Raw genomic sequence first — 52,121 nt, forward strand, 5'->3', positions numbered from 1 at the left:
GGGCAGAGCAGGGCAGGGCAGGGCAGGGCAGGGCAGAGCGGGACGCGGCGCAGGGGGCACTGCCAGGGCCTCCCTGGTGTCGGTGGTGCGCCATACGCTCCTGGCATGGAGTACACGAACCTCGGCCGCACCGGCCTCCGCGTCAGCCGCCTCGCACTCGGCTGCATGAGCTTCGGCGACCCGAAGCGCGGCATGCACAGCTGGACCCTCGACGACGACGCGGCGGCACCGCTGCTCCGCCAGGCGGTCGAGCTCGGCATCACCTTCTGGGACACGGCAAACGTGTACCAGCAGGGCACAAGCGAGGAGATCATCGGGCGCGCGATGCGTCGCTTCAGCCGCCGGGAGGAGATCGTGCTCGCGACGAAGCTCTCCGGCAAGATGCACGACGGCCCCGGCGGCTCCGGCCTGTCCCGCACCGCGATCCTCGAGCAGGCGAACGCGTCCCTCGAGCGACTCGGCACCGACCACATCGACGTGCTCTACATCCACCGCTTCGACGACAGCACCCCCGTCGAGGAGACCATGCAGGCGCTCGACGACCTCGTGCGCTCCGGCAAGGTGCGCTATCTCGGCGCATCGTCGATGTACGCGTGGCAGTTCGCGAAGCTGCAGCAGGCCGCGGCGGTGGGCGGATGGACCCCGTTCGTCGCCATGCAGGACCAGTACAACCTGCTGAAGCGCGAGGAGGAGCGGGAGATGATCCCCATGTGCGCCGACATGGGCGTCGGCCTCGTCCCGTACTCGCCGAACGGCAAAGGGCGCCTGACCCGGCCGCGCGGCGAATCGACGGCACGCGCCGAGCTCGACTCGGTCGCGAAGGCGTTCGACGCTGATGCCGACGGCCCCATCATCGACGTCGTGGAGCAGATCGCGGCCGAGCGCGAGGTCCCGATGGCACGAGTCGCACTGTCGTGGGTGCTGCGCAACCCGACGGTCGCAGCGCCCATCGTCGGGGCGACCAAGGCGAAGCACCTCGATGACGCCGTCGCGGCCCTCGAGCTGACGCTCACCGAGGACGAGGTCGCGCGACTCGAGGCGCCGTACGTCACCCAGCCTCCATTCTGGTGGTGACCCGACGCTTCTGGCGGTGATCGAGCGGCGGGCGTAAACACTGCGTTAAGAGCGGTCGCAGGCAGGTTTCCGGAGGGGCATCGCGCCCTTCCGGGGCGATGGAATGGGCGCATCCACCCCGTTCTCGAAAGGCGCACCATGCCAGTTGCTCCCCTGTTCGACCTCTCCGACACTCGCGTCGTCGTCACCGGCGGCACGAAGGGCATCGGCTTCGGCATCGCCAGCGTGTTCGCACAGGCGGGCGCGCGGGTCGCTGTCGCTGGTCGCTCGCAGACGGGGGTGGATACGGCCGTCGCCGCACTCTCGCTCGTCGCCGACGCCGACACCCGGGCCCGGATCTCGGGGTTCACGGTTGACGTCACCGATCCCGAGTCGTGCCGCGCGCTTGCGGCGTCGACCGCGGCGGTGTTCGGCGGCATCGACGTGCTCTGCGCCAACGCGGGGATCTTCCCGCAGGCGGACCTCGCGACGATGACGCCGGCGCAGCTCGACGAGGTGCTCGACACGAACGTGAAGGGAACCATCTACGCGGTGCAGGCCTGCCTGCCCGCCCTGCGGGAATCAGGCCGCGGTCGTGTCGTGCTGACCTCATCCATTACCGGCCCGACGACCGGCTACCCGGGCTGGTCGCACTACGGGGCTTCCAAGGCCGCGCAGCTGGGCTTCATGCGCACCGCCGCGATCGAGCTCGCGAAGCATGCCATCACCGTGAACGCGGTCCTGCCGGGCAACGTCGAATCCGCTGGGCTCGACGAGATGGGCGAGGACTACCTCGCGTCGATGACCTCAGCCGTCCCGCTGCGCAGACTGGGCCGAGCCGAGGAGATCGGCTACGCCGCGGCGTTCCTCGCGAGCCGCGAGGCGGGGTACATCACCGGTCAGACGATCGTCGTCGACGGCGGACAGACACTCCCCGAATCCCCGGATGCGCTGGGCTGACACCCGAGCAGCACCTCATCCAGCGAACCCCATGGCTACTCTCAGGATTAGCTAGCTAACCTAACTATCCGATCATCCACTCTTGAACCGAGGAACCCCATGAGCCTGCTCGAGATCCACCGCGAGTCCACGACCCGTACGGTCGTCGATTCCGCCCCTCGACAGCTCCGCTGGCTCTCACCCGCGAACGGACTCTGGGTCGCGATGAGGGAGACGGCCTCCGGCGACGACTTCGCCGGGTTCGTGGAGCTCGTGCAAGGAGAGTTCCGCGCGCACGACGGGCAGGGCACCTTCCTCGGCGCCTTCGCGACGCGCGAGGCCGGGCGCAACGCCATCGAGGGCGCAACCCGCAGCTGAACCGTCGCGCCGAGCGACCGGAGACCGGAACCGACCAGCTGGTAAAGTTGGGGCCACCAGACACCAACGACCAGCGACTCTTCCGTCGCCGGCCGTCGCGCGCCAGGGCTGAGCCCGCGCGAAGCGGTCCGCCGAGGACGCTGCTGGCCTACCGCGAGATTGGATCCCATCCCGCATGCCTCTCCTCACCATCCTCATCGGTGCCGCCCTCGTCGTGACGGGCGCGATCGCCTACTTCGTCAGCGACACCGGCAGCCTCACGGCCCTCATCCCGGCCGCCGTCGGCCTCCTGCTCGTCATCGCCGGCCTCATCGCCCGCAACCCGAAGCTCCGCAAGCACGCCATCCACGGCGCGCTCGCCATTGCGCTCCTCGGCGCGCTCGGGTCGCTCATGAACGTCGCCCAGCTGGGAGACCTCTTCGCCGGCACCGCCGAGCGGCCCGGCGCGATCATCAGCAGCACCATCATGCTGGTCCTGCTCGTCGCCCTCATCACGGCCGGCGTGCGCTCGTTCATCGCCGCCCGCCGCAACCGCCAGACGCCAGCCGTCACGGGCTAGCTGGCAGCTCTCCGCCCCAGGCTCGCCTGGAAGCGGATCAAGTACCCGTCGGGGTCCGTCACAAGGAATTGGCGGACCCCGACTTCGTCCCCACCCACCCGGTACCACTTCGTCTCTGGCTGCATGAAGAGCTCCCGCCCGGTCGCGAGGAGGGCCGCCGCGACCTCGTCAGCGTCGGCCACGGAGATCTGGAAGTTGATGCCCCTCCCGAGCGGCCGCTCGAGCGGCCCGGTTACCCAGTTCCGGCCGACGCCGCGCTGTTCGAGCATGAGATGAGCGCTGCCACGAGTCAGATACGCGAACCCCTCCTCCGGCCGGTCATACTTCACAGCGAAACCGCATCCATCGACCCAGAACGCAAGGCTGCTTCGGACGTCGGCGACGAGCAGCTCGGGAACGAGGTCGGGCAGATCTTCTGATGCGGCGACAGCAGTCATCTCCGCATCGTCGCACGTCGATGCAGTCATGCTCCCGTCAAGTCGCAGAGCTACGTCGTGACCCGCATCCGCCGCTCGTTTCCACTGACCCGACGCCCAGTCTCGCGACGTACGGTCGATCGATGCTCGGATTCAACCCAATGCACACCGTCGTGATGGTCGCCTACTTCGCGGTCATCCTTGCGATCCTTGTCCTCACCATCTGGGCGCTGATCCTCGCCATCAAGGCTCTCCGCAAGTACCTGCGCACCCCGGATGCACCGCAGCAGTTCCGGACGCCAGCTCCGCCTGAGATCGACGAGATCGACTGAACCCGGACTCGGGACTTCGACGTTCCCCGAGGTCCCGCGTGTCGAGGCCTACACCCGGGTGAGCACGCGGAGCCCGGCGATCTCGCAGTGGCTGCTTCCGTAGCCATCGAGGTCACGCACCGAGTCTCCCGGTGCGAGCCGCGATTCGGTGGATGCGAGCACGCGCTGGGCTGCGTTCACGACGCTCACGTCGCCGAACTCACGCAGCGCCGGGAGCAGCTCTCGTTCGACGTCGTCGACGAGGAGGTCCATGGCGACGACGCCGAGGAATCGCCGGCCGTTCCAGACGGGCATGCTGACGGTGAGCGTGTACTCGTCGCTGCACAGGTAGTCGACGTGCGGGCCCGCGACATGACCTTCGCCGGTCTCGTGGGGCACGCGGAACCATTCGAATCCGCTGTAGTCGATGTGCTCTCGGCTGGGCGTCTGCGCTGCGAGCCGCAGCTGCGAGCGCATCGGGCCCTGCCACCAGGACAGGTGACCGCGTGACGGGCCGCGGAGGTCGAGGGATGCGACGAATCCGGCCCCGAACGCGGCCGGCCAGGTGCGGGTGAAGACCGCGAGCGCGAGCGGCTCGACCAGCTCGTCGAGGCGACGGTCGCTGAGTTCGCCACGCGACTCGAGGTCGCCGAGCACGGCTCCGAGGTCGCGGCTGAGCGTCTCGAGCACGTCGAGCGTCGAGCGGAAGTAGTCGTCGAGGAGCGCAGCTGGGCCGCGTCGCACTGCAGTGGCGTCGGTCGTCATGGGGCGGCTCCTCTGCTTCGGTGATGGCCGATGTTACACAGCGGAGGGCCACTTGCACAGGGGTGGATCAGCGACGGGCCGTTCGGCGGTCACCAGGCGAGCGGTGACATGCGCCCGTTCAACAGCACCCGCAGCGCCGCGTGCACCTCGAGCGCATTCCTTCGATGGTCTTCGGGCGCGACGTCCTGCGCAGCGCGGAGGCACGCCCCTTGCAGGTCTCGTTCGGTGACCCCCTCGGGGAGGCACAGCATCCACTGCACCGCCCGTGGCGGCGCCGGAACCCCAGCGTCTGCGAGGTACTGGACCATGTCGTCGTGGATCTCGCTGATGTCCTCCTCACTTGAGAAGGCGCCGTCGACTGGCCCGCCGACGCGCTGCCCACCGCCGCACGTCTCGACGACGGGGTCATATCGCGCCGGCTCCTGATGCACCCAGCTGGGGCCGGCGAGGTAGGCGATGAGCGCCAGCCACCCGTTCGGCTCAAGCCTCATGAGGTTGGTGGTCTGCATCGGGTGCTGCGTGAAGTCACCCCAGGACCAGTTCGGCAGCCCCGCGAGCGCGACGATCCTCACCTCGTTGTCGTTGATCGGCATGCGTTGGCCCCCCAGCCATATTGGTCCCCAGCACCCGGCACCGTCGCGGCGCCGGCGCGCCTACCGCTCGAGCAGCGACCTGCGCTTTGCCTCGAGCCGTTCGACGATGTCGCTCACAGTCGCGCGCAGAGTCTCGCGCGCGCCGGCCGCGTCCCCCCGAGCGACGTCATCGACGAGTCCAAGTATCTCGCTTCGCTGCGACTCACGCTCTGCGTCGTCCACAGCGAGCAGCCCGAGCAGTGGCGAGAGCTCGGACTGCACGCGCATCTGCTCCTTGGTGAGGCGCACCGACTGCCCGAGTGCGCACAGTTCGACGACGACGTCGTCGGCGACGTGCCGCCACTGCGCGGGTGTCGACTGAACCAGCCGGTCTGAGGGCACGGCGTCGCTGAACGTCGTGAGCCTGGCGCGGATAGCCTCCACCTCGCTCGGCGCAGCCCTGTGGGCTGCGAGCTCGAGGCAGCCCCCAGTGACGGCGAAATAATGCGCGGCGAGGTCGCGCAGCGCTGTGCGGGAGATGGATGCGAGCTCGTCGGCGGCGTGTGAGGCGGGATCGGCGCCTGCGGTGACGAAGCTGCCGCCTCCGCGGCCGCGTTTCGTCGTGACGAGGCCGCGTTGCCGCAGGAGGACCAGCGCTTCGCGGACGGTGACGGGCGAGACTCCGAGCGATTTGGCGAGCTCGCTCTCCGGGGGCAGACGCTCCCCTGCCTGCAGAACGCCGCGGTTGATGGCGACCCGCAGGCGGCGCTCGACGAGCGCAGCCTTGCCCTCGTCGGCGACGGACTGAAAGACAGCGTTGCGCAGGCGCGACGGCACCCCTGCTGAGGGTTCTGTCTTCGGGGGCGTTGGCACCTCGCCATTGTCGCGCATCCGCACTGTTACAACTAGGACACAAGCTTGAAATATGAACTCTGGGACTATATGTTTGCGGTCAATCCGCAGACAACGCTGTTCCAAGGAGGCTCACTTGTCGTTCCCCAACGCACGCGAAAGCGTGACCGAACGGCCCACGCAGGCACCAGCCGGTGTCACCCTGACGGGCATCAGGAAGAAGTTCGGCGACTTCACCGCCGTCGAATCGCTCGACCTGCAGGTTCGATCCGGCGAGTTCTTCTCGATGCTCGGCCCATCCGGATCCGGCAAGACCACCGTGCTCCGCATGATCGCCGGCTTCGAGCGCCCCACCGAGGGAACCATCGAGCTCGGCGGCACAGACGTCACCGACGTCCCGCCGTTCAGCCGCGAGGTCAACACGGTCTTCCAGGACTACGCGCTCTTCCCGCACATGACGATCGCGCAGAACGTCGCCTACGGTCTCCGCGTCCGCCGCGCAAGCAAGGCCGAACGCACCGAACGCGTCCAGCAAGCGCTCGAGCAGGTGCAGCTCGCACACCTCGCCGACCGCAAGCCCAGTCAGCTCTCCGGCGGTCAGCGCCAGCGCATCGCCCTCGCACGAGCCCTCATCCTCAAGCCACGCGTGCTCCTCCTCGACGAGCCCCTCGGTGCCCTCGACAAGCAGCTCCGCGAACAGATGCAGATCGAGCTCAAGCAGATCCAGCGCGAGATCGGCATCACGTTCATCTTCGTCACCCACGACCAGGAGGAGGCCCTCACGCTCAGCGACCGCATCGCGGTCTTCAACCAGGGCCGCATCGAGCAGATCGGCTCCCCCGTCGAGGTGTACGACTCCCCCGCGACCCCGTTCGTCGCCGGATTCCTCGGCGTCTCCAATCTCCTCGAGGCGGATGCGGCGCGCACGGCGACCGGCATCGACGGCCTGGTCAGCATCCGGCCGGAGCGCATCACGCTGCACGCCATCGACACCGTGACGGCGCCCGGCCTGCACAGCGCCGTCGGCGTCGTCGAGGAGGTCGTCTACACGGGCCCGAGCACGCGCTTCATCATCCGCACGGACGCCGACGTGCGCCTCATCTCCGAGATGCACAACACGGAGACGAGCACCACGAGCCGGGGCTTCAGCCGCGGCTCCACCGTGCGAGCGACCTGGCACGAAGAGCACGTCGCCGTCATCTCCTGACCCAGCTCCCCTCATCCGCTCCACCGACACGACTCCATCCGTCTCACCACAACCGAAGGACAGCACCATGAAGAAATCGCACGTGGCACTCGCCGCCATGGCCGCCGCATCCGCCCTGGTACTGACAGGCTGCAGCTCAGACACGGGAGGCGGGGGCGGCGAAGGCGGCCTCAGCATCGACGTTCCCGACGTTCCCATGCTCGAAGAGGTCGGCGAGGGCGAAGGCCAGGTCAACATCGTGGCCTGGAGCGGCTTCGTCGAGCCGGCATGGTCAGATCAGTTCACCGAAGAGACCGGCTGCGTCGTCAACCGTCGCGTCGCGGGAACCAGCGACGAGATGGTCACCCTCATGCGCACCGGCGAGTACGACCTCGTCTCCGCTTCCGGAGACGCGAGCCTGCGCCTCATCGCGGGCGGCGACGTCGCCCCGATCAACGTCGACCTCATCCCCAACTTCGGTGAAGACATCGTCGAGGGCATGAAGGGGCAGGTGTACGACACCATCAACGGGAAGAGCTACGGCGTGCCCATCGGCCGCGGCGCAAACATCCTGCAGTACAACAGCAACGTCGTCACCGAGGCCCCCACCAGCTGGGATGTGGCCTGGGAGGCCGATAGCCCCTACGCCGGGCAGATCATCGCCTACGACGCCCCCATCTACATCGCCGACGCCGCCGTGTACCTCATGGCCACGCAGCCCGACCTCGGCATCACCAACCCGTACGCGCTCGACGAGACGCAGCTGAACGCGGCCGTCGAGCTGCTGAAGACGCAGAACGGCATCGTCAGCGAGTACTGGAGCGACCCGGTCGCGCAGATCACCTCCTTCACGGGCGGCACCTCGGTCGTCGGCACCTCGTGGGAGGTCCTGCGGAAGCTGTCCGAAGACGACAGCCTCAAGGGTGTCCTCCCGGAAGAGGGCTCGACCGGCTGGTCGGACGCGTGGATGGTCTCCGCCCAGTCCGCGAACCCCAACTGCGCCTACCAGTGGATGGATTACACGAGCGCCGCCGAGGTCAACGGCCAGATCGCGATGAACTTCGGCATGGCACCGGCCAACGGCGCCTTCTGCGACCTCAACGCGGAGGCGACCGCGCACTGCGAGGAATTCCACGCCCTCGATGAGGAGTACTTCTCGAAGGTGTGGTTCTGGACCACCCCCATCGAGCAGTGCGTCGACGGCCGCACCGACGTGCAGTGCACCAGCTTCCAGGACTGGACCAACGCCTGGCAGTCCGTCAAGGGTTGACCCTCCCCCTCGGTCGGTGGCGGCGACTCCGGTTGCCGCCACCGACCATCCCAAAGCCATCGCCCACTGAAAGGCTGACCCGTGACGACACTCGACTCGTGGCTCCACCGACACCGCAGCGCGCGGCTCAGCAGCCTCCTCGCAGCGCCCATGCTGTGGCTCGTCGGCATCTACATCTTCTCGCTGGCGTTCCTCCTCGTGACGGCTTTCTGGGTCACCGACCCGTTCACGTCGAAGGTCAAGCCGGGATTCACGCTCGCGAACTTCGAGGCGATCCTCACTACCCCCGCCTACCTCTCGACGAGCTTCCGCACGCTCGGCATCGCCGTCGCCGTGACCCTCATCTGCGCGGCGGTCGCCATCCCGCTCGGCATCTTCATGGCGAAGATCGCGAGCCCGCGCAACCGGGAGCTGCTGGTCATCGCCATCACCATGCCACTCTGGGCCGGCTACCTCGTCAAGGTGCTCGCGATGCGCGTCACGTTCACCGAGAACGGCCTCTTCAACTGGCTCATGAACCCGTTCGGCATCTTCGGGCCGGGCTTCAGCATCCCCACCGTGATCCTCACCCTCTGCTACCTGTGGTTCCCATACATGGCGATGCCCGTCTACACGGCCGTCAGGCAGATACCCGACAACCTCTTCGACGCGGCCTCCGACCTCGGAGCCGGCAACTGGCTCACGGTGCGATCGGTGGTTCTCCCGCTCATCGTGCCCGCGCTCATCGCCGGTTCCATCTTCACGTTCTCGCTGAGCCTCGGCGACTACATCACCGCGGAGTTCGTCGGCGGATCAACGCAGATGATCGGCAGCATCATCGCGTCGAACATCAACCTCAACCCGCCGCTCGCAGCCGCGTTCTCTGTCATCCCCATCGCGTTTGTCCTCATCTACCTGCTCTCCGTGCGCCGCACCGGCGCACTCGAGCGGCTGTAGCGCCCCGAAGGAGTCAGCATGCTCAGGCTTTCCAAGACCACACGCCTCGCGCTCGGGGCGTTCGTCATCGCGGTGCTCGGGTTCATCTATGTGCCGCTGCTTCTCGTCGTGGCCAATTCCTTCAGTTCCGCCCGCATCTCCGCCTGGCCCATCCCCGGCTTCTCGCTCGACTGGTGGGTGCAGGCCGCGAGTGAGACGTCGCTGCACACCGCCATCCTGAACTCGATCATCACCGCAACCGGCGCGACGCTCATCGCCTGCGTCCTCGGCACTCTCGTCGCGTTCGCTCTGCAGCGGTACGCGTTCTTCGGACGCGACGCCGTCAACCTCCTCGTCGTGCTCCCCATCGCGCTGCCCGGCGTCGTCACGGGTGTCGCCCTCAGCAACACGTACTCGAGCATTCTCGACCCCATCGGCATCCAGCTCGGCTACTTCGGGATGATCATCGCCCACGGCACGTTCTGCATCGTCATGGTCTTCAACAACGTGCTGGCCAGGCTGCGGCGCATGAACCAGAGCCTCGAGGAAGCCTCGATGGACCTCGGCGCAGGCATCTGGGAGACATTCAGGCTCGTCACGTTCCCCCAGTTCCGCTCGGCGTTCATCGCCGGCGCCCTCCTCGCCTTCGCGCTCAGCTTCGACGAGGTGGTCGTCACGATCTTCACCGCCCCGCCCGGCGTCGACACCCTGCCGCTGTGGATCATGAATCAGATGGGCCGCCCCAACGAGGCGAGCCTCGTGAACGTCGCCGCGACCGTCCTCATCCTGCTGTCGTTCATCCCCGTGTACTTCTCGCAGCGCCTCACCCGCGGAGACGACTAGAGCGCGCGTCCGTCAGTCGCTGTCCAACGTGAGTGCAGAATCGGTCCCCGAGGCACCAGGGACGCCCAGGTGCGGAGAATCTGCACTGAAGATGGTCAGCTCCCTCAGCCCCGCAGGCGCGGGCCGAAGAACGGCAGCGCGATGGGGGCGAACACCACTCCACGCGAGGCCTTCACGCTGCCCACGATCGAGAACACGATGTGCGTCACCGAGACGGCGAACCAGAGCGTGATGGGGATGCCGATGGGGAAGAACGATCCCGAGTAGGTGTCGTCGAGGACGAAGAGGAACGCGATGTGCAGGGCGATGAGGATGATCGAGGAGAGCAGGTAGGTGAGCCCCCAGTTGGCGGCGTTGGTGCGGTTTCGCTCGCCTGCCTCCGTGGCCGGCGCGCGCGACCGGCCAGCAGCGATCATCACGATGCCTGCCGTGATGGCGGTCACGAACGGGAACGGGATGACCGCGATCAGCCCGAGGCTCCACTGCGTCGCGCCGTTGGCCAGCGGCCGCGCCAGGAAGACCGGCGCAGCCGCCGCCCCGGTGGGTGGACCGAACTGCGGTGCGTTCGGGCTCGTCGGCGGGCCGCTGTGGGATGGCGGGATCGTCGCGTGGGCGTTCGGCGCGGCCTGGACCGGCGCGGCCTGGGCCGGCGGCTGCTGCTCGCCGGACGGCTCGAAGTAGAGGCTGCTCGCCCACGCTCCGGAGCCCGTCAGCTCCGGCAGCTTCTCCGGCGGCAGCTCGAGCGCTGCACCGATCAGCGCATCCACGTGGTGCTCGGTGTCGCGGACCATCCCCTGCGCCTCGCGGAGCATCTCGGGGTGCGGGTTCTCGTCATCCGTGGCGCTCAGCACGTGGATCTCCGCGACCTCGAGCAGCAGGTAGCGTCCACGGTTCGCGGGGTCGCCCAGCACGCTGCGCGCCTCGGCGATCTGCCGTTGCGTCTCCTGGTCCTGCGGGAGCCGAGCGAAGAGGCGCTCGAGGTTGGCGACGCCCTGGTCGTAGTCGCCCAGGATCGCTGCGGCAGGCGCATCCCAGATCGTCGACGGCACCAGTCGCCCAGACCCCGAGACGAGCAGCTCGTGCAGGAGCGGCACATCCCAGTTCCACTCCGACAGGCCGGAGACACGCGTGAGCGGAGCCCCCTGCCCCGGAACCTCGTCGACAACGTAGAGATAGCTGCGGTTCGCCATCACGCGAGCCTAACGGGAGACGCCCGCACGCCGAGATCGCGCGCGGCTATCCGGTGTGCGGGCGTCGAGATCGACCCGGTCAGTCCTCGTCCTCGTCCTCCAGCTCGGCCTTCTTCTCCACCTTCGGGAGGCAGTTGAAGAGGGCGTAGCCGATGAGGCCGACGACGATGGCCGAGATGATGGCCGGATGGAGGAGCGTCTCGGAGGCTCCTTCGATGAGCCAGGGCTGCGCGAAGATCAGCCCGATGACCTGGGCGAAGACGAGCACGAACGCCAGCAGCAGGAAGACGATCATCGCGATGCCGAAGAGCGGATGCAGGATGCGGTGCAGTGAGGTGCGCATGATTTCAGACTCCTATCCGCCGGGGACCGGGACGATCCCGAGCGCGATCAGGACGCCGAGCGCGAAGAACGGCACGACGTAGTAGATGATGAGCGGCACGAACGTGGACTCCGGTTTGGCTCCCGTGAGGCCGCTCGCGACGAAGATGGCGCCTGAGGCGGGCGGGGAGGCGCCCTCCGTCGAGGCGAACACGAGGATCGCGATGACGGCGAGCAGCGGGTCGATGCCCGCGGCGATGAGCGTGAACAGCGACACCTGACCGACGGCGGTGAGGGTTGCCGTCGACGACAGCGGACCCGCGACCAGCACGATCAGCAGCCCGATGAACGTCACGAGCAGCCACAGCGGGATGTCGACGCCGCTCAGCAGGTTGTCGACGTCCTCCGCGAGGCCGAGCTCGGCGAGCACCTCGCTCGCGACGACGGCGAAGAAGAGCAGCGCGACGATCGTGTAGAACTTCGGCGCCCCGCTCGTGATGAGCTCCCACCATCCGCGCGGCGAGCGCGGCAGGTCCTTCCAGGCGACGAGCGCGGCGAAGAACATGATGAGGACGGGGATCCACACGATGAGCGAGATCGATCCCATGGCTTCGGAGAGCACCGGCGACGCTTTGAGCACATCGGCGAGGGGCCCGACCGAGATGGCGATCGGGATGATCGCGCCAAGGAAGATGAGGGTCGACGATCCGCCGCGCTTCATCGCGGTCCGCCACGGGAGGAGTTCGGGTCCCGAGGCTGCCGTGATCTTGTCGCGCTTCACGAACCAGCCGATGAGGCCCATCCGGAACACGAACTGGTAGATGCCGGCGACGAGCAGCGCCAGGTAGACCTCGCTGGTCGTCACGAGCGTGCCGGCGAAGCCGATCATGATGACCATGGACGCGCTCGGGGGAAGCGCGGTGCCGAGGCCCGCGTTGCCGGCGATGACGGTCGCGGCGCGTGAGCGCTTCCATCCCGTGCGCACCATCCACGGACCGGTGATCGATCCGGATGAGGCCGCGTTCCCCGTGTTGGAGCCACCCGCGACGGCTCCCATGGCACCGGACGCGAGTGTGTCGACGATCGCGGGGCCGCCTGGCAGCTTGCCGAAGAGGGAGGAGAGGATGGCGATGAGGCGGTCGATGACGCCGGTGCGCTCGACGAAGTGCGTCATGAAGACGAACGCGACGGCGGCGTAGAGGACCTGGTTCTCGGATGCCTCGACGACGGCGGTCACGGCGTACTCGGGGGCGTTGAACCCGGCGAAGGCGAGGGTGACGAGGAAGCCGAGGATCATGGCTTCCGCCATGTTCCGCTTGACGACGACGTTCCAGGTGACGATCGTCGCGATGAAGGCGACGAGGGCGATCAGTGCGACAGGCATGACCCTCCCCTGCGTCGGCGGGGCGGGCGCCCCTGGTCGGTGATGCTCATGGCAGCTCCTTTGCTGTCTATGGTCTGGTGCGCCGGGTCAGGCGCTGGGATTCGCTTCGGCGCGCTGGCGCAGGATCTCGACACGGCGGCCCGCCTCGTCGGCGAGCACCGCCCGGCCTGCTCTGAGGGCGGCAGCCGCCCGGTCGAGCGGCAGGACAAGCACGCCGTCCTCGTCGGCGACGACGTAGTCGCCCGTCGAGCAGATGGCGCCTCCGAGTGAGATGGTCTCGCCGACCCGCCCGGGGCCGGACTTGTAGGGGCCGGCCGGGGAGACTGCGACGGCCCAGACGGGCAGGCCGATCTCGGCGATGGCCGAGACGTCGCGCACGGCGCCGTCGACGATGATGCCGCGCACACCCGCGTTGACCGCGCGCTCCGCGATGAGCTCGCCGAGCAGCGCACGCTCGGCGTAGCCGCCACCCGCGATGACAAGCACCTCGCCCGGCTGGACCACCTTGAGCGCTTCGTGGAGGGCCCTGTTGTCGCCTGGATTGACGAGCACGGTGCGCGCGCGTCCGGCGATCGGGCCGGAGGGCCAGATGGGCTTGATGCTCGAGTGCGCGAATCCGAGCCGGTCTCCGCCATCGCCGAGCGCCGCCGTCGGCACCGACTCGAGTTCGGCCGCGAAGTCGGGCTTCGCTTCGAAGGCGAGGTCGACATGTCGGCGCCTGGCGCCTTCGGTGACGGGCCAGCTCCCCGGAAGCGCGCTCAGCAGCTCCAGGCTGTCGCCGAGCTCGTGGCTGCGCCGATCGGCGTGGATACGAGTGCCCTCGTCGAGACGCGTGACGGCGGCGTCTCCGTCGACCAAGGTCTCGACGATCTGGGCGCGCATCCACGCTTCTTCGCCGGCAGCACGGCCGGCGGACATGGCCTCGCTGATGAGCGCGCCGAGTCCCTTCATGTAGACGCTGCGCAGGAGCTTGCGGCCGGATGCGTCACCGATGGTGTCGCTGACGACGTCTGCTGTCGCGCCGATGGAGCGCAGCACATCGGCGGCCGACTCCGCGTCGGGGCCAGAGAGGATGACGCGCACCTGCGCGCCGAACTTCTTCACCGAGCCGATCACGGCCCCGTCGACGACCCTGGCGCGTTCGCCGATCTCGTCGGCGACTGCCTGCTTCAGCTGCGGGGATCCGGCGTTGAGGTCGAGGAACACCGTGGTCGGCTCGAGGTGCGGTGCCGCGTCTCGCGCGGCCCCTGCGGCGTGGGCGGCCGTAGTGAGGCCGAGCACCGCGTCGGCGCCGGCAACCGCCTCGGCGATCGAGGTTGCGCTGGTCATTCCGGGGATCTCGACGCTCCTGGGGTCGAAGCCGACGACCTCCCAGGAGGCTTCGACGAACGCCTTCGCGTACATGCTTCCGGCTTCACCGAGGCCAAGGACAGCGATTCTCATGAACGACTCCGTTGTCATCAGGCAGAGGTTTCTATCACTCTGCGCAAGTTGATTTCGCGTAACGATAGCAGGCGTCCACGTCCACGGCCAGGGATGGAGCCAAGTGGGGTCTCGTTGCACCCGGTGGTACGTTGAGGAATCACCTGGCACTGAGGGGAAAACTGAGTGAGCGTTGAGCGCGTCAATCAAGGCCGGACGCTCGAACGAGCGCTCGATGTCATCGAGTGCGTCGAGGCATCACGGACGCCGCTGAAGCTGACGCAGATCTCCAAGGCCACCGGCCTGCACATCACGACGACGCAGCGCATCACCACGACCCTCGCGCGGCGCGGGTACCTCAACTCGACCGAAGCCGGGTACACGCTCGGCCCCGTCGTCCTCGCGCACGCGCACGCGTTCATGCTCCAGGACCGGCTCGCCTCCGTCTCGCATCCGGTGCTGCAGAACCTCACCGAGACAACCGGATTCACGTCGTCGGTCTACGTGCGCTCGGGCTGGTCCCGCATCCTCGTCGCGCGCGTCGAGCCACCCGAGTCGCTCCGCTACCGGTTCCCGATCGGGCAGCGCCTCGACCTCGACGTCGGTGGCGGCAAGGTGCTGCTCGCGGCCGTCGCACCGGAAGAGCTCGACGAGTTCCTGAAGGACTACTCGGGGCTCGCACTCGCCAGCGGACGGCAGCAGACCGCGGACTCGCTTCGAGCGGAGCTCGCTGAAACCGCGGCGACGGGCACCTACGAGAGCCATTCGGAGCGCTACCCGGGAACGGTGAGCCTGACGGCGGCCATCACGGACTCGCGCGGCACCGTCATCGGCGTCGTGAATCTCGTGACGACGGAAGAGACGATCAGCGACGACGGGCTCGCGAGATTCAGGTCCCGCGTCATCCAGGCGGCCCGCGTCATCGGCGAGCAGCTCTGACGGATCAGGCTCCCAGCGCCGGTTCTCGCCCGGCGTGACCGGCTTCCGCGATGGATTCGTCGGCCGCGAGCTCAGGAGCCGCGCGCGCGATCATCCAGCACGGATGTCGGTCAGCGCCAAGGCGTGCATCACTTGCCGAACAGGTCTCCGAGGCCGGGGATGTCGAAGCCGAAGTTGCCTGCCTGCTCCTCGACGCCGCCGAGGAACTGGTCGCCCGCGCCCGTGAGCTGCTCGCCGGCACCCGCGAACTGGTCGCCGAATCCGCTGACCTGGTCGCCGAGCCCCGAGACGGTCTCACCGATTCCACCGAAATCGCCGAGGTCAGCCGTGAGCCCCTCGAAACCCTCGATCCCGGATGCGGCAATGCCGTCGAAGTCGATCCCAGAGGCCATCGCGTCGCCGATCAGCGGGAGCGCGACGGAGCTGGCGACGGCGCCGCCGACGACGCCGAGCGCGATGCCGCCGAGCGCACCCGCCCCGACACCAGCCGCAGCTGCGCCGGCGACGCCCGCGCCACGGCCGAAGCGAGCTGACCCGCCACGACTCGAGCCAGGCGTGAAGTTGGAGCCACCGCGAGAACCCGCGATGCGCTTGCCCGCCCCGAGCACCTTCCCCATGAAACCGGGTCGCTGCACCTCGCCGCGCGTCGCCGCCCGTGCCAGGTCGTCAGGCGAGCTCGACTGCGGGCGGTCGTACGGTCCGGACTCCGCGCTCAGGCGCTCGCGCACCTGGTCGCGCTGCTCCGGCGTGAGTCGCTGGAACGCCTCACGGTGCGCCTGCTCGAGCTGGTCAGGCGCCGCGGTCTTGAGGAGGTAGTCGTACTTCGCGATGGCCGCCTTGTCCGCTGCCGATCCTGAGCTCGGGGCCGGGCGCGAGCCGTAGCTCGGGGCGCTCGGCGGCTGCTGCCCGTACCGCGGCCCGGAGTCGCGCCCGGCGTACTGGTCGCGCTGCGGGTGCTGGTCGCGCTGCGGGTGCTGGTCGCGCTGCGGGTGCTGGTCGCGCTGCTGCGCAGCGTCCCGGGCCGGGTACCCCTGCTGGCCGCGCTGCTGCTGCCCATCCCCCGTCACCTGATCGGCGACCTTGCGGACCATGTCCTTCCAGTCCCCGGAGCCGCTCTTGCCGCCCCGGTTGCTCCCAGCATTGCCGGAGTTGCCGAGGGCCTTCGAGGCCGCGCCGAGGATCTTGTTGAAGTCAACCATGCGCTTATCGTCACCTATCGATCTATGGAGAATGTATGGAGCGCATCCGCGTCCGCTCAGAGCGTCTTCGACCGCCTCCGGCAGAGCCCGAGCGGCGACGTCTTCTGCCAGCCGCCCACAGGCCGTATCGTTCGCAGAGCGGCGCCCCCACGCCACAGACCGGAGCATCATGCCTTCCCTCATCCCCTCGAGCCACCCGACCGCAGAACGGCCTGCGCCTGGCCGCCCTTCCCGCCGAGCGCTGCTCTCGACCGCGGCCTGGACCACCCCCGTCTTCGTCGCCGCGCTGGCGACTCCCCTCGCCGCCGCATCCACGGCCCTCTCGACGATCGAGGGCAACTTCACGCCCTTCGACACCGAGCTGGCAGTCGGCCAGAGCACGGAGGCGATCATCGCCTTCATCGAGACCTCCGGCGTCGACTACACGGGCACCGTGTCGATCCTCATCTCCCCCTCCCGCGAGACGGATACGGTGATCGCCACCCTCTCCGCGTTCGGCCCGATCACCACCGACCCGGAGACGACCGGCCAATGGAGCTACGCGCAGGAGGGCACCAAGCTGCGCGTCACCTACTCGGGCTACATGGAGGGCTCAGTCGGCATCCGCGGCTACCTGCAGTCGGACACGACTTCCGGGATCACGGTCGATACCGGCGGACAGTACCTGCTCACGGAGACCAGCCACACCATCGAGGTCGAATCGGCGAAAGCCGTCGCCGACAACGTGCAGACACCGTGGACGATGACTTACGGCACGGACGGCATCGGCGCCCCCTGATCTGGTGCGGGTACCGTGACGCCATGAAGTTCACCGTCGAACCTGCATCCGTCCCCCGCCGATGAGCACGCGCGCTGTGCAGGCCGGTGCGGCCGCGGAGGTACTCGGCCCGTATCTGGAGCGGCTCCGCGCCGAGCTCGAGATCCCGGCCGACTACCCAGCCGACGCGCGAGCCGAGGCCGAGGTCGCAGCAGCTCATGAGTTCGGCTCGGACTCCGGGCGACACGATCTCCGCGAGCTGCCGTTCGTGACCCTCGACCCTGTCGGGTCGCGTGACCTGGACCAGGCGTTCTTCCTTCGCCGCGTCGAGGCCACCGGCGATGACACTGACGGCTTCGAGGTGTTCTACGCGATCGCGGACGTCGCCTCCTTCGTCGAGCCCGGTGGGGCACTCGACGCGGAGACGCACCGCCGTGCCCTCACCGTCTACGGACCGGACGGCCGATTCGGCCTGCACCCGGCCGTGCTCAGCGAGGGCGCCGCGAGCCTGCTCCCCGAGGTCGACCGGCCCGCCGTCGTGTGGCGGATGCGCCTCGACAGCTCGGGCGCACTGCTCGATGACATCGAGGTGCGTCGATCCATCGTGCGCTCCCGGGCGCAACTCGACTACCCCTCGGTCCAGGCACGGCTCGACGCCGGAACCACCGACGAGCTGCTCAGGCTGCTGGCGGAGATCGGCCAGCTGCGCATCGACGCACAGTTCGCGCGCGGCGGCGCGACGCTCGAGGTGCCAGACCAGGAGATCGAGCGCAGCGACGACGCCAAGCGCTACCGGCTCGTTCTGCGCGAGCCGCTCGCCTGCGAGGAGTTCAACGCGCAGCTGTCGCTGCTCACGGGAATCGCCGCCGCGACGGTGCAGCGACGGGCGGGAGTGGGCATCTGGCGCACCCTGGATCCCGCCCGCGACGAAGACGTCGAGCGCCTGCGTCGCGTCGCCGCCTCCCTCGGCTTCGACTGGGCACCGGAGGATTCGTACGCCCAGTTCGTCAGGACCATCGACGTCGCCCGCCCCGAGTACGCGGCGTTCGCGACCGAAGCCACCCGCCTCTTTCGCGGAGCCGGGTACGCGGCCTTCGGCACGCCCGAGCATCCGGACGTGCCGAGCACCGCATCCCACAGCGCCATCGCCGCCGAGTACGCGCACGTGACCGCCCCGCTGCGACGCCTCGTCGACCGCTACGGCACCGAGATCGCGCTGGCGTTCTGCGCCGGAGAACCCGTGCCGTCGTGGGTTGTGGATGCGCTCGAGGCGCTGCCAGGCGAGATGGCCGAGGGCTCACGCCGGGCGAACGCCTACGAGCGGGCGGCGGTCGATCTGCTCGAGGCGGTGCTGCTCGCGCCCCGTGTCGGCGAGGAGCTCGACGGGATCATCGTCGATTCGTCGCCCACCGGGGCCGCCGATGCAGGCCAGGCGAAGGCGACCGTGCTGCTGCGCGACCCCGCAGTGCGGGCGAGGGTCGTCGGCGACGCCGCAGCCCTGGAACTGGGCGCAGCCGTGCGAGTCCGCGTCGAGTCGGCTGACCCGGAGAAGCGCGCCGTGACGCTGAGCGTCGCGTGAGCCGTCGCTGCCGTGGCCGCCGCCGCGCGGGCCTGCGTGAGCGCCGCGTACCCGCCGCCGCTCCCGCTGCCGCCGCTAGATAGGCCACTTTCAGCCCATCCCGGGAGCCCAGGTGGGGCGAAAGTGGCCCATCTGAACCGCGTGCTCCCACCAGACCCGCGCGTGCCCGCACGGACCGCGAGCTTCCGCCTGAACCGCGCCGACGCCAACGCTGCCGCAGCTCCTGCCGCTCCCGCCGTCGCCGATTAGGCCACTTTCAGCCCATCCCGGGAACCCAGGTGGGGTGAAAGTGACCCATCTGAACCGCCTGCTCCCGCCTGAAGCTATTCCGTCTGAACCGCGCCGACGCCGCAGCCCCTCCCACCAGTCTCGCCGCCGATTAGGCCACTTTCAGCCCATCCCGGCTGCCCGAGTGGGGCAAAAGTGACCCATCTGAACCGCCTGCTCCCGCCTGAGCTATTCCGTCTGAACCGCGCCGACGCCGCCGCCCCTCCCGCCGGTCTCGCCGCCGATTAGGCCACTTTCAGCCCATCCCGGCAGCCCGAGTGGGGCAAAAGTGACCCACCTGAAGCGCGCAGCGCCGCGGGCGCCGCGCTACCGCCCCCAAATAGGCCACTTTCGGCCCGTCCCGAGAGCCCGAGTGGGCCGAAAGTGACCCATCTGAGCCGTACGAGCCCGCCCGGACCCGCTCGAGCCCGCCTGAAGCTATTCCGTCTGAACCGCGCCGACGCCGCCGCCCCTCCCGCCGGTCTCACCGCCGATTAGGCCACTCTCAGCCCGTCCCGGGAGCCCGAGTGGGCCGAAAGTGGCCCATATAAACCGCGTGCTCCCGCCTGAACCGCCTGCTCCCGCCTGGGCCTATCCAGTCTGAACCACGCCGACGCCGACGCTCCCGCCGCTCCCGCCGCCGCCGATTAGGCCACTTTCAGCCCGTCCCGGGGGCTCGGATGGGGCGAAAGTGACCCATCTGAAAGGCGTGCTCCCACCAGACCCGCGTGCGCCCGCCCGAGCCGCCATCCCCGCCAACTGGATTACTTTCAGCCCATCCCGGGCACTCGGATGGGGTGAAAGTGACCTGCTGGCCGCGGATGCGCAGACAGCGCGGCCAGGGCAGACCGGCCAGGACGAATTGATCAGGTCAAGCGAGGTTTCCGCGACCTCGTTGAAGAGGGCCTAGAGCGAGGTCCAGGTGAACGAGTAGCCGTTGCCGTTGCGGTGGCAGGCCTCAGTGATCTTGGTCCACGAGCTGATGTAGGTGCGCTGCACGGCCTGGCAGTCGGCGAGCGATCCGCCGGTCCAGTACGACTGCGTGGTGCCGGCGCTTGCTATCGCGGGTGCTGAGACGGCGATGCCGACGGCGAAGAGGGCTGCGGTGACGGTCGAGACGATGCGACGCATGTTGACTCCTTCGACAGGCCCGGCTGGTCCGGGGTGTCGGCGAGCGTAGTCCTGCGGATTGGGGTGGGCTGGTGGATTCGCGCTCCGAGATGGGACGGGGAGAACTCCCCTCCCCCGAACCGGCGGGCGAAGCGGCGCCGAGCTGGGCGTTTCCTTGGCGATCTCGCCGGGGCTTGGAGCAGAGAGTGCTATCCACCCCGAGGAGAAACAGCATCAGCCGGACGATGTGAGCAGCTCAGCAGAGCCTGCCTCCACTCGCCGGTCGAGGAAGCGCCATGTTCGGATCCCGCTCGGCACCGCGGTCGGCCAAGGCGAAGTCATCTCGGGTCAAGACGAGCAGCCGTTCGCTCTCGCGTCGGCTGAGCTCGTGAAATCCCAGACGCTCCGCGAGCCTGAGCGATCCGGTGTTGCGCGGATGCACAACGGCGAGGATCATCCGGGCCTGCACAGCCTCGAACGCGAACTGGATGACGGCCTCCGCTGCCTCCCGCGCGTATCCATTGCCCTGAGCATCGGGATGCAGCACCCACCCGATCTCGACGCTGCGCACTTCGCTGGCAACGGTCCGCAGGTGCAAGGAAATATCGCCGATGAGCCGCCCCTCGAGTTCGACGGCCAGCGCCATGAAGTCCTCGGCCCTGCGGAGCCTCGTGGACTGCGTGCGGACACGGAGGTGGCGCAGCGCCTGGCCGCGACTCCGCGGTGGCCAGTTCAGGAACTCGCGAACTCGAGCTTCCTCGTGGAGGAGGAACCACTCCTCAGCGCTCGCCAGAGTGTGGGCGCGCAGCAGGAGACGTCGAGTCTCGAGCGCCGGAGCGGAAACCGCTTCGCCGATGCCTCTCCCCCGGAGCCGCCCCACGCCCTCCCTCAGGAATGCACGGAAGCTCATGTCTCCCCTTCACCTGCTCCGGTCTCCGTCGGCCGGAATGCCGACCGCCGGCCGACGAAGGTCAGCAGCAACGCCACCGCCCCGATCAGCATCATGGCAACGGGCAGGACAAGGCCATCGAAGACTTCGAGGAGCCCTGCGCCGAGAATGCCGGCGCCGAAGATCGCCAGATTGAACGCGACGGGAAGGAATGAGTTCGCGACATCGGATTCCTCGCCCCCGGCTCGAGTGAGCGCGTTCTGCAGCTGCGGCGAAGCCCCTCCGAAGCTCACGCCCCACAGCACCGCCGCCGCCAGGAGCGCGACGGGCGAGCCCTGCCCCGCCAGCAGCACGACCGCGGCGACGATGAAGGCCAGCACACTGAGATGGAGCAGCAGGCGCGGATACCTATCGAGGAGCAGGCCGGTCACCGCCACGCCGAGGAGAGACGCGATCCCGTAGGCGAGCAGCATCAGGTCCGGGGTTATCGCGGTGCCCGTCTCACGGAGGTAGGGCGCGACGTAGGTGTAGATCGTGCTGTGCGCGAGCATCCAGACGAAGATCACCGCGAGCACGACGGGGACCCCTCGCAGGCGGAGCACCCGCGCCATGGGCAGGCCCGCGAGCGCAGGACGGCCTGGCGCGTCCGGGACGACAAGGACAACCGCGATGGCGACCAGTGCTGCGAGCGCGGAGAGACCGGCGAACGACCATCTCCAGTCGGACACGGCTCCGATCCAAGCCCCAAGTGGCGTCCCGAACGCGAACCCGAGGGGCGCGCCGATCGCGACGATCGCGATCGCAGCCCCCAGCCGCGAGGGCGGACTGATTCGCACGGCGTAGGGCGCGAGCATTCCCCAGATCACTCCAGAGAATGCCCCGGCGATGAACCTCGAGACGAGGGACAGCGCGATGTCCGACGAGAACGCGGTCACGGTGTTGGCCACAAGCAGCCCCGCGATGCCGACGAGCAGCAGGGGCTTTCGACGGAAGCGGCGCGTCAGCGAGATGGCGGGAATCGTGACGATGACCGTGCCAAGCGCATAGGCGCTGACGAAGAGCCCCACGGTGCCCTCCGCGGCAGTCAGCCCGTCTGCGATCTCCGGCAGAAGACCGGCGGGCATGGTCTCCATCGCGACCAGGATGAATCCCATGAGCGCGAGGACGATGAGCGGTGCGAGGCGCAACTGCGAAGCCCTCGCGCCTCCAGTGGACGCCGGTTCTTCGGATGTGCGCGACGAGGGTGAGGTCATTCGGCGGACACCGTTCCAGTCGCCGGCACCGCAGCACGCACTGCCTCGACGTCTTCGAACGTGCCGATCGGGATGATCCCGGGGAAGTGACTGACGGAGTCGTAGTAGAGGACAAGCCCCTCACTGGGCGCGTAGTAGCCGATCATCCCCGCTTCGGCGGCGCTCCCGGACGGCCTGCCCTCGAGGGAGAGCGCCCTGGGGAGGGTGGCGATCTTCTCCTGACCACCGAAGTCCTCGAACGACAGCTCAAGGGGCAGCTGCGTGATGAGATCGTCGGAGGTCGCGGACTGGTTCAGCACGCCTCGGACGGTGACATCCCCCATGCTGATCGTGATGTTCGTCGTGGTGGGCGTCAGGTCTTCGTCTTCCGTTGCGCTCGCCGCGGATGGTGGTGTCGAGCTCGTGGTGCCAGTACCGTGCGGTGCCGCCTCGCCTGCGCTCTCTGCGGGGGCATCCACACCCGTGCAGCCCGCCAGCAGGAGTCCTGCCGCGAGCAGGCTCGCGGCGGCGGCGCGCGCCTTGCCTGCGCAGATGATTGCGATGGTGCTCATGTGGTCCTCTCCGAGGGAGCGGTCGTCGTCCCTGTGTCGTCCAGCAGTCAATGCCTCACGTGAGGTAGGAGGGAGAGTCCCGCTAAAGGGGTTCCAGCAGAGGTACCCCAGAAGGCGGCCGCTGCTCGTACCGTGGATGCATGGACAACCGGGGCGAAGTGCGAGCATTCATCAGCTCCCGCAGAGGCAGGCTGACCCCAGAGCAGGCGGGGATCGATCCGGGCACGACCCGACGGCGTGTGACCGGCCTCCGACGGGATGAGGTGGCGCGGCTCGCAGGGGTGAGCGTGGAGTACTACACCCGCGTGGACCGGGGCAACCTGACGGGTGTCTCCGAGAACGTGCTCGATGCTGTGGCTCGGGCACTGCAACTCACCCAGGCGGAGCACGACCACCTGAGGGATCTCGCTCGGACGGCCAACCTGGGCGCGAAGGTCCGCTCTCCCAAGCCGCGGGCGTCCGGGCTGCGCCCGACCGCGCAGCATCTGCTCGACTCGATCACGGGCGGTGCCGCGATCATCGGGAACACCCGCATGGATATCGTGGCCGCGAACGAGCTCGGCTTCGCGCTCTATTCGGAGATGTACCGGGGCACTGCGCGGCCCGCGAACCACTCCCGCTTCATCTTCCTCGACCCTCGTGCGCGCGATTTCTACCCTGACTGGGAGCGGGCAGCCAACGTCAACGTCGAGATCCTCCGGCGGGAGGCCGGCCGTTCGCCGTTCGACAGACAGCTCACGGACCTGGTCGGAGAGCTGTCTGTGCGCAGCGATGAGTTCCGCATCCGATGGGCAGCCCACGATGTCCGCCGACATTACTCCGGCGCGAAGCATTTCCGCCACTCGGCGGTCGGCGCGCTCGAGCTGGTGTACCACGCGATGGACCTCGAAGACGACCCCGGCCACACCATGACGGTCTACACCGCCGTGCCAGGCAGCTCTTCCGAGGAAGGCCTGCGTCTGCTCTCGTCCTGGGCCGCCACGGAGAACATTGCGGCCATCGCCCGCGAAGGAGCGGCGCGGAACATCGCGCGGGCTGACCGCGCTGACGCCTAGCAGCGTCACGTCGATCGAGTGCTCCCTGCCGCCCGTGCCGCTCGGAATAGGATCGACAGCGTGCATTTCTCGAACTCGCCCATGCAGGCAGACGTCGTCGCCCAGTCGAGGTCGATCCGATGAGGCTCGCCGTCATCGGTGCCGGCCAGATCGTCGCCGACTTCCTGCCGCACGTCGCGAACGTGCCCGGGCTGGAGCTGGCGGCGATCTACGGTCGCCCGCCGCGCCTCCAGCACCTGGAGGAGCTGCAGGAGCGGTTCGGCATCGAGCGCGTCTTCACCGACCTCGACGAGTGCCTCGCCGACCCGAGCGTCGACACGGTCTGGGTCGCCGTCCCGAACTCGCTGCACTTCGAGGTGTCGCGCAAGGCGCTCGAGGCGGGGAAGCACGTCATCTGCGAGAAGCCGTTCGTGCTCCAAGAACGGGAGCTGCAGGAGCTGCGCAGACTCGCGACGGCGCGTGACCTGATCCTGATCGAGGCGATCACGACCCAGTACCTCGCGAACTACCGGTGGATCAAGGAGCATCTCGACCTCGTCGGCAGGATCAAGGTCATCCAGTCGGACTACTCCCAGTACTCGTCCCGCTACCACGCCTTCCGCGAGGGCACTGTGCTGCCCGCGTTCGACCCCGCGCAGGGCGGCGGGGCGCTCATGGACCTCGGCATCTACGCCATCCACTTCGTCGTCGGGCTGCTCGGCCGGCCGAAGCGGGTCAGCTACACCGCGAACGTGCAGCGTGGGGTCGACACGTCCGGCGTGCTGATCCTCGACTACGGCGAGACCACGGCGGTCTGCGTGTGCGCGAAGGACTCGGACGGCCCCATCCGCAGCAAGATCCAGGGCGAGGACGGGTGGATCGTCGCCGACGGCTCCCCGAATGTGCTGCCATCGCTGAGCTACGCGACCCGCGGCGGCGAGCCCGAGCGGATCGACCTCACGAAGTACCCGCACCGCATGGTGGAGGAGTTCCGCGAGTTCGAGCGCATCATCCGCGAACACGACACCACCGAGCGCGACCGGCGCCTCGACCACAGCGCCGACGTGCTCTCCGTCCTGACCATCGCCCGAGAGGGGCTCGCATGACAACACCACTCATCCTCGTCGCGAACGCAGGCGAAGGCTCGATCTCGGTCTTCCGCTTCGACGGCGCCTCCCTCAAGCGGACCTCGGTCGCAACGGACCTGAAGGGATGCTCGAACTTCGTCGTCGACGCCAGCCGCGACCTCGTCTACGCCGCAGTCAAGGGCAGCCCCGCGGCGATCGTCACGCTGCGCCTCGACCGCGAGGCGGGCGAGCTCACCGAGATCTCGCGTCGCGAGACGCCCCGCGGCGGACTGAACTACGTCGCGCTGACGCGGGACGGATCCGCGCTGCTCGGCGCGGCCTACTCCGCCAGCTACGGCCTCCTCGCACCGATCGACGAGGGCACGGTCGGGGAGCCGACGACGATCGTCGAGCACCTGCACCTGCACTCCGTCGTGGCGAGCAGGGACGGCCGCTTCGCGTACTTCGTGTCGCTCGGCGACGATCTCGTCGGGCAGTACGCCATCACCGATGACCTCGAGCTCGAAGCGCTCCACCCGGTGGGTGCGACCGCGCCGACCGGCAGCGGCCCGCGCCACATCGTGCTCAACGACGCCCAGACGCAGGCCTACGTGATCACCGAGTTCAGCGGAGAGGTGCTGCGTTTCGAACGCGACTCGAGCACCGGCGTGCTCTCGTTCCTCGACTCTGCGAGCTACGCGGACGCGCTGCAGGGCCTGCAGCGCGGAACCCTCGGCGCGAATCCGCTGGAGCCCCGCTCGATCTGGGGAGCCGACGTGCACTGGGGCGCGGATGAACGGTTCCTATGGACCTCGGAGCGCACGACGAGCACTCTCGCGCCGCTCAAGGTTGCCGAGGACGGCTCCCTCGAGGACGCGAGGTCGTTCACCGTCACCCAGCAGCACCCCCGCGGGTTCGCGCTCAGCCCCGACGGCCGCTTCCTCGTCGCCGCAGGCGAAGGCGGGGCGCAGGTGTCGCTCTACGAAGTACGCGACGACCACCTCGCCGAGCTGCAGCAGGTCGAGACCGGCGCCGGCGCGAACTGGGTGCGCTGGGTCTGACGCGCGGCCCGGCTGTTAGCGTCGTGCCGTGACCGAGCCGATCATCCGCCCCGCCGTTCCCGCCGATGTCCCGCAGATCCTCGACCTCATCCACGGCCTCGCCGTGTACGAGCGCGAACCGGATGCGGTGAAGACGACCGAGGCGCAGCTGCACAGGAGCTTCTTCGGCGAGCGGCCTGCGGTGTTCGCGACCGTCGCCGAGGCGGCGGGAGCGAGCACAAGCGAGTCCGGCGCCCCTCGCCTCGACGGCATGGCGCTCTGGTTCCTGAGCTACTCGACGTGGGAGGGCGAGCACGGCATCTGGCTCGAAGATCTCTACGTGCGAGAGGATGCGCGCGGCAGCGGCCTCGGGACGGCACTCCTCCGCTCGCTCGCGCAGGAGTGCGTCGCGAAGGGCTACCGGCGCCTCGAGTGGTCGGTCCTCAAGTGGAACGAGCCGTCCATCGGCTTCTACAGGAGCCTCGGCGCGTTCCCCATGGACGATTGGGACACGTTCCGCCTCACGGGCGATCCGCTGCAGGCGCTGGGCGGCTGAGCAGGATCTCGCCGAGCCAGGCGGCGGCGGGTGGCGCGGCGCCCCGTCGGGTGACGTACGACACGTGCCGCTCCCCCAGGTCCTGCGCTGCTGGCCGCAGCACGACGTCGAAGTCGTGGTCGATGGCGGCGTCCGTCGAGAGGGCGAAGCCGAGCCCCTCGGCGACGAGGCCGTGGATCATGTAGAGGTCGTCCGTGCGCATGAGCTCCCGTACGGGGTAGCCGAGCGATTGGCCGACGCGGCGCAGCACGCGGTCTGAGGCTTCGTCGTTGCTGCGGCTGAAGACCCACGGCACCTCTCGCAGCTCGGCGAAGTCGATGCTGTCGCGGCTCGCCCATTCGCTGTTGCGCGCGACCATCACGCCGTATGGCTCGGTGAGGAGCCGCTGCAGCATGAGGTCCGGGACGGCGAAGGCGGGCTCCACGGACACGTCGAAGATGAGCCCCGCATGCACCTCGCCGCTCCTGAGCATCCGCACGATCTCCGTCGGCTCCCCTTCGACCACCTCGACGCGCACCGACGTGCGCTTCTGCAGGCTGGCGATGGCCGAGGGAAGCAAGCGTGAGCCCATCGAGGCGAACGTGCCCACGCGCAGGGTGACGACGCCCGCGTCGCGCTGATCGGCGACCAGCTGCTCGGCCCGGTCGATACGCGCGATCGCCTGCTCGATCTCGGCGGCGAACGACACTCCGAGCGGGGTCAGCGACGTGCCCCGCCGCCCGCGGTCGACGAGGCGCGCGCCGAGGTGCGACTCGAGGCTCCGCAGATGGTGCGTCACCGTCGGCACCCCGTACTGCAGCGCCTTCGCGGCACCCGTCAGGCTCCCATGCTCCTGGACGGCGAGGAGCACACGGAACTGCTGGAGGTTCATCACACCTAGAACGTATGTCACTGACGGCAGGATCCTGCTATATCGCCGTCGTCACTTCATTCCTAACCTGAACGCATGTCCATCCTCCACGCACCTGGCCCGAGCAGCGCCGCTCAGGTCGACGGCATCACGACCCCCGACGAGCGCCACATCCCGCGAGCGCAGTTCGAGACCCCGTACGCAGACGCCCTCCGCTCACTCGCCACCCACGACTGGCAGCGGATGCACGTGCCGGCACATCACGCGAAGGCGGTGAACGCGCCCGGCGTCGCGAGCATCGTCGGCGCCGACGCGCTGAGCCTCGACTTCCCGATGCTGTTCAGCGGCGTCGACCAGGAGACGTGGCGCCTCACGACGCCGGGCCGAGTCACCCCGCTCATGCGGGCGCAGGACCTGGCCGCCGATGCGTGGGGAGCGAGCCGCGTCTGGTTCACGACCAACGGGGCCTCCGGCGGCAACCACGTCGCGACGACCGTCGTGCGTGGCCTCGGCACCGAGTTCGCGGTGCAGCGCAGCGTGCACTCGAGCGTCATCGACGGCATCACGCACGCCAACCTGACCCCGCACTTCGTGCACGGGGCCGTCGACTCCGGGCTGGGTGCCGCGCACGGTGTGACGGCGGAGCAGGTCGCGGCGACCCTCGCAGAGCATCCGCGGTCCGCTGCCGTCTACATCGTCTCGCCGAGCTACTTCGGGGCGGTGGCCGATGTCCCGGCGATCGCGGCAGTAGCCCACAGGCACGGGGTGCCGCTCATCGTCGACGAGGCATGGGGTTCGCACTTCGGGATGCACCCGGCGCTCCCCACGAACGCGGCACGCCTCGGCGCAGACCTCGTCATCTCCAGCACCCACAAGGGCGCGGGATCGCTCACGCAGTCGGCCATGCTGCAGCTCGGTCACGGGCCTCACGCCCAGCACCTCGAGTCGCTCGTCGACCGAGTCGTTCGCTCGTACCAGTCGACGAGCTGCAGCGCCCTGCTGCTCGCCTCGCTCGATGAGGCGAGGCGGCACCTCGTGACCCGGCCAGACGCAGTCGACAACGCGCTTGCATCCGCACAGCGCATCCGCCGACTCGTGCACGACGACCGCAGGTACCGCGACGCGACTCCCGACATCCTCGCCAGCCCCGATGCCATCGCGAACGACCCCTTCAAGATCGCCATCGACACTCGAGGCGCCGGCATCACCGGCACGGATGCGCACTACCAGCTGCTCCGCGACCACCGTGTGTACTGCGAGCTGTCGACCCCCTCCGCGCTGCTGGTGCTCGTCGGCGCGACCGCTCGGGTCGACGTCGAGCGCCTGTGGGGCGCACTGCAGGCACTTCCCGAGGCGGAGGTCGAGCCGATTCGCCCCGTCTCGCTCCCCGCGAGCTGCGAGCGGGCGATGGGCCTCTCGGACGCGTTCTTCAGCCCCGTCGAGACGGTGCCGCACACGGAGGCGGTCGGCCGCATCTCCGCCGACTCGCTCGCCGCCTACCCGCCAGGTGTGCCCAACGTGCTGCCAGGCGAGGTGCTCAGCCAGGAGGTCGTCGACTTCCTCCGGCACACGGGCGCAGCGCCATCCGGCTACGTGCGCGGCGCGAACGACCCGGAGCTCTCCACGTTCCGCGTCGTCGCCTGAACCTCGATCCTGCCAACAACCCGCAGCGCGCACGCAGCGCCCAACCTCAGCACGACGACATCAGCACAAGGGAGTGTCATGTCCACGACAACCACCGCACATCCGCCTCAGGGCGAGATGCAGCGCGGCCTCAAGAACCGCCACCTGCAGCTCATCGCCATCGGCGGCGCCATCGGAACGGGGCTGTTCCTCGGCTCCGGCAAGCTCATCAGCGTCTCCGGGCCGTCGATCATCTTCGTCTACATGGTGATCGGGTTCTTCGTCTTCTTCATCATGCGCGCCCTCGGCGAGCTGCTGCTCTCGAACCTGCACTACAAGACCTTCGGTGACATCGCGAAGGACATGCTCGGGCCGTGGGCCGGCTTCTTCGTCTCCTGGAACTACTGGTTCTCGTGGGTGATCGCATGCGTCGCCGACATCGTCGCCATCACCGCCTACGTGCAGTGGTTCAACGCCGACATCCCGAACTGGCTGCCAGCGCTCATCGCCGTCGTCGTGCTCACCGTCCTGAACCTCCAGCCCGTGAAGTGGTTCGGCGAGACCGAGTTCTGGTTCGCGATCATCAAGATCGTCGCCATCCTCGGCCTCATCGCCGTGGGCATCGTGCTCATCCTCACCCGGTTCCAGAGCCCAGATGGCGACACCGCCACGCTCGCGAACCTCTGGGAGCACGGCGGGATGTTCCCCATGGGCGCGAGCGGGTTCGTGCTCGGCTTCCAGATGGGCATCTTCTCGTTCATCGGCGTCGAGCTCGTCGGCACGGCCGCCGCCGAGACCGAGAACCCGCGCAAGACCCTGCCGAAGGCCATCAACTCGATCGTCGCGCGCATCCTCATCTTCTACGTGGGCGCCCTCATCGTCATCATGAGCGTCACGCCGTGGGACAAGATCGAGGCGGGCAAGAGCCCGTTCGTGTCGACCCTCGCGATCGCCGGGTTTGGCCTCGCCGCGTTCGCGATCCAGCTGGTGGTGCTCAGCTCGGCCGCATCGAGCGCCAACTCCGGCCTGTACTCGGGCACTCGGATGCTGTTCGGGCTCTCGAAGGACGGTCACGCCCCGAAGGCGTTCGCGATGACCAGCAATCAGGGCGTGCCGACGAAGGCCGTCTTCTTCACCTGCGTCTTCCTCTTCTCTGCCATCCCGCTGCTCTTCGCGGGCGACGAGGTCATCGCCGCCTTCACGTTCGTCTCCTCGATGTGCGCGACCCTCATCCTCTTCACCTGGGGCTCCATCGTGGTCAGCTACATCGTGTACCTGCGCCGCTTCCCCGAGAAGCACCGCGCGTCGAAGTTCAAGATGCCGATGGCGCGCGTCGCGCCCTGGCTCGTGCTCGCCTTCTTCGTCTTCATCGCGGGCACGCTGCTGTACGGCGACGACACCCGGCTGCCGTTCCTCGCGGCCCCGGTCTGGTTCATCATCCTCACCGTCCTGTGGCAGCTGCGGAAGCGGAAGCTGCAGCGGGAGGGCCGTCCGCTGACCGCCCCGATCCCGACCATCCCGCATCCGCTCGACGAGCGGGACTGACCGGGTGGAGGTGCGGCATGCGCGTCGCACCTCCACCCTCTGCCCAGGACGGGCGGGCATGCTCAGCGCATGAGGAAGCTGATGCTGAACACGTACCTGTGGGTGGCGGTCGCCTTCTACGTCGTCGCCCTCGCCGATCTCGCGAACGACGGCAGCATCTGGATCGTCTGGTTCGCCCTCGGCATGGTGTTCACGATCATCGCCTTCCGGAGACCGAAGCCCGAGCCTCACCCCGAGACCGCCGAGCAGAAAGAGAAACCGTGACCGCAGATCTGAGCAAGGGCGACCGCGTGAGCTGGAACACCCCGCAGGGCCGCACGCAGGGCGAGGTCGTCGAGAAGAAGACGAGGGACTTCCAGTTCGACAAGCAGAAGTTCACCGCCTCCGAGGACGAGCCGGCGTACATCATCGAGTCGGAGAAGTCTGGGGCGAGGGCCGCGCACAACGGATCCGCGCTGCGCAAGCTCTCGTAGGCTGGAGCGCATGGCAGATACCGTTCTCGAGACCGCCGACCGCCACTACGAGTCTTCGCTTGAGGGCAACGACGTGCGCCTCGTCGTCGCCGACATGGACGGCACGCTGCTGCTCGATGACCACACGGTTCCCGACGCGTTCTGGGCTCTCCTGCAGCGGATGCGCGAGGCTGGCGTCGAGTTCACCCCCGCGAGCGGCCGACAGTACGCGACCCTCGCGAAGCTCTTCGAACGCGACTCCGACGGCATGTCGTTCATCGCCGAGAACGGCACGTTCGTGGTCCGCGACGGCGAGGAGGTCAGCTCGCTGACGCTCGACGAGTCGTTCATCCGGCAGGCGATCGCGCTCCTGCGCGGCCTCATCGAGAAGGGCCACGACCTCGGAATCGTGCTGTGCGGCAAGAAGTCGGCGTACATCGAGCGCGGCGACGACGCGTTCATCGCCGAGGCCCGCAACTACTACGAGGCGCTCACGGTCGTCGACGACATGCTCGGCACCGATGACGAGTACGTGAAGATCGCCGTCTACGACTTCTCCGAGGTCGAGACCGGGGCAGCCGCCGAGGTGGACGAGCTGCGCGAGTCCCACAGGGTCGTCGTGTCCGGCCACCACTGGATGGACATCATGCCGCCGGAGGCCAACAAGGGCCTCGCCGTGCGCCAGCTGCAGGAGCGCCTCGGCGTGACCTCGGAGCAGACGGCGGTCTTCGGTGACTTCTTCAACGACGTCGAGATGTTCGCGGAGGCCGAGCGCTCGTACGCGATGGCTGGCGCGCATCCCGAGGTCAAGGAGCTCGCGAAGTACCTCGCCCCCTCCAACCAGGATCAGGGCGTCGTCACCGTCGTGAGCGCGCTCCTCGACGCGCAGGCGTAGCGCTCCAAACCCGTTGCTCCCCGAGCCCCGGGGATGTGTCCGTGCTGGGTCCCGGCGACCGTGATGGGTTTCCGTGACCGTGATGGGTTTTCGCTCGGGCTCGTGATGGGTTTCTGCGACTGGTGATGGGTTATTTCCCATCACGGTCACCGAAACCCATCACGGCACCGTTCGGGCTTCCGACTGAATGCCCACGGCTCGCGTCTGGGCCCCTCGCAGGCAAGGCCGGGGCCGCAGCCGGCTGTGACCTGACGCTGGCGAGCACAGTTGTGGCCCGGTGCTATTCCCCGGATGGGGAATGACACCAGGCCACAACTTCCCGCGCCGATGCTGCGAACTTTCCCGCGTGGATGCTGCGGACTCTCCCGCGTGGATGCGCGCGACCGGTGGGCGAATCCACCGGTCAGGGAGCTCGCAACCTGCCTCGCCCCCGGACCAGGAACAGGGCGTTGCCACCGTCGTGACCAAACTGCTCGGCGCGCAAGTAGAGGACTAGGAGCTTTCACGCGCAGACGAGGCGCCCACGAGCAGGACTCCGTCGACTCTCGTTGGCACGGGCTCGCGGGGGTCCTCCCTCAGCTCGTCCGGCAGGAACCGATCAGGGGTGCTCTGCCAGGTGACCGGCCTCGTCCACCGGTCGATGGCGGAAGCACCCACTGAGGTGCTCGAGGGACTCGTCGAAGCGGGGTACGGTCCACCGTGCGTGGTGGACCAGGCCACCCGCACCCCCGTCGGCACGCCGTTCACCACGACCCGTCCACTCGTCGCCGCTGCGACGTCGACGAGCCCCTCGATCATCTCGAAGTCACCATCCACGGCGTGCACGGTTGTCGTCAGTTGCCCACCGAGCGACGAGAGCGCGCCAGCCAGGTCGTCGAATGCGGCGTAGGTGACCAGCACGGTTGCTGGACCGAACGTCTCCTCCGTCAGTGTGCCGCTCAGCTGCTCGATCGGAACTGCCACGAGCGTCGGTGCGACTCCGCTCGGGGAGACCGATCCCGGCGTGCGCTCCTCCGCCCCACCCGCTCGGAGCTCCGCGAGGCGATGCAGGTAGCGCTCGGTGATATTCGATGACAGCAGCCGCCGGGGCTCAGCCACGGCGAGGAGCTCGGAGATCGCCTCGATCAACGCCGACGCGTCGCGCGGCAGGAAGATGAGGCCCGGTTTCGTGCAGAGCTGACCGGCACTCGAGGTGACAGCAGAGACCAGTTGCTGTGCGAGCCCGGCGACGTCGGTCCTCGCCGCCTCGGGAGCGATGATCGTCGGGTTCGTGCTGCTCATCTCCGCGAAGACCGGAATCGGGACAGGTCGCGCTGCCGCGAAATCGAACAGTGCACGCCCACCCGCGGCGGACCCCGTGAACCCGACTGCGGCAACGCTCGGGGCCTCCACGAGCGCTCGGCCAGCATCCGCCTCGGTCACGATCTGCAGCGCATCCGGCGGGATGGCATGGCCAGCCAGGGTCTCGCGGACAAGCCCGAACGTCGCCATGCTCGTCATCGGCAGGTCTGGATGCGCCTTGACGATGACGGGGCAGCCCGCGGCCAGCGCAGACACCGTATCCCCGCCGAACACTCCGAACGCGAACGGGAAGTTGCCCGCCGCGAAGACGACAACTGGGCCGACCGGCACGCGAAGTCGGCGCAGCTCCGGCCCATTCGCTGAAGCGTGGTCAACGGCGGCGTCGAGGTAGCTCCCCTCGACGATGACATCCGCGAACAGCTCGGCCTGTGACGCGGTCCGTTCGATCTCACCACGGAGGCGAACCTCGTCGAGGTGGGTCTCGGCTGACGCGATCGCGACCAGATCGTGGTCTCCTCGGAGCGCCGCAGCGACAGCGCGGAGCGCCCGAGCTCGTCCCCCTCGCCCCAGGGCACGAAGCTCCGAGGCCGCGTGCGAACTGGCCGCGGCCACAGCGCGGATGGTCGGCTCAGCGGTAGCGACGCTCATCCCTTGACCGCGCCCGCGCTCAGCCCCTGGACGAGGTACTTCTGCACGTAGGCGAAGACCGCGACGACAGGAACCACCGCGACCACGCCACCCGCCGCGAGTGCCCCGAAGTCGGTGCCGAACTCGCCGAGCAGGTAGCTGAGGCCGACCGGGATCGTGAACTGATCCTGCGACGTGATGAACATGATCGCGAACAGGAAGTTGTTCCATGCGCTGATGAACGCGAACGATCCGACGGCGACGATGCCCGGCTTCAGGAGGGGCAGCACGACGGTGATGAAGGCCCGGAATCGGGAGCACCCATCCACCCACGCCTGCTCCTCCAGATCGATCGGCACGTTGCGTATGAAGCCCGCCATCAAGACCAGCGACAGCGGCAGTTGGAACACGGTGTCGGAGATGATGAGCGCCCAGAGCGAGTTCGTCAGCCCGAGCCCGTTGAACACCTGGAAGAGCGGGATCAGGAGCATGGCGCCCGGGATGAACTGCGTGCACAGCATGATCAGCACGAACGCAGACTTGCCGCGGAATGCGAAGCGGGCGAGCGCGTAGCCGCCGAGGAGCCCGATCACCGTCGAGATGATGAGACTGACGCCGGCGACATACAGGCTGTTGAGGAAGAAGACGCCGAAGCCGTTGCCGTTCCACACCTTGATGAAGTGGTCGAACGTGATCGGCCACGGGACGAGTGAGGTCGACCCGGCGGGCCGGAACGCGAAGAGCAGCATCCAGTAGAACGGGACGAGCGTGAAGATGAGCGCGATGGTCAGCGGCACGGCGAGCAGGAGCCGGTCGAGCAGCGGCTTCGGCCGCGGCTTGTTGAGCGGCGCCTGTGTCTTGCTCCGCGGCGCCTCGGGTTCGGTAGGTGCCGGGAGCCCCTGCGGTTGCGCGAGTGTGGTGAGGGACATGTCAGTTCTCCCGTCCGAAGCGGTTGGCTCGGAGATAGATCACGGTGAACACGATGAGGATGATGAAGGCGATGACGGTGAGCGCTGAGCCGTAGCCGAACTCACGGTCGAAGATGGCGGTCTGAGCGACATAGAGCGGGAGTGTCGTCGTCGAACCTGCGGGCCCACCGCCTGTCAGCGTGAAGAGGAGGTCGACGTTGTTGAACTCCCACACCGCCCTCAGCAGGGTCGCGATGACCACGGCCTGACGCACGTGGGGCCAGGTGATCGACACGAACTTGCGGATGCGGCCCGCACCATCCATCTCGGCGGACTCGTAGAGGTCCTGCGGCACCGACTGCAGGTCCGCGAGGATGAGGATCGCGAAGAACGGGGCGCCCTTCCAGAGCTCCGCGAGCACTGCGGCCCAGAATGCGGTTCCCTCGCCGGACAGCAGCGAGGTTCCGTACTGCACAAGGCCCATGTCGGCGAGGTACCGGCCGAGGCCCGTGGTCGGGTTGTAGATGAGCAGCCAGATCGTGGTCGTCAGGATCCCGGCAACAGCCCACGGCGTGAAGACCAGTGAGCGGACGATACCGCGGCCCTTGAACGCCTGGTTGATGAGAAGCGCCAAGATCATGCCGAACACGAACTGGAGCCCGACCTCGACAACCACCCATTGGAAGGTGAACCCGAGGCTGCGCCAGAACTTCTCGTCTGCGGCGATGTCAGCGAAGTTGCCCAGGCCGACGAAGCCGTTGTAGATGGGGAACGTCGGGTTGTACTGCTGCAGGCTGTAGTAGAAGACGCTGCCGACCGGGTAGACCAGGAAGATCAGCACCAACGCAGCGGCGGGCGCGATCAGCGCGTACGGATACCACTTGGTGCGGTTCATACGCCGGCGGGGAGGCTTCTGAAGGGGGACCGTTTTCGTCATCATTTCCTTTCCACCGTGGCGGGAGAGAGAGCTCCCGCCACGGTGAAGCTCGGTCGCAGGATCACGAGGTGAGTTCCAGGAACCGTTCGTTGGCCTCCGTGAGCGAATCGGCCCACTTGGAGCAGAACTCGGAGGCGGTCATCTGCCCCTGCAGGACCCGCTGCCAGTCCGGGAGCATGTCGGTGCCCGTGATGGAGGTCCACTCGGGCAGGTAGTAGGGGACGTTCATGGAGACGGCGTTCGGGCTCTGGCTCGCTGCGATCGCGGTCGAGATGGCCGGGTTGTCCTGCACCCACTGGTCTTCGAAGACCGCGGTGTTGCCCGGGATGTATCCGGAGGCCTCGGCCCAGAAGCTGTTGCCCTCCTGGCTCATGGTGAACTCGAGGAACTTCGCCGCAGCTTCCTTCTTCTCACTCTGCTCGAACATGGCGAATCCGGCGGTGACACGGCCGATGACCTCGACCCCGTTCGCGGCTGGGAACGGTGCATGCACGGCGATCTGCTCGGGCTCGAGCGTTTGGAGCATGGTCGGGTATGAGCCGATGGAGTGGCTCAGCATCCCCGCTCCCCCGCCCGTGAACTGGGCGATCATCACTTTGAAGTCGGCCGTCAGGTCGCTTTCGGCCGTCGTGGCCTTGTAGAGCTCTGCGTACTTCTCAGTGGCCTCGACGATGGCGGGGTCGTCGAGCGTGGCCTTTCCGCTCTCGTCGAAGATCTCCGAGATGCCTGCGCGGGTGTAGACCATCTCCATGAACTGCGGGAAGAAGCCGTTGCCTCCGCGGATCGTGTACCCGAACTGCCCTGTGGACTGATCAGTGAGGGCGACGGCGGCCGCGTCGAACTCCTCCCAGGTCGTGGGGGCCTCGAGACCCGCATCGGCGAGCCAGTCGGCCCGGGAGTACAGGGTGTCGGCGATGGCGGTCGCCGGGGTCATGTAGAGGGCACCGTCCGGCACTGCCTTTCGGGTGCTGTCGACGAGGCCGGGATCAAGCTGGTCTTCCCAGTTGCCGTCCGCGATGAGGTCGTCGATCGGGGCCAGCGCACCCTGCGCGACAAGCGCGGACAGGTCCGAGGCCTTCGGGGTGACGAGGTCCGGCGTCGAGTTCGTGGCGATCGCGGTGCCGATCTTCTGCATGTAGGAGTCGGTCGGCAGCCCGAGGTACTCGACTTTGATGTCCGGGTTCTCGGCCTCGAACATCGAGATCAGCTCCTGCAGGCTCTCGGTGCGCTCAGGACGCGTGTCCGTATCCCAGAGCTGGAGCGTGACGACACCGTCTTCGCTGGCGTCACCTCCGCCGGCGCACGCCGTGAGTGCGAGGGTCGTTGTGAGTGCACCTGCGAGCGCGATGGTCGTGAGCTTCCGTCTCCGGGGGTGAGAACGCGTCATTGCGATTCCTTTCGTGGCGTCGTTGCCTCAACAGCGCCAATCGGCGATGCGGTCGATCATATACTAGACACCATACATGCTCGATTAGATCGTGCTAGTGTCCATCTCGAAGGAGGGCCACATGAGCTTTGAACCATTGGCCCCGATGGCGACGCCGTTGTCGCGTACGGGGCATGTTGTTGAATCACTGAGGAAGTCGATCCTCTCCGGAGCACTTCGAGCTGGGCAGCCCCTGGTCGAATCAGAGCTCGCAGCGAGCTTCGGAGTATCCAAGACCCCCGTGCGAGAAGCGCTGAAGACGTTGGCAGGCCTCGGCCTGGTCTCGATGATGGAGTACCGCGGAGCCGTCGTGAGGTCTGTCGATTTCGAGATGGCACGTTCCGTCTTCGAGGTTCGCTGCCTCCTCGAACCCGAGGCTGTGAGGCTCGCCGTGACGAACGGCATCGACCTCTCGGCGGCACGGCTCGCGCTTCAGCGCTCGGAGGCGGCGGTCGACAGCGCCGAGCGAAGCATCGCCAATCGCGACTTCCACCGCCTCACCTACGCGAGCTGCGGCAACCCGCTTCTGCTGTCGATGCTCGACGACCTCCGCGACCAGACCGCCCTCATCAGCGTGACCGCCTGGCGAAACGGCATCACCTGGGTCCATGAGGCTCACGAGCACGTGGCGATCCTCGAAGCCGCCGAGCGAGGAGACGCAGTCGAAGCCAAGCATCTCGTCGACCTCCACATCCGACGCTTCACGGAACACGCCCTCTCCCTCCTGGAGGAACACGATGCATGAGAACGCTGCCCGCCTTGCTGACGTCGTCGCCATCCCCGTGACGCCCTTCACCGACGGCGCTGTCGACTTCGACGACCTCCGCCTCGTCCTCGACCGGATGCTCGACGCAGGCGTGCGAGTCCTGACGCCCAACGGCAACACCGGCGAGTTCTACGCCCTTCGCCCCGACGAGCGACTGCAGGTACTGCAGGCCGTTGCCGCGCACGCCGCCGGACGCGCACTGATCGTCGCCGGAGTCGGCTTCGACACCGAGACGGCCATCGCCGACGGTCTCGCAGCCGCCACCGCTGGCGCCGAGATGGTGATGATCCACCAGCCGGTGCATCCCTATGTCTCCCGTGCAGGATGGATCGACTACCACGCGACGATCGCGGATGCGCTCCCCGAGCTGGGCGTCGTGCTCTACATCCGCAACCCCTGGGTGAACGGCGACATGATCGCCCAGCTCTCAGCGCGCTGCCCGAATGTGGTCGGAGTGAAGTACGCGGTCGCCGACCCCGTCATGTTCGCGCGAGTGAAAAGCGCGGCTCCGCACCTCGTCTGGATCGCTGGGCTCGCCGAACCGTACGCCCTCTCGTACTTCGCGCACGGTGCGACCGGTTTCACCTCGGGTCTCGTCTGCGTCAACCCGCGACTCTCCCTCGACCTTCTCCGCACGCTGCAGGCGGGCGATCTCAGCGCAGCGCGACGCCTCACGGAGTCGATCAGCGAGTTCGAGGAGCTCAGAGCACTCGACTCGAACGCCAACAACGTCAGCGTCATCAAGGAGGCACTCTTCCAGCTCGGGATCGGCTCGAAGGCCGTGCGTCCGCCCAGCCATGAGGTCGACGAGGCGACCTCGGCGCGGGTGTCGAGGATCCTCGCCGAATGGTCGGTCGAGCACGAGCTGCAGCCGAGCGTCGACCTCGCGGCGAACGCGTGAAGATCGTCGGCCTCGAGGCGTTCCTCGCGCGCGTCGGCGACCGCCCGCGCGTGCTCGTTCGCCTCGATACCGATGAGGGTGTGTCCGGCTGGGGAGAGGCCTACAACCACGGGCCGGATGGGGCGCTCTTCCCGATCTTCCAGTACCTGCTCGAGCAGATCGAGAACGAGGATCCGACTCGAGTCGAGCACGTCACGCAGAAGATGCTGCGTCTGGCGCGCTTCCCACCGGGCGCGCTTGGCCTGGCGGCCATCGCCGCGATCGACCACGCCCTCTGGGACATCGCCGCCCGCTCGCTCGGGGTGCCTGTGTACCGCATCCTCGGCGGTCGCGTGCGCGACCGGGTCAGCGTCTACTGCGGCCTCTACGCTGCCCCGGACCCAGAAGATGTTCGAGACCGCACAGCAGAGCTCAACGAGCGCTACGGGTTCACATCCTTCAAGCTGAGCCCGTGGCGTTCTGACATCCACGAGCGCAGATGGGGCCTCGTCGTGAACGAGGTGGCCTCGTACTTCGGCGACATCCGAGAGCACGCGGACCCACGTTGGGACTTCAGCTTCGATGCCCACGCCCAGATCTTCGAACCGTACAAGGCGATCGAGCTGGGCAACGCGCTCGCGCCCTACCAGCCGATGTTCCTCGAGGAGCCGCTCAGACCTGAGCACTTCGCGTCCTGGGGACACCTGCGGAGTCAGCTCAGGGTTCCGCTTGCGACCGGCGAGAGCCTCTACTCGGCCCATGAGTTCCTCTCGCTCTTCAACGCCGGCGGAGTGGACATCGCACAGCCCGACATCGCGGTGGTCGGTGGGCTGTCGCAGATGCGCCGTATCGCGACCGTCGCCGAACTGCACAACATCATGCTCGCCCCGCACAACCCCATGGGGCCACTGGCAACCGCGCACAATGTGCACTTCGCGGCCGCTTGCAGCAACTTCCTGACGCTCGAGTACAAGTTCGACGACACCACCTGGTGCCCGGATCCCTACGTTCCGTGTGATGGCTACCTGGACCTGCGCGACGATCGGCCAGGCTGGGGCATCACGATCGATGAGGAGGCCCTGCGAGCGTCGGATACCACCGTCTGGCACCGCGCGTTGAACGTCCGGCCTGATGGCGCCTGGGGCTGGGCCTAGCTGCCGCCCCTCACGCCGAGCAGACAGTTGTGGCCTGGTGCTGTTCCCCGGAGGGGGAGCAGCACCAGGCCACAACGCTGCCGTGTGGGTGCGCGCGGCCGGCGGGCGCATCCGCCGGCCGCGCGCCGCCTCGGCGAGTCAGCCCCGCACGAGCTACGCGCGGTCGGGGGCCGCTTCGATGAACGTCGTCGGCACGTAGCGCTTCAGCTGCGTGACGTGCGACGGGTTCAGCTCCTCGAGGGAGTGCGCGCCGAGGAGCTTCATGGTGCGGATGATCTCGTCGGAGAGGATCGCGATGGTGCGGTCGACGCCCTCGCGCCCGCCGGCCATGAGGCCGTACAGGTAGGCGCGGCCGATCATCGTGAAGTTCGCGCCGAGCGCTACGGACGCGACGATGTCTGCGCCGTTCATGATGCCCGTGTCGACGCCGATCTCGAGGTCACGGCCGACCTCGCGTGCAACGGCGGGGAGCAGGTGGAAGGGGATCGGAGCCCGATCCAGCTGCCGCCCGCCGTGGTTGGAGAGGACGATGCCGTCGACGCCGAGGTCGGCGAACGTCTTCGAGTCCTCCAGGTTCTGGACGCCCTTGATGACGATCTTGCCCGGCCACATCTCGCGGATGACCTTGAGGTCCTCGAAGTTGATCGTCGGGTCCATCGCCGAGTCGAGCAGCTCGCCGACCGTGCCGCCCGTCGTCGCGAGCGACGCGAACTCGAGCTTCGGGGTCGTGAGGAAGTCGATCCACCACCAGGGGCGCGGGATGGCGTTGATGATCGTGCCGACGGTCAGCTGCGGCGGGATCGAGAAGCCGTTGCGCTTGTCGCGCAGGCGGGCGCCTGCGACGGGGGTGTCGACCGTGAAGTGCAGCGTGTCGAAGCCAGCCTTCGCGGCGCGCTCGACGAGGCCGTAGGAGATCGAGCGGTCCTTCATGACGTACAGCTGGAACCAGTTGCGGCCGTTCGGGTTGACCTTCGCGACCTCTTCGATCGTCGTCGTTCCGAGCGTCGACAGAGTGAAGGGGATGCCCGCGGCGGCGGCAGCGCCGGCACCGGCGGTCTCGCCCTCGGTCTGCATGAGGCGCGTGAACCCGGTCGGGGCGATCGCGAACGGCATCGCCATCGGCCCGCCGAGCACAGTGCTCGACGTGTCGACGTTCGCGACGTCGCGCAGCACGGACGGGTTGAACTCGACGTCGCGGAACGCGGTGCGCGCGCGACGCAGCGACAGCTCGCCCTCGGCGGCGCCGTCGGTGTAGTCGAACGCCGCCTTCGGGGTGCGCCGCTTCGCGATGCGTCGCAGGTCCTCGATCGTCAGCGCCGAGTTGAGGCGGCGGCGACGGCCGTTGAGGTCGGGCTTCTTGAACTGCATGAGCTCGAGCAGCTCGAGGGGCTTGGGGGCTTGACGTTTCACCATGGGGCAGCTGCCTTTGCTTCTATCGGGTGATCTTCGGGTCGTAGCGGATGATCTGCGTCGATCTGGCGACGATGGAGCGGATCTCAGAGAGACTGTCGGGAATCCAGCCGTGCGCGCGCGCCTGCACAAGCAGGTTACCCATCGCGGTCGCCTCGACGGGGCCCGCGAGCACGGGCATCCCGGATCGGTCGGCCGTCGCCTGGCAGAGGAGCGCGTTCTGCGATCCGCCGCCGACGATGTGGATGACGCTCACCGGATGCTCGGCGAGGGCCGAGGCTGTTGTGACGGCCTCGGCGAACGCCTGCGCGAGGCTCTCCACGATCGAGCGGACGATGCCGGCTGGTGTCGTCGGGGCCTCGAAGCCACGCTCGGTGAGCCACTCGGCGATGCGCCCAGGGATGTCGCCTGGCGCCATGAAGACGGGGTCGTTGACGTCGAAGATCGGCACGTCGCCGCCTACCTGGGCGGCGTCGGCGAGCAGCTGCTGGAGGGTGCTCGATCGCTGCGCGTCCGTCGCGGCCGGTTCCCAGTGCCGCTGCGATTCCGACAGCAGCCAGAGGCCCATGACGTTGTGCAGGAAGCGCACGCGGCCGTCGACGCCGCCCTCGTTCGTGAAGTTCGCCTCGCGGGCGGCGTCGGTGACGACCGCCTCGTCGAGCTCGAGGCCGACGAGGCCCCACGTGCCGCACGAGATGTACGCGAAGTCGCGCCCCTCGTTGGGGATGGCGACGATCGCGGAGGCCGTGTCGTGGGAGCCGACCGCGATGACGTCGATGTCACGCCCGACGACGCGCGCCGCCTCGCCCTCGAGCGAGCCGAGCACGGCACCAGGGTCGACGAGGTGCGGCAGGATGCGGGCGGGAACCCCAACGCGCTCGGCGAGCTCCGCATCCCACTCACGCGTGTCGGCGCGAAGCAGACCCGTGGTCGAGGCGTTCGTGCGCTCGGCGACCTGCGCGCCCGTCAGCCAGTAGGCGAGCAGGTCGGGAAGGAGCAGCAGCTGGTCGGCGAGGCCCAGCAGCTCACCGTCGGTCGCGAGCTGGAAGACGGTGTTGAAGGGAAGGTGCTGGAGGCCGTTGCGGCGGTAGAGCTCCTCGGCGGAGGCGATGGCGTGCACGGCTTCGACGCCCCGGGCAGTCCGCTCGTCGCGGTACGCGTACGGGACCCCGAGGAGGCGCCCCTCGCGCAGCAGCGCGTAGTCGACCGCCCACGAATCGATGCCGATGCTCGCGATCTGGCCTGGCGCGTCCCGCTCGGCCGCGGCCAGCCCGTCGAGGACGTGCTGGTAGAGGCCGAGGAGGTTCCAGTGCAGCCCGTCGCGCGTGCGGACGGGGTTGTTCGGGAAGCGCGCCTCGTGGCGCATCGTGAGCACGCCGTCGGTGATCGTGCCCGTGATGACGCGACCGCTCGTGGCTCCGAGATCGACCGCCGCGACCGTGCGGGGCGCTTCCGCCCCGCCCCGGCCTGCGGCGCTCGATCCCTGCGCAGCAGACTCGGTCATCGCAGGAAGGCCGCCGCGACGCCCGAGTCGACGGGGATGTGCAGGCCGGTCGTGCGTGTGAGTTCGGGGCCCGTGAGCACGTACACCGCGTCGGCGACGTTCTCCGGAACGACCTCGCGCTTGAGGATGGTGCGGTTCGCGTAGTACTGGCCGAGGTCCTCTTCCTTGACGCCGTAGGTCGCGGCGCGGTTGGCGCCCCAGCCTGCCGCGAAGATGCCGGAGCCGCGCACGACGCCGTCGGGGTTGATGCCGTTGACGCGGATGCCGTGCTCGCCGAGCTCGACCGCGAGGAGGCGGACCTGGTGGGCCTGGTCGGCCTTCGTCGCGGAGTACGCGATGTTGTTCGGGCCAGCGAAGACGGAGTTCTTCGAGGAGATGTAGATGACGTCGCCGCCGAGCTTCTGCTCGACGAGCGCCTTCGCGGCGGCCTTCGACACGAGGAAGGAGCCCTTCGCCATGACGTCGTGCTGCAGGTCCCAGTCCTTCTCGGTCGTCTCGAGGAGCGGCTTCGAGAGGGAGAGGCCCGCGTTGTTGACGACGAGGTCGATGCCGCCGAACGCGAGGAGAGTCGCGTCGATGGCAGCCTGCACGCCTGCGGCGTCCGCGACGTTCGCTGCGACGCCGATCGCGACGTCGGTGCCGCCGAGCTCGGCGGCGGCGGCCTGCGCCTTCTCGAGGTCGAGGTCGGCGACGACGACGCACGCGCCTTCGGCTGCGAGGCGGGTCGCGATGGCCTTGCCGATACCGGATGCGGCACCCGTGACGAAGGCGATGCGGCCCTGGTGCGTCTTCGGCTTCGGCATGCGCTGCAGCTTCGCCTCCTCGAGAGCCCAGTACTCGATGCGGAACTTCTCCTCGTCGGAGATCGGGGAGTAGCTCGAGAGCGCCTCGGCGCCACGCATCACGTTGATCGCGTTCAGGTAGAACTCACCGGCGACGCGGGCGGTCTGCTTGTTCTTGCCGTAGGAGAACATGCCGACGCCGGGGACGAGCACGATGAGCGGGTCGGCGCCACGGATGGCGGGCGACTCGGCCGTCGCGAACTTGTCGTAGTAGGCCTTGTAGTCGGCGCGGTACGCCGCGTGCAGCTCCTCGAGGCGAGCGCGCTGCTCCTCGACGGTTGCCGTCGTGGGCAGGTCGAGCACGAGCGGCTTGACCTTGGTGCGCAGGAAGTGGTCGGGGCAGCTCGTGCCGAGGGCGGCGAGCTCGGTGAGCTTCTCGCTCGCGAGGAAGTCGAGCACGCGCTCATCGTCGGTGAAGTGCCCGATCATGGGGGCGTCGTGCGAGGCGACGGCTCGGATCGACGGCGCGAGGGCTGCCGCGCGCGCACGGCGCTCGTCGGCGGGGAGCGCCTCGAAGCCGCTCACGACGCCGCCAAAGGGGTCGGCCTTGCCGTGTGCATCGATGTACGCCGATGCGGTCTCGATGATCCAGAGCGAGTTGCGCTCCGATTCCTCGGAGGTGTCGCCCCACGCGGTGATGCCGTGCCCACCGAGGATGCAGCCGATGGCCTGCGGGTTCTCATCCTTGATGTTGGCGATGTCGAGGCCGAGCTGGAAGCCGGGGCGGCGCCAGGGCACCCAGACCACCTTGTCGCCGAAGATCTTCGCCGTCAGCTCCTCGCCATCGGCCGCTGTCGCGATCGCGATGCCCGAGTCGGGGTGCAGGTGGTCGACATGCGCCGCATCCACGAGGCCGTGCATGGCCGTGTCGATGGACGGGGCCGCGCCTCCCTTGCCGTGCAGGCAGAAGTCGAAGGCCGCGACCATCTCGTCCTCGCGCTCGACGCCAGGGTAGACGTTCGTGAGCGCGCGGAAGCGGTCGAGGCGGAGCACGGCGAGGCCCTGCTCGGTGAGCGTTCCGAGGTCTCCCCCGGAGCCCTTCACCCAGAGCAGCTCGACGGGCTCGCCCGTCACGGGGTCGGTCTCGGTGCCCTTCGCGGAGGTGTTCCCACCCGCGTAGTTCGTGTTCTTCGGGTCTTCGCCGAGGCGGTTGCTGCGCGAGATGAGATCGGCTGCTGCTGGGTTCGTCATGTCAGTTCCTTCGAAGCTCGTGAGGTCGGTGAGGGGTGACGCTTACGCGCCCCAGCTGGCCTGGACGCCGCCGACGCGCTCCTCGGCGACCTGCTGCTCGTACCCGGATGCACGGAACGCGGCGAGCGGGTTCGCGGGCAGGCCGCGCGACTCGCGCCACTCGGCGAGGGCGGGGCGCACGTCGGTGGAGAACGCGTCCATGTAGATCTCGTGTGCGACGAGCACGTCGCCGGACTTCTGCGCCGCCGTGAGGGCGTCCTTGTCGATGAGCAGCGCGCGGGCCGTCATCTCCTGCACGTTGAGGACGGAGCGCATCTGGCCCTGGATCTTCGACTCCACGTTGTGGCACTGGTCGAGCATGAAGGCCACGTCGGGGTTGTTGAGCCCACCGCCGCGGATGACCTCGGCGAGGATGCGGAACAGCTGGAACGGGTCAGCCGAGCCGACGATGAGGTCGTCGTCGGCGTAGAAGCGCGAGTTGAAGTCGAAGGAGCCGAGGCGTCCGAGGCGCAGCAGCTGCATGACGATGAACTCGATGTTGGTGCCTGGCGCGTGGTGGCCGGTGTCGAGGCAGACCATGGCCTTGTCGCCGAGGGCCGCGACCTGCACGTAGCTCGTGCCCCAGTCCGGAACGTCGGTGTGGTAGAAGGCCGGCTCGAAGAATTTGTACTCGAGCACGAGGCGCTGGTCGTCGCCGATGCGAGCGTAGATCTCCTGCAGCGAGTCGTGCAGGCGGTCCTGTCGGCCGCGCAGGTCGGCCTGGCCGGGGTAGTTGGAGCCCTCGGCGAGCCAGATCTTCAGGTCGCGCGATCCGGTCTCGTCCATGACGTCGATGCAGCGGAGGTGGTGGTCGATGGCCTTGCGGCGCACCGCTGCGTCTTCGTGCGTGAGGGCGCCGAACTTGTAGTCGTCGTCCTGGAACGTGTTGGAGTTGATCGTGCCGAGCTCGACACCGAGGTCTTCCGCGTGCTTGCGGAGCGCGCCGAAGTCGTCGACGACGTCCCACGGGATGTGCAGGGCCACGCTCGGGGCGAGTGCGGTGTACGTGTTGACCTGTGCTGCGTCGGAGATCTTCTCGAACGGGTCGCGCGGCGTGCCTGCCGTCTGGAACACCTTGAATCGGGTGCCTGAGTTGCCGAACGCCCAGGACGGGAGCTCGATGCCCTGTCCTTCGAGCGCTGCAAGCTGGTCTGCGGAGAGGATGCTCACGGTTCGTCGCCTTCGTTGGTCGGTTGCGGATGCGCTCCCGGGCCGAACGACGTCGTCCACGGCTTCGGGAACTCGATTCACGGTGTGTGGGCGAGAGAGGATGCCTGTTCGCGCCGAACCGTATTGAATCGTTTCAGTGATCTCAGATTACGAGCCGGAGTGAATCGTGTCAAGCACGCGCGGCGGTTCACGCGCGCTCACCGGGGCGAGCCGGGCGAACGATCCGCGTGAACACGGACGAAACCCGCATCCACTACCCTCGGAAAGCGCATTCCAGGACACCGCACGAGCAGGGACCATCGCACGCACATGACACAAACCCACCCGATGGCCGAGCTGCCACACCCTCGCCGCCTCTTCGACCTCGGTCCCCACAACGGCGCGCACCGCGTCGCGATCCGCGCCGGCATCTCCGTGGGCATCCCACTCCTGATCCTGTGGAGCATCGGACACGTCGAGCTCGCGCTCTACTCGACCTTCGGCGCCTTCGTCTCGTTCTACGGGCGCAGCCACTCGCACGTGATCCGCGCTCGCCTGCAGAGCGGCGTAGCGATCGGCATGGTCGGCGCCGTCAGCGTCGGTGCCGCGGTGAGCCTCTCCGAGCAGCGCGAGTGGCTCATCCTTCCAGCCACCGCCGTCTACGCGGCGGTCATCACGGGTGCCGCCCAGCGGTTCGGATGGAAGCCGACTGGCGCGCTCTTCCCCGTCTTCGCGCTCTCCGCGACGGCGTCCATCCCGGGAGGAGAGTCGGATGCGCTCCTCGCGGCCGGCACGGCCGCCGCGTCGGCTGCGTTCGCCCTGATCGTCGGCATCGCGGGCCTGACCCGCCCAGCCGCCCGCGACTTCGAGCGCCGGGCACGAGCATCCGCCACCCCGACTCGACCCGAGAGGCTGGACGCCAGCGCGGCGGTGGGGGCGGGCCTCGTCGTCGGCGTCTCAGGGCTCATCCCCACGTCTCTTGGGCTCGACTACCCCTACTGGGCCATGGTCGCGGCCGCCGCAGCGCTCGCGACCTCCGGCCCCGACGAACAGCTGGTGCGGGCCGGCCACCGCCTCACGGGGACCATCGCCGGCGTCGGGGTCGCATGGCTGATCATGGCTGTCGACCTGCCTCCGCTCGTGACGATCGCGGTCATCTGCGTGCTGCAGATGTGCGCGGAGCTGTTCGTCGTGCGCAACTACGGACTCGCCCTCGTCTTCGTCACTCCGCTGGCGCTGGTCATGCTCGACTTCGCGCACCCGCAACCCGATCTCACCCTGCTCTTGGCCAGGATCCTGGAGACGGCCATCGGCGTCGCCGTCGTGATCGTGACCGCCCTGGCCTGGCGCTGGGCGGAGCGCTCCCGGGCACAGGCGGCGGGTTGAGACCTTCGTCGCGATCGCGCTTGACACGTTTCAGAGCGAGTGGCAAAGTGGAAAGCGCTTACCCGCTCAGAGTGGGATATCGAACATGGTCAAAGATGACGAGGATTTTCAATGACGAGAACACAGAGTGACACTGGTGCGGTGTCACAGGAGAACGAGGGCAAGACGCCCCGCAAGGCCGCGCTCAGCGGATGGATCGGCAGCGTCCTCGAGTACTACGACTTCACGCTCTACTCGCAGGCGGCGGCCCTGGTCTTCCCCGTCGTCTTCTTCCCGACCGGCGACCCCACCGTCGCCCTCATCTCCTCGCTCGCGACCTACGCCGTCGGCTACGTCGCGCGCCCCATCGGAGCCATCGTGCTCGGCAACTGGGGAGACAAGCACGGCCGCAAGAACGTGCTCGTCATCGCGATGCTCCTCATGGGCCTCTCGACGCTCGCCGTCGGGTTCCTCCCCACCTACGACCAGATCGGCCTCTGGGCGCCCCTGATCCTCGTGTTCCTGCGCCTCATCCAGGGCTTCGCCGTCGCCGGAGAGCTCGGCGGTGCGAGTGCCATGATCGTCGAGCACGCCCCAGCCGGGCGACGAGGGTTCTTCGCGAGCTTCGGCCTGCAGGGCACTCAGGCCGGCTCGATCATCGCAACCGCGGTGTTCATCCCCCTCACCGCGGTCCTCACGGACGAGGCCTTCATCGAGTGGGGCTGGCGCATCCCGTTCATGCTGAGCGCCGTCGTCGTCCTCGCCGGCTTCCTCATCCGCAAGCACGTCGAAGAGCCGCCGGCCTACACCCGCTCGCTCGCGGTCCAGCAGGCCCAGAACCGCCAGGCGCCCGTCGTCGAGCTCTTCAAGAACAACGGCTGGACGGTCTTCCGCGCCATCCTCATGACCCTCGCCAACGTCGCCGGCGTCACGACCCTCGTCTTCGGAACGAGCTTCGCGACGCAGGAGGCCTACGGCGTCGCGATGCCCGCCTCCACCTTCCTGTGGGTGCCGCTCATCGCCAACGTGGCGGCCGTCATCGTCATCCCCGTCTTCGGCATGCTCTCCGACAAGATCGGGCGCCGCACGCTCATGATCGTCGGCTCGTTCGGATCCGGGCTCGTCGCGATCGGCTACCTCACCGCCATCCAGTCCGGCAACCTCGTGCTCACGATCGTGCTCGCGATCCTCATGATGGGCGTGCTCTTCCAGATGTGGAACGCCACCTTCGCGACGTTCTTCCAGGAGCTGTTCCCGACGCAGACCCGAGTGACCGGCTTCGCGATCTCCCAGAACGTCGGCCTCATGATCGTCGCCTTCCTGCCCTCGATCTTCACGTTCGTCGCCCCTCCAGGCTCGGACAACGTGCCGCTGGTCGTCGGCGGGCTCACCCTCGCCATCGCCACCGTCTCGGCCCTCGCGACGCTGTTCACTCCGGAGACGCGCGGCAAGGACATCGAGAACCACGACTGAAGCGACCCGAAGGAGCGTTGACCGAGGCCGTCCCCGCGCGGGGACGGCCTCGACCGGCATCGAGGACACCGCAGCGTCGACATCGGCGAGACTGCATCACGACGGAACGAGGACACCATGACGAGAATGCGCGCAGCCATCGTGGGCACCGGCGACGTCGCTCGACTGCACGCCGAAGCGATCGCGGCCAGGGACGACGCGGACGTGGTGGTCGCCGTGGACGTCGACGCGGACCGGGCAGCCGCCTTCGCCCAGAAGTACGGCATCCCGCGCTCCGCGACCTCGCTGCCAGACGGGCACCTCGACGTCGTGCACCTCTGCACCCCTCCGGCAGGGCACGCGGCCCAGGCCGAAGACGCCTTCGCGCGCGGGGCTCACGTCGTCGTCGAGAAGCCGCCGGCACTCACCCTCCACGACGTCGACCGGATGATCGCAGCCGGCGACGCCGCAGGCAGGCACCTCGCCGTGGTCTTCCAGCAGCGCACCGGCACCGCGACGGCACACGTCAAGCGCCTCCTCGACGACGGCCGCCTCGGGCGCCCACTCCTCGCCCGCTGCGACACCTTCTGGTTCAGGGACGACACGTACTTCGCCGCGCCCTGGCGAGGCACGTGGGCGAACGAAGGCGGCGGGACGACCCTCGGCCACGGCATCCACCAGCTCGACCTGCTCGCCTACCTCCTCGGCGAGGTGGATGAGGTGCAGGGCCAGACCTGGCGCCTCGCGCGCGACATCGAGACGGAAGACGTCTCGACGGCCGTGCTGCGCTTCGAGTCCGGCGTCGTCGCGACGGCGATGACCAGCGCCGTCTCACCCAGGCAGGTGAGCTCCATCCGCGTCGACACCGAGCTCGCGACGGTCGAGCTCGAGCACCTCTACGGGCACGGGCACGCCAACTGGCGCATCACTCCACGCCCGGGGGCGGATGCGCCGAGCAGCTGGACGTTCCCCGCGACCGAGCAGCCGAGCGGGCACGACGCCTACATCGACGCCGTCTACCCCGCCCTCGCGGCGGGGGCCGCGCTGCCGGACGTCGCCTCCGCGCCCGCCAGATCCATGGAGATCGTGGCCGCCCTCTACGCGTCGAGCGAGCGCTCGGCCGCCGTCGCCCTCCGTGAGGTCAGGGAATCGAGCGAGCTGCGCGGACAGATGTCCGCACAGGTGCGCGACGAGCGTCGGTCATGAGCTCCCCCTCCCGCGAAGAGCTGGCCTTCGGCCTCGGCACTGTCGTGCACCACGACCCGAGCGCGCTGCCGATCGAGTCGCCCCGCCCCTACGTGCATCCGCTGCGCACCCCGGCGGGCACCGTCGTGAGCGACTTCCGGCCCGCCGACCACACCTGGCACTGGGGCCTCTCCGTGACCGTCGCGAACATCCGCATCGGCGATGCCGCTCACGACGTCAACCTTTGGGGCGGCGTGACGTGGGTGGATGGTCGAGGCTACGTGCAGCTCGACAACAACGGCACGCAGACGGTCGACGAGGCGCAGACGGTCGACGGCACGCAGCTCACGTGGCGCGAGGCCGACGGCTCCGCGTTCCTGCACGAAGAGCGAATGCTCGACGCGAGCATCCGCGACGACGACGGGCTCAGCCTCGGCGTCCTCGATGTCAGCAGCCGCTGGACGAACCTCCGCGATGTCGAGCTCGCGTTCGGCTCACCCACGACCGCCGGCCGCCCGGACGCCGGCTACGGCGGACTGTTCCTGCGGCTGCACCCCAGCTTCTCGGGTGCGCGCCCACTGTCGCCGCTGCTGCCCGCCGACCCGGATGCCACCCTGCACGGCGCAGAAGCCGCCTGGCTGGGTCTCGAGAGCGGACCCGCGACCGTCGTCATGGGCCCGCATCCGGAGAACCCGGTCTCCCCCACCCCGTGGTTCGTGCGGAACGACACCACCCCCATGCTCTGCGCGGCCCCGTTCTTCCACGAGGAGTGGAGGCTGGGGCCCGGCGAGAGCGCGACGTGGCGTTGGCGCATCCTCCTCTCCGACTCACCTCTCAACGCCGAACGCATCACCCACCTGCTCGACGAGGCCTGAGCGGCGAGCCTCCGTGGCCCTCGGAGTTGCCGCCCACGAGCGAGGCACCCGCCCCGCAGACCCCGCGTGCCCTAGCATCGCTGTACACCGAAGGAGGCCCATGGCAGTCAGCGTGCGCGACGTCGCGACACTCGCAGGCGTCTCCGTTGGCACGGTCTCGAACGTGCTGAACCACCCAGAGAAGGTCTCGAAGGCCACCGTCGACAAGGTGCAATCCGCCATCGAGGAGCTCGGCTTCGTGCGCAACGACGCTGCCAGGCAGCTGCGCGCCGGCGAGAGCCGCACCGTCGGCCTCATCGTCCTCGACCTCCGCAACCCGTTCTTCACCGAGGTCGCGCGAGGCGCCGAGGAGCGCGCCGCGGAGCTCGGCTTCTCCGTCCTCGTCGCCAACAGCGACGAGCAGGAGGAACGCGAGCGCACCCACCTCGGCCTCTTCGAGGAGCAGCGGGTCTTCGGGGTGCTCGTCACCCCCATGGCCGCCAACATGCCCCAGCTCGAGCGACTCCACAAGCGCGGAACCCCCGTCGTGCTCGTCGACCGTGAGAGCGCCGACGAACGCTACCCGTCCGTCGCCGTCGACGACCGTACGGGCGGCCGCATCGCCGTCGAGCATCTCCTCGAGACAGGGCACCGCCGCGTCGCATTCCTCGGCGGGCCGATGGAGATCCAGCAGGTCACCGACCGCTTCGAGGGCGCCCGCGACGCGGTGCGCGAGGTCCCGGGCGCGACGCTCGAGGTGCTGACGACGGATGCGCTCTCCATGTCCGAGGGCAGGCGGGCGGGGCTGCAACTCGCAGAGCGCAACGGCGCCGACCTCCCTGACGCGGTCTTCGCGGCCAACGACATGCTCGCGCTCGGGCTCCTGCAGAGCCTCCAGGGCACCAGCCACGCGACGGTGCCGGAGAGCATCGCGCTCATCGGCTACGACGACATCGACTTCGCGGCCTTTGCGTCGACCTCGCTCAGCTCCATCCACCAGCCGGCGCACCTCATCGGCTCGAAGGCCATGGACCTGCTCGTCTCCGCAGCCCGGGACCCGAAGTCAACCCCCGAGCACATCCGCTTCACCCCTGAGCTCGTCGCCCGCGCCTCGACCGCACCCCGCGCCTGACCGCCCCCGTCCCCGC

The 52,121-nt window shown here is 68.3% G+C and carries 51 protein-coding genes; 29 read left to right on the forward strand and 22 right to left on the reverse strand.

Going from position 1 to position 52,121, the window contains the following annotated elements; translation table 11 throughout:
- The first annotated feature begins 105 nt into the window (after window positions 1–105).
- From GV007_RS05970 to GV007_RS05985, 4 genes are all read left to right on the forward strand, one after another.
- Window positions 106–1,074, forward strand: a complete 969-nt coding sequence (locus tag GV007_RS05970) for an aldo/keto reductase (protein ID WP_160071382.1) — start codon at window positions 106–108, stop codon at window positions 1,072–1,074.
- Window positions 1,075–1,212: 138 nt separating this feature from the next.
- Complete coding sequence (fabG, locus tag GV007_RS05975; protein WP_236558352.1) at window positions 1,213–2,013, forward strand: 3-oxoacyl-ACP reductase FabG; 801 nt, start codon at window positions 1,213–1,215, stop codon at window positions 2,011–2,013.
- 99 nt (window positions 2,014–2,112) lie between these two features.
- Window positions 2,113–2,370, forward strand: a complete 258-nt coding sequence (locus GV007_RS05980; protein WP_160071383.1) for a hypothetical protein — start codon at window positions 2,113–2,115, stop codon at window positions 2,368–2,370.
- 175 nt (window positions 2,371–2,545) lie between these two features.
- Window positions 2,546–2,929 carry a hypothetical protein gene (locus tag GV007_RS05985; protein ID WP_160071384.1) on the forward strand — a complete coding sequence of 128 codons (384 nt, stop codon included), beginning with the start codon at window positions 2,546–2,548 and terminating at the stop codon, window positions 2,927–2,929.
- Here GV007_RS05985 and GV007_RS05990 read toward each other — a convergent pair.
- The gene (locus tag GV007_RS05990) at window positions 2,926–3,366 is read right to left on the reverse strand and encodes a bleomycin resistance protein (RefSeq protein WP_160071385.1); all 441 of its coding nucleotides are present in this window, start codon (window positions 3,364–3,366) and stop codon (window positions 2,926–2,928) included. The two genes, GV007_RS05985 and GV007_RS05990, sit on opposite strands and share 4 nt — an antisense overlap.
- A gap of 122 nt (window positions 3,367–3,488) precedes the next feature.
- On the opposite strand from GV007_RS05990, the gene GV007_RS05995 reads away from it, so the two are divergent.
- Window positions 3,489–3,677 carry a hypothetical protein gene (locus tag GV007_RS05995; protein WP_160071386.1) on the forward strand — a complete coding sequence of 63 codons (189 nt, stop codon included), beginning with the start codon at window positions 3,489–3,491 and terminating at the stop codon, window positions 3,675–3,677.
- A 48-nt stretch (window positions 3,678–3,725) separates the two neighbouring features.
- Here the strand turns inward: GV007_RS05995 and GV007_RS06000 are convergent, their stop codons facing one another.
- From GV007_RS06000 to GV007_RS06010, 3 genes are all read right to left on the reverse strand, one after another.
- The gene (locus GV007_RS06000) at window positions 3,726–4,421 is read right to left on the reverse strand and encodes a cache domain-containing protein (RefSeq protein WP_160071387.1); all 696 of its coding nucleotides are present in this window, start codon (window positions 4,419–4,421) and stop codon (window positions 3,726–3,728) included.
- 89 nt (window positions 4,422–4,510) lie between these two features.
- Entirely contained in the window at window positions 4,511–5,014 is a 504-nt protein-coding gene (locus GV007_RS06005; protein ID WP_160071388.1) for a DUF5956 family protein, read from the reverse strand.
- 60 nt (window positions 5,015–5,074) lie between these two features.
- Window positions 5,075–5,866: a FadR/GntR family transcriptional regulator gene (locus GV007_RS06010; protein WP_160071389.1), complete on the reverse strand. Its 792-nt coding sequence runs from the start codon at window positions 5,864–5,866 to the stop codon at window positions 5,075–5,077.
- Between the two features lie 115 nt (window positions 5,867–5,981).
- On the opposite strand from GV007_RS06010, the gene GV007_RS06015 reads away from it, so the two are divergent.
- The 4 genes from GV007_RS06015 to GV007_RS06030 all read left to right on the forward strand — a co-directional run bounded on the left by GV007_RS06015 (window position 5,982) and on the right by GV007_RS06030 (window position 10,059).
- Window positions 5,982–7,052 (forward strand): ABC transporter ATP-binding protein, encoded by a 1,071-nt coding sequence (locus GV007_RS06015; RefSeq protein WP_236558353.1) that lies wholly within the window; start codon window positions 5,982–5,984, stop codon window positions 7,050–7,052.
- A 67-nt stretch (window positions 7,053–7,119) separates the two neighbouring features.
- The gene (locus tag GV007_RS06020; protein ID WP_160071391.1) at window positions 7,120–8,301 is read left to right on the forward strand and encodes an ABC transporter substrate-binding protein; all 1,182 of its coding nucleotides are present in this window, start codon (window positions 7,120–7,122) and stop codon (window positions 8,299–8,301) included.
- A gap of 81 nt (window positions 8,302–8,382) precedes the next feature.
- Window positions 8,383–9,237 (forward strand): ABC transporter permease, encoded by an 855-nt coding sequence (locus GV007_RS06025; RefSeq protein WP_236558354.1) that lies wholly within the window; start codon window positions 8,383–8,385, stop codon window positions 9,235–9,237.
- An 18-nt stretch (window positions 9,238–9,255) separates the two neighbouring features.
- Window positions 9,256–10,059, forward strand: a complete 804-nt coding sequence (locus GV007_RS06030) for an ABC transporter permease (protein ID WP_160071392.1) — start codon at window positions 9,256–9,258, stop codon at window positions 10,057–10,059.
- Window positions 10,060–10,163: 104 nt separating this feature from the next.
- On the opposite strand, the gene GV007_RS06035 is transcribed toward GV007_RS06030, so the two are convergent.
- From GV007_RS06035 to GV007_RS06050, 4 genes are all read right to left on the reverse strand, one after another.
- Window positions 10,164–11,249 (reverse strand): DUF7822 domain-containing protein, encoded by a 1,086-nt coding sequence (locus GV007_RS06035; protein WP_160071393.1) that lies wholly within the window; start codon window positions 11,247–11,249, stop codon window positions 10,164–10,166.
- Between the two features lie 79 nt (window positions 11,250–11,328).
- Window positions 11,329–11,592: a hypothetical protein gene (locus GV007_RS06040; RefSeq protein ID WP_104244816.1), complete on the reverse strand. Its 264-nt coding sequence runs from the start codon at window positions 11,590–11,592 to the stop codon at window positions 11,329–11,331.
- Window positions 11,593–11,604: 12 nt separating this feature from the next.
- Window positions 11,605–12,954, reverse strand: a complete 1,350-nt coding sequence (locus GV007_RS06045) for a TRAP transporter large permease subunit (protein WP_160071394.1) — start codon at window positions 12,952–12,954, stop codon at window positions 11,605–11,607.
- Window positions 12,955–13,041: 87 nt separating this feature from the next.
- Window positions 13,042–14,397, reverse strand: coding sequence for an NAD(P)-binding domain-containing protein (locus tag GV007_RS06050; protein ID WP_160071395.1), 1,356 nt, complete (start codon window positions 14,395–14,397; stop codon window positions 13,042–13,044).
- A gap of 165 nt (window positions 14,398–14,562) precedes the next feature.
- On the opposite strand from GV007_RS06050, the gene GV007_RS06055 reads away from it, so the two are divergent.
- Complete coding sequence (locus GV007_RS06055) at window positions 14,563–15,315, forward strand: IclR family transcriptional regulator (protein WP_160071396.1); 753 nt, start codon at window positions 14,563–14,565, stop codon at window positions 15,313–15,315.
- Between the two features lie 128 nt (window positions 15,316–15,443).
- On the opposite strand, the gene GV007_RS06060 is transcribed toward GV007_RS06055, so the two are convergent.
- On the reverse strand, window positions 15,444–16,514 hold the full coding sequence (locus GV007_RS06060) for a hypothetical protein (protein ID WP_160071397.1): 1,071 nt from the start codon (window positions 16,512–16,514) through the stop codon (window positions 15,444–15,446).
- A 169-nt stretch (window positions 16,515–16,683) separates the two neighbouring features.
- Between GV007_RS06060 and GV007_RS06065 the strand changes: the two genes are divergently transcribed.
- Window positions 16,684–17,292 carry a hypothetical protein gene (locus GV007_RS06065; RefSeq protein ID WP_160071398.1) on the forward strand — a complete coding sequence of 203 codons (609 nt, stop codon included), beginning with the start codon at window positions 16,684–16,686 and terminating at the stop codon, window positions 17,290–17,292.
- A 61-nt stretch (window positions 17,293–17,353) separates the two neighbouring features.
- The gene (locus tag GV007_RS06070) at window positions 17,354–18,850 is read left to right on the forward strand and encodes an RNB domain-containing ribonuclease (protein WP_160071399.1); all 1,497 of its coding nucleotides are present in this window, start codon (window positions 17,354–17,356) and stop codon (window positions 18,848–18,850) included.
- A gap of 1,173 nt (window positions 18,851–20,023) precedes the next feature.
- On the opposite strand, the gene GV007_RS06075 is transcribed toward GV007_RS06070, so the two are convergent.
- From GV007_RS06075 to GV007_RS06090, 4 genes are all read right to left on the reverse strand, one after another.
- The gene (locus tag GV007_RS06075) at window positions 20,024–20,248 is read right to left on the reverse strand and encodes a hypothetical protein (RefSeq protein WP_104244826.1); all 225 of its coding nucleotides are present in this window, start codon (window positions 20,246–20,248) and stop codon (window positions 20,024–20,026) included.
- 235 nt (window positions 20,249–20,483) lie between these two features.
- Window positions 20,484–21,137: a GNAT family N-acetyltransferase gene (locus tag GV007_RS06080; protein ID WP_160071400.1), complete on the reverse strand. Its 654-nt coding sequence runs from the start codon at window positions 21,135–21,137 to the stop codon at window positions 20,484–20,486.
- Window positions 21,134–22,303, reverse strand: a complete 1,170-nt coding sequence (locus GV007_RS06085; RefSeq protein WP_228502497.1) for an MFS transporter — start codon at window positions 22,301–22,303, stop codon at window positions 21,134–21,136. The genes GV007_RS06080 and GV007_RS06085 overlap by 4 nt, the downstream gene beginning before the upstream one ends.
- Window positions 22,304–22,365: 62 nt before the next feature.
- Entirely contained in the window at window positions 22,366–22,920 is a 555-nt protein-coding gene (locus GV007_RS06090) for a cyclophilin-like fold protein (RefSeq protein WP_160071402.1), read from the reverse strand.
- 140 nt (window positions 22,921–23,060) lie between these two features.
- On the opposite strand from GV007_RS06090, the gene GV007_RS06095 reads away from it, so the two are divergent.
- The 4 genes from GV007_RS06095 (at window position 23,061) to GV007_RS06110 (ending at window position 26,617) form a co-directional block, all read left to right on the forward strand.
- Window positions 23,061–23,975 carry a helix-turn-helix transcriptional regulator gene (locus tag GV007_RS06095; protein ID WP_160071403.1) on the forward strand — a complete coding sequence of 305 codons (915 nt, stop codon included), beginning with the start codon at window positions 23,061–23,063 and terminating at the stop codon, window positions 23,973–23,975.
- A 119-nt stretch (window positions 23,976–24,094) separates the two neighbouring features.
- Window positions 24,095–25,060: a Gfo/Idh/MocA family protein gene (locus GV007_RS06100; RefSeq protein ID WP_160071404.1), complete on the forward strand. Its 966-nt coding sequence runs from the start codon at window positions 24,095–24,097 to the stop codon at window positions 25,058–25,060.
- Window positions 25,057–26,082: a lactonase family protein gene (locus tag GV007_RS06105; protein ID WP_160071405.1), complete on the forward strand. Its 1,026-nt coding sequence runs from the start codon at window positions 25,057–25,059 to the stop codon at window positions 26,080–26,082. The genes GV007_RS06100 and GV007_RS06105 overlap by 4 nt, the downstream gene beginning before the upstream one ends.
- Before the next feature lie 28 nt (window positions 26,083–26,110).
- Entirely contained in the window at window positions 26,111–26,617 is a 507-nt protein-coding gene (locus tag GV007_RS06110; RefSeq protein WP_160071406.1) for a GNAT family N-acetyltransferase, read from the forward strand.
- Here the strand turns inward: GV007_RS06110 and GV007_RS06115 are convergent.
- Window positions 26,583–27,509, reverse strand: a complete 927-nt coding sequence (locus GV007_RS06115) for a LysR family transcriptional regulator (protein WP_236558355.1) — start codon at window positions 27,507–27,509, stop codon at window positions 26,583–26,585. The two genes, GV007_RS06110 and GV007_RS06115, sit on opposite strands and share 35 nt — an antisense overlap.
- 54 nt (window positions 27,510–27,563) lie before the next feature.
- Between GV007_RS06115 and GV007_RS06120 the strand changes: the two genes are divergently transcribed.
- From GV007_RS06120 to GV007_RS06140, 5 genes are all read left to right on the forward strand, one after another.
- Window positions 27,564–29,111, forward strand: a complete 1,548-nt coding sequence (locus tag GV007_RS06120) for an aminotransferase class I/II-fold pyridoxal phosphate-dependent enzyme (RefSeq protein ID WP_160071407.1) — start codon at window positions 27,564–27,566, stop codon at window positions 29,109–29,111.
- Between the two features lie 78 nt (window positions 29,112–29,189).
- Window positions 29,190–30,635, forward strand: a complete 1,446-nt coding sequence (locus GV007_RS06125) for an amino acid permease (RefSeq protein WP_160071408.1) — start codon at window positions 29,190–29,192, stop codon at window positions 30,633–30,635.
- 69 nt (window positions 30,636–30,704) lie between these two features.
- On the forward strand, window positions 30,705–30,899 hold the full coding sequence (locus tag GV007_RS06130; RefSeq protein WP_160071409.1) for a hypothetical protein: 195 nt from the start codon (window positions 30,705–30,707) through the stop codon (window positions 30,897–30,899).
- On the forward strand, window positions 30,896–31,108 hold the full coding sequence (locus GV007_RS06135; protein WP_160071410.1) for a DUF2945 domain-containing protein: 213 nt from the start codon (window positions 30,896–30,898) through the stop codon (window positions 31,106–31,108). Before GV007_RS06130 ends, GV007_RS06135 begins: the two co-directional genes overlap by 4 nt.
- Before the next feature lie 10 nt (window positions 31,109–31,118).
- On the forward strand, window positions 31,119–31,982 hold the full coding sequence (locus GV007_RS06140) for a Cof-type HAD-IIB family hydrolase (protein WP_160071411.1): 864 nt from the start codon (window positions 31,119–31,121) through the stop codon (window positions 31,980–31,982).
- Window positions 31,983–32,474: 492 nt separating this feature from the next.
- On the opposite strand, the gene GV007_RS06145 is transcribed toward GV007_RS06140, so the two are convergent.
- The 4 genes from GV007_RS06145 to GV007_RS06160 form a co-directional block, all read right to left on the reverse strand.
- Window positions 32,475–33,932: an aldehyde dehydrogenase family protein gene (locus tag GV007_RS06145; RefSeq protein ID WP_160071412.1), complete on the reverse strand. Its 1,458-nt coding sequence runs from the start codon at window positions 33,930–33,932 to the stop codon at window positions 32,475–32,477.
- The gene (locus GV007_RS06150) at window positions 33,929–34,840 is read right to left on the reverse strand and encodes a carbohydrate ABC transporter permease (RefSeq protein ID WP_160071413.1); all 912 of its coding nucleotides are present in this window, start codon (window positions 34,838–34,840) and stop codon (window positions 33,929–33,931) included. Before GV007_RS06150 ends, GV007_RS06145 begins: the two co-directional genes overlap by 4 nt.
- A 1-nt stretch (window position 34,841) precedes the next feature.
- The gene (locus GV007_RS06155; RefSeq protein WP_228502494.1) at window positions 34,842–35,714 is read right to left on the reverse strand and encodes a carbohydrate ABC transporter permease; all 873 of its coding nucleotides are present in this window, start codon (window positions 35,712–35,714) and stop codon (window positions 34,842–34,844) included.
- A gap of 103 nt (window positions 35,715–35,817) precedes the next feature.
- Window positions 35,818–37,143: an ABC transporter substrate-binding protein gene (locus GV007_RS06160; protein WP_160071415.1), complete on the reverse strand. Its 1,326-nt coding sequence runs from the start codon at window positions 37,141–37,143 to the stop codon at window positions 35,818–35,820.
- Between the two features lie 121 nt (window positions 37,144–37,264).
- Between GV007_RS06160 and GV007_RS06165 the strand changes: the two genes are divergently transcribed.
- Genes GV007_RS06165 through GV007_RS06175 form a run of 3 tightly spaced genes read left to right on the forward strand, consistent with a single transcriptional unit; the run spans window position 37,265 to window position 39,982 of the window.
- Window positions 37,265–37,927, forward strand: a complete 663-nt coding sequence (locus GV007_RS06165; RefSeq protein WP_160071416.1) for a GntR family transcriptional regulator — start codon at window positions 37,265–37,267, stop codon at window positions 37,925–37,927.
- Window positions 37,920–38,849 carry a dihydrodipicolinate synthase family protein gene (locus GV007_RS06170; RefSeq protein WP_160071417.1) on the forward strand — a complete coding sequence of 310 codons (930 nt, stop codon included), beginning with the start codon at window positions 37,920–37,922 and terminating at the stop codon, window positions 38,847–38,849. Before GV007_RS06165 ends, GV007_RS06170 begins: the two co-directional genes overlap by 8 nt.
- Window positions 38,795–39,982, forward strand: a complete 1,188-nt coding sequence (locus GV007_RS06175; RefSeq protein ID WP_228502492.1) for a mandelate racemase/muconate lactonizing enzyme family protein — start codon at window positions 38,795–38,797, stop codon at window positions 39,980–39,982. The genes GV007_RS06170 and GV007_RS06175 overlap by 55 nt, the downstream gene beginning before the upstream one ends.
- Before the next feature lie 153 nt (window positions 39,983–40,135).
- Here GV007_RS06175 and GV007_RS06180 read toward each other — a convergent pair whose 3' ends face one another.
- From GV007_RS06180 to rhaI, 4 genes are read right to left on the reverse strand one after another with little or no spacing between them, the layout of a single operon-like run.
- Window positions 40,136–41,395 carry an alpha-hydroxy acid oxidase gene (locus GV007_RS06180; RefSeq protein WP_160071418.1) on the reverse strand — a complete coding sequence of 420 codons (1,260 nt, stop codon included), beginning with the start codon at window positions 41,393–41,395 and terminating at the stop codon, window positions 40,136–40,138.
- Between the two features lie 19 nt (window positions 41,396–41,414).
- Window positions 41,415–42,896: a rhamnulokinase gene (locus GV007_RS06185; protein ID WP_160071419.1), complete on the reverse strand. Its 1,482-nt coding sequence runs from the start codon at window positions 42,894–42,896 to the stop codon at window positions 41,415–41,417.
- The gene (locus GV007_RS06190) at window positions 42,893–44,929 is read right to left on the reverse strand and encodes a bifunctional aldolase/short-chain dehydrogenase (protein ID WP_160071420.1); all 2,037 of its coding nucleotides are present in this window, start codon (window positions 44,927–44,929) and stop codon (window positions 42,893–42,895) included. Before GV007_RS06190 ends, GV007_RS06185 begins: the two co-directional genes overlap by 4 nt.
- Window positions 44,930–44,971: 42 nt before the next feature.
- A complete protein-coding gene (rhaI, locus tag GV007_RS06195; RefSeq protein WP_104244858.1) occupies window positions 44,972–46,138 on the reverse strand; it encodes an L-rhamnose isomerase in 1,167 nt (388 codons plus the stop codon).
- Between the two features lie 309 nt (window positions 46,139–46,447).
- Here rhaI and GV007_RS06200 point away from each other — a divergent pair, with 309 nt between their 5' ends.
- The 5 genes from GV007_RS06200 to GV007_RS06220 all read left to right on the forward strand — a co-directional run bounded on the left by GV007_RS06200 (window position 46,448) and on the right by GV007_RS06220 (window position 52,105).
- Window positions 46,448–47,503 (forward strand): FUSC family protein, encoded by a 1,056-nt coding sequence (locus GV007_RS06200; RefSeq protein WP_160071421.1) that lies wholly within the window; start codon window positions 46,448–46,450, stop codon window positions 47,501–47,503.
- Between the two features lie 111 nt (window positions 47,504–47,614).
- The gene (locus GV007_RS06205; protein ID WP_160071422.1) at window positions 47,615–48,955 is read left to right on the forward strand and encodes an MFS transporter; all 1,341 of its coding nucleotides are present in this window, start codon (window positions 47,615–47,617) and stop codon (window positions 48,953–48,955) included.
- A gap of 117 nt (window positions 48,956–49,072) precedes the next feature.
- On the forward strand, window positions 49,073–50,140 hold the full coding sequence (locus GV007_RS06210; RefSeq protein WP_160071423.1) for a Gfo/Idh/MocA family protein: 1,068 nt from the start codon (window positions 49,073–49,075) through the stop codon (window positions 50,138–50,140).
- Entirely contained in the window at window positions 50,137–50,994 is an 858-nt protein-coding gene (locus GV007_RS06215) for a DUF6807 family protein (protein ID WP_160071424.1), read from the forward strand. The genes GV007_RS06210 and GV007_RS06215 overlap by 4 nt, the downstream gene beginning before the upstream one ends.
- A gap of 100 nt (window positions 50,995–51,094) precedes the next feature.
- Window positions 51,095–52,105: a LacI family DNA-binding transcriptional regulator gene (locus GV007_RS06220; RefSeq protein WP_160071425.1), complete on the forward strand. Its 1,011-nt coding sequence runs from the start codon at window positions 51,095–51,097 to the stop codon at window positions 52,103–52,105.
- Window positions 52,106–52,121: the final 16 nt, after the last annotated feature.

This window comes from Pseudoclavibacter sp. 8L, assembly GCF_902506465.1.
Taxonomy (GTDB): domain Bacteria; phylum Actinomycetota; class Actinomycetes; order Actinomycetales; family Microbacteriaceae; genus Pseudoclavibacter.

Bases quoted from the DNA above. Each gene is read 5' to 3' on its own strand.
- GV007_RS06040 (WP_104244816.1), bottom strand. From the start codon at position 11,592: ATGCGCACCTCACTGCACCGCATCCTGCATCCGCTCTTCGGCATCGCG.
- GV007_RS06165 (WP_160071416.1), top strand. From the start codon at position 37,265: ATGAGCTTTGAACCATTGGCCCCGATGGCGACGCCGTTGTCGCGTACG.
- fabG (WP_236558352.1), top strand. From the start codon at position 1,213: ATGCCAGTTGCTCCCCTGTTCGACCTCTCCGACACTCGCGTCGTCGTC.
- GV007_RS06140 (WP_160071411.1), top strand. From the start codon at position 31,119: ATGGCAGATACCGTTCTCGAGACCGCCGACCGCCACTACGAGTCTTCG.
- GV007_RS06150 (WP_160071413.1), bottom strand. From the start codon at position 34,840: ATGTCCCTCACCACACTCGCGCAACCGCAGGGGCTCCCGGCACCTACC.
- GV007_RS06120 (WP_160071407.1), top strand. From the start codon at position 27,564: ATGTCCATCCTCCACGCACCTGGCCCGAGCAGCGCCGCTCAGGTCGAC.
- GV007_RS06000 (WP_160071387.1), bottom strand. From the start codon at position 4,421: ATGACGACCGACGCCACTGCAGTGCGACGCGGCCCAGCTGCGCTCCTC.
- GV007_RS06065 (WP_160071398.1), top strand. From the start codon at position 16,684: ATGCCTTCCCTCATCCCCTCGAGCCACCCGACCGCAGAACGGCCTGCG.
- GV007_RS06100 (WP_160071404.1), top strand. From the start codon at position 24,095: ATGAGGCTCGCCGTCATCGGTGCCGGCCAGATCGTCGCCGACTTCCTG.
- GV007_RS06080 (WP_160071400.1), bottom strand. From the start codon at position 21,137: ATGAGCTTCCGTGCATTCCTGAGGGAGGGCGTGGGGCGGCTCCGGGGG.
- GV007_RS06190 (WP_160071420.1), bottom strand. From the start codon at position 44,929: ATGACGAACCCAGCAGCAGCCGATCTCATCTCGCGCAGCAACCGCCTC.
- GV007_RS06030 (WP_160071392.1), top strand. From the start codon at position 9,256: ATGCTCAGGCTTTCCAAGACCACACGCCTCGCGCTCGGGGCGTTCGTC.
- GV007_RS06050 (WP_160071395.1), bottom strand. From the start codon at position 14,397: ATGAGAATCGCTGTCCTTGGCCTCGGTGAAGCCGGAAGCATGTACGCG.
- GV007_RS06220 (WP_160071425.1), top strand. From the start codon at position 51,095: ATGGCAGTCAGCGTGCGCGACGTCGCGACACTCGCAGGCGTCTCCGTT.
- GV007_RS06210 (WP_160071423.1), top strand. From the start codon at position 49,073: ATGACGAGAATGCGCGCAGCCATCGTGGGCACCGGCGACGTCGCTCGA.
- GV007_RS06090 (WP_160071402.1), bottom strand. From the start codon at position 22,920: ATGAGCACCATCGCAATCATCTGCGCAGGCAAGGCGCGCGCCGCCGCC.
- GV007_RS06175 (WP_228502492.1), top strand. From the start codon at position 38,795: ATGGTCGGTCGAGCACGAGCTGCAGCCGAGCGTCGACCTCGCGGCGAA.
- GV007_RS06020 (WP_160071391.1), top strand. From the start codon at position 7,120: ATGAAGAAATCGCACGTGGCACTCGCCGCCATGGCCGCCGCATCCGCC.
- GV007_RS06130 (WP_160071409.1), top strand. From the start codon at position 30,705: ATGAGGAAGCTGATGCTGAACACGTACCTGTGGGTGGCGGTCGCCTTC.
- GV007_RS06075 (WP_104244826.1), bottom strand. From the start codon at position 20,248: ATGCGTCGCATCGTCTCGACCGTCACCGCAGCCCTCTTCGCCGTCGGC.
- GV007_RS05970 (WP_160071382.1), top strand. From the start codon at position 106: ATGGAGTACACGAACCTCGGCCGCACCGGCCTCCGCGTCAGCCGCCTC.
- GV007_RS06215 (WP_160071424.1), top strand. From the start codon at position 50,137: ATGAGCTCCCCCTCCCGCGAAGAGCTGGCCTTCGGCCTCGGCACTGTC.
- GV007_RS06155 (WP_228502494.1), bottom strand. From the start codon at position 35,714: ATGAACCGCACCAAGTGGTATCCGTACGCGCTGATCGCGCCCGCCGCT.
- GV007_RS06200 (WP_160071421.1), top strand. From the start codon at position 46,448: ATGACACAAACCCACCCGATGGCCGAGCTGCCACACCCTCGCCGCCTC.
- GV007_RS06170 (WP_160071417.1), top strand. From the start codon at position 37,920: ATGCATGAGAACGCTGCCCGCCTTGCTGACGTCGTCGCCATCCCCGTG.
- GV007_RS06045 (WP_160071394.1), bottom strand. From the start codon at position 12,954: ATGCCTGTCGCACTGATCGCCCTCGTCGCCTTCATCGCGACGATCGTC.
- GV007_RS06105 (WP_160071405.1), top strand. From the start codon at position 25,057: ATGACAACACCACTCATCCTCGTCGCGAACGCAGGCGAAGGCTCGATC.
- GV007_RS06180 (WP_160071418.1), bottom strand. From the start codon at position 41,395: ATGGTGAAACGTCAAGCCCCCAAGCCCCTCGAGCTGCTCGAGCTCATG.
- GV007_RS05995 (WP_160071386.1), top strand. From the start codon at position 3,489: ATGCTCGGATTCAACCCAATGCACACCGTCGTGATGGTCGCCTACTTC.
- GV007_RS06160 (WP_160071415.1), bottom strand. From the start codon at position 37,143: ATGACGCGTTCTCACCCCCGGAGACGGAAGCTCACGACCATCGCGCTC.
- GV007_RS06145 (WP_160071412.1), bottom strand. From the start codon at position 33,932: ATGAGCGTCGCTACCGCTGAGCCGACCATCCGCGCTGTGGCCGCGGCC.
- GV007_RS06060 (WP_160071397.1), bottom strand. From the start codon at position 16,514: ATGGTTGACTTCAACAAGATCCTCGGCGCGGCCTCGAAGGCCCTCGGC.
- GV007_RS06005 (WP_160071388.1), bottom strand. From the start codon at position 5,014: ATGCCGATCAACGACAACGAGGTGAGGATCGTCGCGCTCGCGGGGCTG.
- GV007_RS06035 (WP_160071393.1), bottom strand. From the start codon at position 11,249: ATGGCGAACCGCAGCTATCTCTACGTTGTCGACGAGGTTCCGGGGCAG.
- GV007_RS06205 (WP_160071422.1), top strand. From the start codon at position 47,615: ATGACGAGAACACAGAGTGACACTGGTGCGGTGTCACAGGAGAACGAG.
- GV007_RS06185 (WP_160071419.1), bottom strand. From the start codon at position 42,896: ATGACCGAGTCTGCTGCGCAGGGATCGAGCGCCGCAGGCCGGGGCGGG.
- GV007_RS05985 (WP_160071384.1), top strand. From the start codon at position 2,546: ATGCCTCTCCTCACCATCCTCATCGGTGCCGCCCTCGTCGTGACGGGC.
- GV007_RS05990 (WP_160071385.1), bottom strand. From the start codon at position 3,366: ATGACTGCTGTCGCCGCATCAGAAGATCTGCCCGACCTCGTTCCCGAG.
- GV007_RS06095 (WP_160071403.1), top strand. From the start codon at position 23,061: ATGGACAACCGGGGCGAAGTGCGAGCATTCATCAGCTCCCGCAGAGGC.
- GV007_RS06125 (WP_160071408.1), top strand. From the start codon at position 29,190: ATGTCCACGACAACCACCGCACATCCGCCTCAGGGCGAGATGCAGCGC.
- GV007_RS05980 (WP_160071383.1), top strand. From the start codon at position 2,113: ATGAGCCTGCTCGAGATCCACCGCGAGTCCACGACCCGTACGGTCGTC.
- GV007_RS06070 (WP_160071399.1), top strand. From the start codon at position 17,354: ATGAGCACGCGCGCTGTGCAGGCCGGTGCGGCCGCGGAGGTACTCGGC.